Raw genomic sequence first — 55,243 nt, forward strand, 5'->3', positions numbered from 1 at the left:
GTCCTTGATCGGCAACGCCGAATACGCGCGCGCCTGGTCGATTGCCTTGTTGAGCCCCGCCTTGGCAAAGTCGAGCGCGGTGTTCAGATCGTCGGACGACATGCCGGGCACCGGCGATTGCTGGGCGGTTGCGACGCCGCTGAAGGCGCCGGCGCCCATCGCCAGGCCGAACATCACTGCAGTTGCAAAACGACGCATGGATCCGTCTCCTGAAAATGGTCAGCGCAAGTCGGTTAGTCCGCCGCGTCGCTGTCAGGTTCGGTGGGCTTGAGCACAAACGCGGTCGGCTCGACGCGCTGCGGGAGTTCGTCCGACAGCGCACGGGCGGCCTCCGCAAAGCACTGCACCAAGCTATCGGCCAACGACGACGGCGCATGATGCTCGGCACGCATGGCGCGCACATCGAATGTCTGCGCCGGCTCCAGCGCGAACAGCGCGATGCGCTCCATGCTGCCGGTGGCAGCCGTGAACTGATCAAGCATCGTCACGCCGAGCGATTCCTCCACCAGCGAACGCGCCAGCGAATACGTCTGCACTTCCAGCGTCGACTGCGGCGCCAGCCCGCCGCGCGCCAGCGTCTGCCCAACCAGCGAGCCGAGTGAAATCTGGTCTTCCAATCCGATGAAGGGCTTTTCGGCAACGAGCTTGTGCAGCGCGCGGCCGTCGGTCTTGCCGCCCACCCAGGCGCGCGGCGCGGCCAAGAGAATGCGGCCCTGCGCGACCGGCGTGGTGCTGATAGCCGGATGCACGGGCGGCGCAAAGGCGAAGCCGACGTCGATATCCTGCGAGAGCAACCCCTGCACGATCTCGGCCGTGTGATGCGTGAACACGCGCACCAGCGTATCGGGATGGCGCTGCGAGAAACGCCGCACGGCCGGTGCGAGGATGCTCGGGGCCAGGCTGGGCGTTGCCGCCACGCGCAAGCGCCCGGCGCCCTTGTGGCGCAGATTGGCCGACACGCGCCGCACGCGCTCGACCTCCTGGTACAGCCGCTCGACTTCGCTGAACAGCTCGAACGCCTCGGCGGTGGGCTGCAGGCGGCCCTTGGTGCGGTCGAACAGGCGGAAGCCGAGTTGCAGTTCGGTGTGCTGCAGCACACGCGTCACCACGGGCTGCGACACGTTCAGCATGCGCGCTGCCTCGCTGACCGTCCCGACCAGCATCACGGCGCGGAAGACTTCAATCTGGCGCAGACGCATGGCCGCCGGTCCTCACAATCCGAATAGGGAAGCGCCGATTGTGACATCCGGCGCCGGTCTTCGGCTAGGCGGCGGCCGGTGTGGCGGAAGCGCCCTCTGCTTCCAGCGCATCCAGAAACACGCGCACCTTGCGCGGCACCAGCTTGCGAGCCGGCATCAGCGCGTAGACGCGCAGCGCGGTCAGTTCGAAGTCGGGCAGCACGCGTATGAGCCGGCCGGCAGCGACTTCCGTATCGCCCACGGAGCGCGCCATGCGTGCCACGCCCAGGCCACGCACGGCGGCGCGGGCGCGCATTTCGGCGTTCAGCGTCTGCAGGCGCGGCTGGATCGGGACTTCGATCGGCTCGGCCGTGGGCTCGCCGACGGGGCGGAAGGCCCAACTCGCGTCGTCGGGGCCCGAAAGGCAGGGCCAGCCGGCGAGGTCTGCTGGCGTCTTGAGCGGGGGGCGTTCCGCCAGCAAGGTCGGCGACGCATACAGACCGCGCGGGATCAGCACCACGCGGCGCGCCACGAGCGATGAATCCGGCAGCATCTGATCGACCATCACGAAGACGATGTCGTAGCCGCTGGCGAGCAGGTCGGGCTGCTCCCACGAGATGTGCACCTGGATCTGGAGATGCGGATATTTCTCAAGCGTGCGGCACACCGGTTCGGTCAGGTGCTGTGCACCGACTTCGTACGGCGCGGCGATGCGCAACGTGCCGGCCACGGTCTCGCTGGCTGCGGTCGTGTCTGCATGCACTGCGCGCAGGCGCTCGAACAGGGGCGCGATGTCGTCGTAGAACTGCGAGCCCGCTTCGGTCAGACGCAACTGGCGCGTGGTGCGCGTCATGAGCCGCACGCCGAGTGCAGCTTCCAGCCGTGATACGGCGGCGCTGGCGGTCGATTTGGGAATGCCCAGCGCCTCGGCGGCGGCGGTGAAGCTGCCGGCTTCCACCACGCGGCAGAAGGTTTCCCAGTCGTTCCACTCCATTGTTCGCATGACTGGACAGTGTTCCTAGAGTTGGCCGTTTATCCGGCTGGCGGGCAAGTTTATGCTCGGGCACATGTCGCTGCAAATCCTCAAACCCGCGTCGCTGCGGGCGTTTCCACACTTTTCTTCGGCGCGGGTCCACGCTTTTGGGCTGGCGCTGGGTCTCTCCACAGGCCTCGATTTCGTCTCGTCGCAGATGTTCGCCGTGGCGGGCCAGCACATCCAGGGCGGTGTGCATGCGAGCCCCGAGGCGTATCTGTACGCCGTGACAGCGTATGCCGTGGCGGCGGTGGTCGCCAACCTCGCCATTGGCCGCATTGCGGCGCACGTGGGCTACCGGATGTATTCGCTGGTGGGCATCGTGCTGTTCGCCATCGGCTGCCTGGTGTGTGCGCAATCCAACAATATCGGCGAACTCGTCATCGGGCGGACCATCCAGGGCCTGGGCGCGGGCGGGCTGTTCTCGGCGTCGCGGATCCTGGTGCAGCTCACAACGGAGCCCGACGAGCGCATTCCGCCGATGCTGATGTTCAGCGTCGGCCTATTCGGACTGACCACCATTGCGCCGTGGATCTGCGCCGAGGTGCTGGAGTACAGCGAATGGCGCGTGATTTTCTGGATCGAACTGGCGCTGGCCGGCGTCGCGTGGGTGGCGATGTTCTTCCTGCCGCCGGAACGTCATCAGCCGCGCACACGCGCCGCGCGCCGCCCCGATGAAGCGCCGCCCGAAGAGAGTCAGTGGGACTGGGTTGGCGTGGGCGCCATGGCCATCGGCGCGCTGTCGTTCCTGATGGGCCTGTCGGAGCTGCGCTACAGCCGGCTGACGGCCTCGCCCGTGATTCCGCTGTTGCTACTGGGCGGTACGGCGTCGCTGCTGCTTGCCATCCACCGCCTGCGCACGCACCCCGACCCTTGGCTCGATCTCTCCCGCCTGAACGGCCGCCGCTATCTGTGGGGCATCGGCTTTTACGGCGTCTATTACCTGATGAGCGGTTACTGGTCGTACCTGTTTCCGGCGGTGTCGCAAGGCGGCCTGGGTTTTACGTTCCGCACGACCACGCTGTTCCTGATGATCAGCGGGGCAATGTCGACGGTGGTGGCCGTCGTCATGACGATTTGGTTGCCGTTCTTCTTCCGCAAGCGCCGCTTCATCGCCATGGGCTTCGCCGTATATGCGGCAGCAGCGCTGCTGCTGGCGACGAGCCTGATGCCGGGCGCGCCGGACTATGCGTTCTTCCCCGTGTCGATGCTGGAAGGCATCACGCCGGGCGCGGTCATGATCCAGGTGGCGATGATGACCTACCTCGATCTGGACCGGGAAGATTTTGCGCACGGCTACCAGATGAAGAACATCGCGCGCCAGTTTGCGACCGCGGTGGGCACGGGGCTGGCGGCCGTGTCGCTGCAGACCCAGCAGGCGGAATCGCGCTCGCTGATCGTGGCGCATGTCACGCGGTTCACAGCAGACCTGCAGGCCGCCAGCCCGCTCACGCCGGAACGGCTGGCGAGCCTGTCTGCTGAAATTGATCGCCAGGCAACGCTGCTGGCCGGCACGCAGCTCTTCAGCTGGTTTGCGGTGGCATGCGGCGTGTTTGCCGTCTTGGTAGTGGTGCAGCGGTCGTTGCGTTAAACGTGCGCACTACGACTTCTGCACCGCGTATTTCCCGGGTCCCACCGCAGCCAACAGAAACAGCCCGCCCATGATGCTCAGGTTCTTGAAGAACTGGATCTTGTTGGCGGCCTCCATGGCGCCTTGCATATCCCAGTAGGAATGGGCAATGAACGATGTGCCGAGCACGAACAGCGCCATCAGAATGGCCAGCGGCCGCGTCCACAGCCCGATGAGCAAGGCGATACCGACGCCAAACTCCATGACGACGGCAACCGCGGCGGCCACCATCGGCATGGGCGCGCCCGTGCTGGCCATGTAGCCCACTGTGCCGTGGAAGCCTGTCAGCTTGCCCCATCCGGACATCACGAACAGCACCATCATCAGAATGCGGGCGAGCAGGATCAACTCGTCGCGCCAGCGTTGAATGATTGCGTCCATCGCGGCCTCCGGAGCCTGTCTGGGTGCATCCAGTCTAGGCGCTGGAATTGCCAAGTGTGGTTTCGAGCGCATCGAGTACCGCTTGAATCACACCGTGCCGCACGTGCTCCTTCCGCTCGATCATCCCGACAGCGCGCACGGGCGTGTGCGGCGGCATGGGCAGCACCCGCAGGGCGGGATCGCTCTCCCAGCTTGCGCGGCGCAGGCGCGGCACCAGCGTCACCCCCACCTGCTGGCGCACCAGCTCGACAATCGCCTCGATTGAATTGACTTCGATGAACTCGTTGACCGCCATGTGCGTCTTGCGCAGGGCCCGGTCGATGAGCGCGCCCGTGCGCACCGCGCGGTCGAAGCGCAGGAACGGATGGGTGCGCAGCACTTCTTCGGCGCGGCCGCGCGTGTGGCGGCCCGCCACCACCACCAGCGGCTCGGTATAGAGCGGGTGCCACGCGAGGTTGGCGGGCAGGCGCTCCAGGTGCTCAACCACCAGCGCACCATCCAGCTCGCCCGCTTCCACCTGCTCCGCCAGCTCGCCCGATTTGCCGGTGATGAGCTTGACGTCCAGCCCCTTGTGCACCTGTTTGAGCCCCGCCACCGCATGGGCCAACGACCCCATCACCGACACCACCGCGCCGATCGCCACCGCGCCAGACAGTTCCGTCTGCGGTTCGTCGCCGATGCGCATGGCGTCGTACAGGCTCAGCAGGTGCTCGGCTTGCGGCAACAGCGCCCGGCCGTGCGCATTCAGCGTGACGGTGCGGCCGGACCGGTCGAACAGGTCACGGCGCAGTTCGTTTTCCAGCGCGCGCATCTGCAGGCTCACCGCGGCCTGCGTCAGCGCCACGCGCTCCGCGGCGGCGGCAAACGAGCCATGACGGGCCACGGCGACAAAGGTGCGGAGAAAGCGGACGGTACTCACGGCAAGGCGCAGCGGACTCTCAAGTTTTTCTTAAGCAATATCCAATGAATTTTAACTTTATTAAATCCAGCGCACCGCAAATAATCGTTCGTCAACCCTTCCCGCTGATCACCGCTTGAACCCCATGTCCCACCGCTTCGACTGGCAGAACCCCTATCCGACCGTGCGCATTCCGCTGTTTGCGCGCAACGTTGTGTCCACGTCGCACCCGCTGGCCGCGCAGGCCGGGCTGCGCATGCTGCTCGCGGGAGGCAGCGCCGTGGATGCGGCCATCGCCGCGGCGGCCATGCTCACCGTGGTCGAGCCCGTCTCGTGCGGCCTCGGCAGCGATGCATTCGCAATCCTCTGGGACGGCAAGGAACTGCACGGCCTGAACGCCTCCGGCACCGCGCCGCAGGCCTGGAACCTCGATTACTTCCGCAAGAAATACGGCGAAGACGCCAACGGCAACCCCAAGCGCCCCACGCGCGGCTGGGACGCGGTAACCGTGCCCGGCGCCATCTCCGCATGGGCTGCGTTGCACGAGCGCTTCGGCAAGCTGCCGTTTGCCGACGTGCTGGAACCCGCCGCCGAGATTGCCGAGCGCGGCCACACCATCGCGCCCATCGTCGCGCACAAATGGGCGGCGGCCATTCCCGAGCTGCACAACCAGCCCGGCTACGCCCAGGCCTTCATGCCGCACGGCCGCGCGCCGGAAGTTGGCGAGAAGTTCAAGCTGCCCGACGCAGCCGCCACGCTGCGCCGCCTCGGCCAGACCAACGGCCGCGATTTCTACGAAGGCGAACTCGCTGAACGCATCGCCGCCTATTCGCGCGAATGCGGCGGCGGCATGACCGCACAAGACCTGCGCGACTATCGCCCCGAATGGGTCAAGCCGATCACCAAGCGCTACCGGGGCTACGACCTGCACGAGATTCCGCCGAACGGCCAGGGCATTGCCGCGCTCATCGCACTGGGCATTCTCGATCGCTTCGATCTTGGCGGCCTGCCGGTCGACTCCGCCGATTCGCAGCATCTGCAGATTGAAGCGATGAAGCTGGCGTTTGCCGATCTCTACAAATACGTGGCGGACCCGCGCTCGATGGAAGTCACGCCAGAGCAGATGCTCGACGACGCGTACCTCGATGCACGCGCCAAGCTCATCGACATGGGCCGCGCGCAGATGCCGACCTTCGGCATGCCGCGCGCCGGCGGCACGGTGTACCTGACGGCGGCGGACGAGAACGGCATGATGGTCTCGTTTATCCAGTCCAACTACATGGGCTTCGGTTCGGGCGTGGTGGTGCCCGGCACCGGCATCAGCCTGCAGAACCGCGGCTTCGGTTTTTCGATGGACGCGCTTTCAGCCAACGTGGTGGAAGGCGGCAAGCGACCATTCCACACCATCATTCCGGCGTTCCTGACCAAGGACGGCCAGCCGCAGATGAGCTTCGGCGTGATGGGCGGCGACATGCAGCCGCAAGGCCACCTGCAGACGCTCGTGCGCATGCTCGATTACAAGCAGCAGCCGCAGGCCGCGTGCGACGCGCCGCGCTGGAAGGTCAACCGCGATTTCACGCTGGACGTGGAAGGCACGATGAACGCCAAGACCGTCGCTGCACTGGAAGCACGCGGCCACAAGCTCGAATCGGTGGCCGATCCGTACATGGATTTCGGCTCCGGCCAGTTCATCTGGCGCCTGTCGGACGACGCCGACCACGGCTACGTGGCCGCCAGCGACAGCCGCCGCGACGGCCACGCGGTGGGCTTTTAAGAAAGCTCCGCCGCACCAGCGCGCTGACCCGTCGGACCGGGCGGGCAACGCGCTGCAGTTCCCATAAAAACGATCCCGGCCGGCACCAAAGGAACCCTCATCATGACCGCCCCCTCTGCGGCAGGCACTGCTGCGCCTCGGCCCGCAACAACGAGTGCAGCGCACGCACGCCGCATCGTCATTTCGTCGTCGATCGGCAATGCGCTGGAGTGGTACGACTTTCTCGTCTACGGCTTCTTCGCGTCGGTCATCGGCAAGCTGTTCTTTCCGGCCGATGACGAATGGGTGTCGCTGCTGTTTGCGGTGGGCAGCTTTGGCGTGTCGTTCATCACGCGGCCGGTCGGCGCGATCGTGCTGGGCATGTATGCCGACAGAAAGGGGCGCAAGGCGGCACTCACGTTGTCGATCCTGCTGATGATCGTCGGCACGCTGGCGATTGCCGTGATGCCGAGCTATCAGCAGATCGGTATCGTCGCGCCCATCACGATCCTGCTCGCACGTTTAGTGCAGGGTTTTGCGGTGGGCGGTGAATTCGGCAGCGCGACGGCCTTCATGGTCGAGCACAGCACGCGTGGGCGCGGCTACTACGCCAGCTGGCAATTTGCCAGCCAGGGCATTGCCACCATTCTGGCGGCCGGGCTGGGGGCGCTGCTCACCGCGTCGCTCACGCCGGCCGATCTGGAAGGCTGGGGCTGGCGGTTGCCGTTCATCTTCGGCTTGCTGGTCGGCCCGGTGGGTTTCTACATCCGCCGACATCTGGATGAGACGCCCGAGTTCGTCGCCGAGCAGAAGAAGACGACCATCGATCCGCAAGCGTCGTTCAAAGCGCAGTGGACGAACCTGCTGCTGGCGGTGGGCGTGGTAGCGCAGTCCACCGTGTCGGTGTACGTGCTCCAGCTCTACATGCCGACGTATGCCGTCAAGCAACTGCATCTGCCGGCCGCACAGTCGTTCGCGGTGGTCGTACTCAATGGCGGGCTGCAGTTTCTGCTCTCGCCGGTGATGGGCGCGCTGTCGGATCGCATTGGCCGCATCCGCATCATGCTCACCACGTCGGTGCTGATGATCCTGCTGATCTACCCGATGTTTGCGCTGTTGCGCGCGTATCCGACCATCGGTGCGCTGCTGGCGCTGCAAGCCGTGTCGGGGATCTTCAAGGCCGCGTATTCGGGCCCGATGCCGGCGCTGATGTCGGAGATCTTCCCCACGCGCGTGCGCTCGACCGGCCTGTCGCTCGGCTACAGCCTCGGCGTCACGCTGTTTGGCGGGTTCGCGCCGTTCATCGTCACATGGCTCATTCACACGACGGGGGATACGCTGGCACCGAGCTACTACGTGCTGACGGCCGCCGCGGTGAGCGGGATCTCGCTGACGATCATCGCGCTGCGTCGTCGCAGGCAACCGCACGCTGCCTGAGCGTCACGCCGCCTTATGCTGCGTCGCTCCTTTTTCCTGGGGAGCCGATCAGGCGCCTTTGTACCAAGCCGCATTGAACGGCGCGCTATGGCGCATGTACCGCGTGCCGCGATGATGGCGACGGGTATTGGCAGGCGCCGGCGCATCGTTGTCTTCGATCGTCTCGCGTTCGGCTACGGTGCGGGCGCGGGGCTGCTGCACTTGCGAGTAGACGCGTTGCTCCATCCGGTCACGCGCTGCCGCAACCCGGTCGGGCGATGCAGGCTGCGACGAAGCGTCCGCGGGCGCAGGTGCAGCGGTCGGCGCCGGCGTGGCCGCATTGGCTGGGCCCGCTGCCATGGCAACGCTCATCGCATCGCCGGCCTGCGCGGCCGTCGGCGTGTGGCCGGCGAGGCTCTTCACCCAGGGCGCGTGGTACATCCCAACGTAGATCGCCCCGGTCACGGCAATCAACGCGGCAGCAACACTGCTGAACGCGCCGCCTATCACGGCACCCGACACGCGTGCCCACCACGGCTTGCGCTCTGCAGGCGCCTGCTCCACGTCCGACACCTCGGGCGGATCAACGTGGGTAGCAGCCAAATGCGACGGCTCCGTGGCGGCGGGTGGTTGAGCAGTGATCGAAGCGGGCAAGCGCATGGTGAGAACTCGAAATCATGGAGCGGCAGCGTCATCTTCTGCCGATCGTTATTCGGTAACCGCCGCATGTCACCTGTGTGACAGCCGGACGGAGGATGAGCAGCCTTGGTTAGCAAGTTTCCTGCCGGACTTGGTGCGGTGCCGCAAATCGCCGCCAGCCCTTGCCAACGCTGGCGCCGGCGCTGCATGCAGACGATTCGGCAGCGCGGCGGCATGCCCGAACGTATGTACAGCAGGTAGACTTTGCAAAGTTTACCGGGTGTGACGCCCGGCCCCACCCTGCCCTACTGCCTCACAGGCCCCTCAAGGAGAACATCGTGCGTTGGGATGACATGCGCGAAAGCAACAACGTGGAGGATGAACGCGCGTCCTCGGGCGGCGGCTTCGGTGGTGGCGGCATGCGGCTCGGCATCGGCGGCATCGCGATCGTGGCCGTGGTGGGCTTGCTGATGGGCAAGAACCCGCTGGAGATCCTCAGCATGGTGATGCAGGTGTCGCAGAATGCGCCGACGCAATCCGCGCAGCACAGCCCCGCCCGGCCCACCGGGGAGACCGACAACGACCGCAGCAAGCAATTGGTTTCGCACGTGCTCGGCGACACCGAAGACACGTGGACGCAACTGTTCAAGCAAGCCGGCCGCGCGTATCAGCCGCCCAAGCTCGTGCTGTTCCGCCAGGGCATCCGCTCAGGTTGCGGCGATGCCACCTCGGCCGTCGGCCCGTTCTATTGCCCCGCTGATACGAAGGTCTATCTCGACCTCGGCTTCTTCGACGAACTGCGCCGCAAGTTTGGCGCGCCCGGCGACTTTGCCGCCGCGTACGTCGTCGCGCACGAGGTGGGCCACCATGTGCAGAACCTGCTGGGCGTGTCGGAAAAGGTCAGCCGCGCGCAGGCCGGTAAATCGCAGGCCGGGGCGAATGCGCTGTCGGTCAAGCTGGAGCTGCAGGCCGATTGCCTGGCCGGCGTGTGGGGCCACTATGCGCAGCAACGCGGCCTGCTGGAGCGCGGCGACCTGGAACAGGCGCTCACCGCCGCACACGCCATCGGCGACGACACCTTGCAGCGCAACGCCGGCCGCAGCGTCACGCCCGATGCCTTCACGCACGGCACGTCGGAGCAGCGCATGCACTGGTTCCGCCAGGGCTTCGACGGCGGCGACCTTCGCCAGTGCGACACCTTCCGCGCCGGGGCCGACGCCTGATCACCCCGTCAGCGCCCACCCGCGCAATCCAGCAGCGCCCCCGTCACGTACGACGCCGCATCGGAGAGCAGCCAGACGATGGTCTCAGCCACTTCCCGCGGCGTGCCGGGGCGGCCGATGGGCGTGGCGCTGCCCAGGCGCTGAGCGCGGTCGGGATGGCCGCCTGAGGCGTGGATATCGGTCTCTATCAAGCCGGGGCGCACGGCATTGACGCGCACGCCATCGCGCCCGAGTTCACGGGCCAATCCCAGCGTCATCGTATCGACGGCACCCTTGGAGGCAGCGTAGTCGACATATTCGTGCGGCGACCCCAGCCGCGACGCCGCCGACGACACGTTCACCACTGAGCCGCCCACGCCGCCGCGCGACGTCGACAGGCGCCGCGCCGCCTCGCGCGCCACCAGAAAGGCTCCCAGCACATTGGTCTCGAACATCGTGCGCAGCCGGTGCGTGGTCATGTCGGCCACGTCCTCTGCCTCAGCCACGATGCCGGCGTTGTTGACGACGCCGTGCAGCGCGCCAAAGCGTCCGGCCGCAGCTTCGAACAGGGCAATCACATCTTCGTCGCTCGACACATCGCCCTGCACCGCCAGCGCGTGGCCGCCGGCCTGTTCGATGAGGCCGACCGTCTCTTCCGCCGCCTGCCGGTTGCCGCGATATTGCAGCGCGACAGACCACCCGCGTTGCGCACACAGCACCGCCGTGGCGCGACCGATCCCGCGGCTCCCGCCGGTGATGACGATGGTCTTGGACATGCCGGTCTCCCGATGTGTTGTTGTGTTCGCAATTGTGCCGAGATGCCGCGTTTTTGGCATCGAGGGATGTGTCCGAATCCGGCGAATCTGCACGACCCGACAGGGCTAGACTAGCTGCCAGCTTCCCCGATCACCACCATGCATCTCGACCACAACGCCTGCTACCACGCCGTGCAATCGCGCGACCGTCGTTTCGACGGCTGGTTCTTCGTCGGTGTGACATCCACCGGCGTATATTGCCGCCCCGTTTGCGCGGTCCGCACGCCGCTGGAAAAGAACTGCCGCTTCTTCAACACGGCCGCCGCCGCCGAACGCGCAGGCTTTCGGCCGTGCCTGCGCTGCCGGCCGGAACTGGCACCGGGCCACAGCCTGGCGGAGATGTCGTCCAACCTTGCACGCGCCGCCGCGCGCATGATCGACGAGGGCTTTCTGCAAGAGCACGACCTTGCCGCGCTGGCCGCAGCCGTGGGCGTGACCGACCGTCACTTGCGCCGCATCTTCCGCGCGGAGTTCGACGTCTCGCCCATCGAGTACGCGCAAACGCAGCGTCTGCTGCTCGCCAAGCAGTTGCTGACCGATACCGCCATGCCCGTCGGCGATGTGGCCTTTGCGGCCGGCTTCGGGAGCGTGCGCCGGCTGAACAGCGGCTTTACCGAACATTACGGCTTTGCGCCCACACGTCTGCGCTCGCGCACGACGGCGCCGCGCACCGAAGACGGGCCTACGCTCATGCTCGGCTACCGCCCGCCGTTTGCGTGGCAGGCGTTGCTCGAATTTCTGCGCGCCCGTGCCGTGGACGGCGTCGAAGTGGTCGACGCCGACAGCTACGCACGCACGATCACCGTCGACTACGGCGGCGTGCGACACACCGGCTGGCTGCATGCGCGCAATGTGCCGCAACGCCACGCCGTTGCGCTCACGCTGTCGCCCAGCCTGCTGCACGCCATGCCGCCCGTGCTGGCACGCGCGCGACGGCTGTTCGATCTCGACTGCCGGCCGGATCTGGTCGATGCGCACCTCGGCACGCTTGCTGCCGAGACGCCCGGCCTACGCGTGCCGGGCGCCGTCGACGGCTTTGAAATTGCGGTGCGCGCCATCGCCGGGCAGGTCATTTCGCTCGCGCAGGCGCGGCGCATTCTCGGGCGCATGACTGCCGTGTATGGCGTGCCGTTGCAACAACCGCGCGAGGGGCTATCGACGGCATTCCCGAGCGCCGCTGCACTAGCAAACGTCGATGCGCAGGCGCTGTCGGCGCAGACAGGTCTGCAGGCCAGCCGCGCTGCCGCCGTCGTCGAACTGGCCCGCGCCATCGATAGCGGCAGCCTGCGGCTCGAACCGCTGGTGCCGCTCGCGCCCACGCTGGCCGCGTTGCAGGCGCTGCCCGGCATCGGCGAATGGACAGCGCAATACGTCGCCATGCGCGCCTTGGGCTGGCCGAATGCATTTCCGCTGGGCGACTACGTCTTGCGCAAACGCCTTGCAGACAGCAGCGGCAGGCTGCCCACGCGCCGCGCCATGGTCGAGCGCGCCGAACCCTGGGCGCCGTGGCGCGCATACGCCGCCATGCACCTCTGGCACCGCGAGGAAGCGTTCACCCAATCTGCGTCGCATTGATTGACGCGTCGACCGCCATGTACCGCCACACCTTTGCCTGCCCCCTCGGCGATCTGCTGCTGACCGCCACCGACACACACCTGACCGGCGCGTTCTTTCCCGGGCAGAAGACGATTCCCGTGAATGCCGCGCGCATGGCGGCGGGTGCAGACGTCGCGGTCATCCGTGAGGCGCAGGCGCAGTTCACCGCCTACTTTGCCGGCAAGCTGCACGACTTCGATCTGCCGATGGCGCCCGAAGGTACGCCGTTTCAGCAGGACGTCTGGCGCCTGCTGTGCGACATCGCATTCGGCAGTCGCACCACCTACGGCCAGATCACGGCCCGCCTCGGGCTCACGCGCGAACATGCGCGGGCGGTGGGCACCGCCGTGGGCCGCAACCCGATTTCGATTGCCATCCCGTGTCACCGCGTGGTGGGCGCCGACGGTGCGCTCACAGGCTATGCCGGTGGGTTGCCACGCAAGGCCGCGCTGCTGCGGATCGAAGGACACCCCGCGCAGGTTGGCGAACGCCTGCCCATGCCCGGCGACGATCGCCAAGGCTTGCTGGCGCTGGTGTCTGCATAAAAACAAAATCGCGCGGACAATGCGCGCACGCCACCCCACAACGATAACGAGACCCCCTTCATGCGCCGCTCCGATGTGTTCGAACTCCTCACCCTCGCTGCCCTATGGGGCGGCTCCTTCCTGTTCATGCGCGTGGCCGCACCGCCCTTCGGGCCCGTTGCGCTCATCGCGCTGCGCGTGGCGATTGCGTCGTGCTTCCTTGTCCCGACGCTTGCTTTGCGCGGTGGCATGGGGGCGCTGCGCACGCACTGGCCGCATCTGCTGGCCGTGGGCGTGCTGAATTCGGCCATCCCGTTCTGCCTGTTCGCCTATGCCGAACTCACGCTCACGGCGGGCTTTACCTCGGTGCTCAATGCGGCGGCGCCGTTGTTTGCGGCCATCGTCGCGTTCACGTGGCTGGGCGAGCGGATGTCGTCGCTGCGCGTGCTGGGATTGGCGATCGGCTTCATCGGCGTGATCGTGCTGGTGGGTGGGTCGTCTGTCATCGATGCAAAGCAAGGCGGCGTGGCTGTGGCCGCGGCGCTGTCGGCTACCGTGCTGTACGGCGTGGCCAGCAGCTACACCAAGCGCTTCCTGACCGGCGTGCCGCCGCTGGCCGTGGCGACCGGCAGCCAATTGGCCGCCACGATCGTGCTCGCCCCGCTGGCTTACTGGCTGTGGCCCGGGCAGACGCCCACCGGCAGCGTGTGGCTGCACGTCATCGCACTGGGTATCGCCTGCACGGGCGTCGCCTACATCCTGTTCTTCCGACTGGTCGCGCATGTGGGGCCGACACGCGCCGTGTCGGTCACCTTCCTGATCCCGGTGTTCGGCGTGCTGTGGGGCATCCTGTTCCTGGGCGAGCAATTGACGCTGAACATGGTGATCGGCTGCGCCGTGATCCTGCTCGGGACGTCGCTGTCGACAGGCGTATTCGCGCCAGGTAAAAAAGCCGATGCAAATGCGACCCCAGCCGCAAGCGAAAAAGATTCGCTTTTGCGTTCCGGCCGCTGAATGGCCGAGTGAGCGCCCCGGCGGTTCGGGGCGCCGTGACTTGCGCAAAATCCACTTGAAGCCGATGCTTAAAACCGCAGTTGAATTCTCCAGCAATGCGGCGATGTCATCGCTGCCCCCATATTGCGACGGCGTTAAATCCGGAATTTGTAATGAATGCCATGTCGTCGCGGTCCTCGTGCAATTTATTCAACGGCGCTGGCATTGGCTCCGCAGCTCGATTTAAAAAATCTTCAAAACTGAAGTAGACGCCTGAAACATCGCCTCGCGCGCACTCGATCTTAACGATCCGATAATCCGATTTGAGAAAATTGCATCATCGATTCCGGATATCTACGCGCGTTGCACAGATTTTCTTTGTTATGCTCGCCCTCGGTCGATGAGGGGCGTGCAAGGGAACGGCATATTTGCTGAATAGCAGCCGAATTCCCAATTGCCGGCGGGTTCTCCGCTGCACAGCCGACTAAGCACGCTCCATCAAATACGTTGGATACGCGCATGCTGGACGTCTACCTGAATAAGCATCTGATCGGTCAGCTATCGTGCGGCCGCAGCGGTTGGGCGTTCGAATACGATTCCCGCTGGCAGACTTCGTCGCAGGGCTTTGATCTGAGCCCGCACCTGCCACGTACCGCCGGCAATATCGCCGATACGGCAAAAGCCCAGCCGGTGCGCCACTTCTTTGAATACCTGCTGCCCGAACCGGCACGCAACACCCCCAAGGCTGCTGCCGCCGCGCTCGAGCATCTCGCGCAAGCCGCGCCGCATCTGGACGGCCCGCTGACGCTGGTGCCGAGCGGGCTCAAGCCCTGCAGCGGCCGCGCCGACGGGCTGTCCGAACGGGATCTCGTGCTGCAGTTCCAGCAAACGGTCGGGCGGCCGCCCCGCAGCACGCCGCTGCGGGTGGCGGAACCGCGCGCACGCTACGGTACCGATGGTGCGGCGGCGTCCGAAGAAATCAGCCTGCCCTTCCTGGCTTCGAATGGCTTGCCCGTGTCGATGTGGCTTGGGCGATTTTCCGCGCCGGCCAATGCCGCGCAATCGAGCCATTTCGTCCGGCTGGATCTGGGTGAAGGCGCGCAACTTCCTTACGCCACCATCAATCACTGCTGGGCCACGCTGCTGGGCCGCAGCATCGGTCTGGACACGCCGTTCATCGGGCTGCGCCAATTTCCGGAAACTGCCGCCGTGGTGCAGCGTCTCGATCGCACGCTACGCTGCAAGAGCGACGACACCGCGCTGGTGCAGGCGCGCTATGTCGTCTCGGCGGTGCAATTGCTGGGGCTCTCGCCCAAGCACCGGTTCCTGCCGATCACCGTCGAGCAGCTCGCAGAATGCGCAAGTCTGTGCGCAGACCCGGCTTCCGCCACGGCCGCGCTGTTCCGCTGGATGGTGTTCTGCCTGCTGATCGGCGGGCGCAACGCCTCGGCCGGCACGCTGCATTTCCACATCGGTGCGGACGGCATCCGCCTCGCGGCGCACGATCACCTGTTCTGCGCAGCGGTCTACGCCAACGAATGGAATGCCGATGAACTGTCGCCGGATGCACAAGCCCGCTATGACGCCATCGACCAAGACGCGCTGCTGTCCCTGGCTGATCACCTCGGCTACGACGCCAGCCAGGCGCGCCGCGAGTTGCTGCGGCTGATCAGCATGCTCGCGCCGCAGTCGTCGTTCGTGGCGACGCATCTCTCGCAAGCGCTCGGGCATTCGCCGACACGCGCTGCGGAGATCGATTTTCTCGCGCGCATCCATCGCCATGTGTCGGAGACGGCACGGCGGCTGGGCGGCAAGACAGCGGAAGTCTGAAACAGAAACGCGCGGCCACCGCAGGCGCTTAGAGCGCCGCCAGGCTGACCGAGCCGTAGCGGGCGTAGCCGTGCGCGGCCAATGTGTCCATGGCCTCCGCTTCCGCCCGGGCGAACGTCAGCGCAAGCGTGTCGGGGCTCCCCGCCCCGCTCGCGAAGGCCTGGTAGGCCGCAAACGCCTCGCGCGGGGGCACGCCACTTCGTTCGAGCACCCGCTGCGCGGCTTCCAGCGCCGCACGAATCGCCGTCTCACCGGGCGGGGCATCGCGAAACGCTAGCTGTAGACAGGACGTCGTCGGGTTCATCCGCGTTTCGATCTTCGATTCACTGGAACAGCACACCTGACCCAGTCTAGGAAAGCGCCTACCGGGTGCCAAGCCTGGCGCTCGCCCCCGAGGCGCGTTCTCGCCAACATTGCAATGTCCGACTTGGGGATGCCCCCGGGTGCACATGCCATGAATCACGTTGCATAATCGATTCGATTGACGAAGCAACGACTTTGTTGGCACCACCACAACGACAGGAGACCCCATGATCACGCCCCCCATCCGGTTGAAACGTACTGCGCTCGCCTGGCTGCTGGCCGGTGCAGCCTTGCCGGCATTCGCACAGATTCCGTTCAGCTCCGGTGGAGCGTCTTCCACGCCTGCACAAGCTGCGTCAGCCGCCCCCGGGGGAATCGACGTGGCGCAGATCAAGCCGGCGGTGGACGCGGCGGTCAATGCGGAATACGGCCAGCTCGACCTGCTCTACAAAGACATCCATGCGCATCCCGAGTTGGCGTTCCAGGAAACCCGCACGGCGGCCAAGCTGGCCGAGCAGATGCGCAAGATCGGCTTTGACGTGACGGAGCATGTCGGCAAGACCGGCGTGGTGGCGGTCTATCGCAATGGGGCGGGCCCGACGATCCTGGTGCGTACGGAACTCGACGCCCTGCCGATGGAAGAGAAAACCGGCCTGCCCTACGCAAGCCACGTCCACACGAAATGGCGCGGCGAGGACGTCGGCGTGGCGCATAGCTGCGGGCACGACGTGCACATGGCGTCGTGGGTCGGCACGGCCAAGACGCTGATGTCGCTCAAGGATCGCTGGCACGGGACGCTGGTGTTCGTGGCACAGCCTGCCGAAGAAACCGTATCGGGCGCGCAAAGCATGATCGACGACGGCTTCTTCAAGCGCTTCCCCAAGCCCGACTACGCGTTTGCGCTGCACACCGGCCCGGGGCCGTACGGCTCCATCGTCTTCAACAGCGGCCCGATCACCTCCAACTCCGACGGGCTGGAAATCACGTTCAAGGGCCGCGGCGGCCATGGCTCTGCGCCTGACAAGACCATCGACCCCGTGATGATGGCGGCGCGCTTCGTGGTCGACCTGCAAAGCGTGATCAGCCGCGAGAAAGATCCGCAAGAATTCGGCGTGGTGAGCATCGGCGCCATCCAGGGCGGCAGCGCCGAGAACATCATTCCCGACAGCGTGCTGCTGCGCGGCACGATCCGCTCGTACAAGCCGGCGGTGCGTCAGAAGATGCTCGACGGTATCCGCCGCACGGCCAAGGCCGTCACCGAAATGTCGGGCGCGCCGGACGCCGACATCAAGATCACCGAGGGCGGCAAGGCGGTCAACAACGACCCCACGGTCGTTGCGCGCACCGAGGCGATGTTCAAGACCGCCTTCGGCAACGACCGCGTCGTGCGCGTGCCGCCCATCACGGCCAGCGAAGATTTCTCGGCGTTTGTTGACGCGGGCATCCCGTCGATGTTCTTCTTCATCGGCGTGAATGATCCGCAGACGTTCTTCGCCTCGCTCAAGCCTGGCGCCAAGCCGCTGCCGACCAATCATTCGCCGCTGTTCGCGCCCGTGCCGGAGCCGTCCATCAAGACGGGCGTGACCGCGATGTCGCTGGCGGTGCTCAACGCGCTGCAATGGAACAAGGCGTCGGGCCAGTAAGCCGGCGTTGATGTGGGCGCGGAGCCCGATGACCGGGCGGCCGCGCCTTTTTGATTTTTTCAGGAGGGGATTCCATGTTGAACCGTTTCATCCGCACCAGCGCCCTGCTGCTGTGCGCCTGCGCCGCGGCACCCGCGCTGGCGCAAACCGCGTCGGCCAACCCGGCCACCAACCGTCTCGACGAAATCATCGCGCGCGGCACACTGCGCGTCGGCACCACCGGCGACTACAAGCCCTTTACCTACAAGGACCCCGCCGATGGCCGCTTCATCGGCCTGGACGTCGAGATGGGCGAACGCCTGGCGAAAGCACTCGGCGTGAAGCTGGAAATCGTGCCGACCACGTGGTCGACGCTGATGCAGGACTTTGCGGCCGACCGCTACGACATCGCAATGAGCGGGGTGTCGGTCACGCTGGAGCGGCAGAAGAAAGCGTTCTATTCGATCCCGTATCAGCGCGATGGCAAGACGCCGATCACGCGTTGCGAGAACCAGTCGAAATATCAGACGCTGGCACAAATCGACCAGCCGAATGTGCGTGCCGTGGTCAACCCGGGCGGCACCAACGAAAAATTCGCGCGCGAGCACCTGAAGCAGGCGCAGATTCGCGTGTATCCGGACAACGTGACGATCTTCAACGAGATCGTCGCCGGCCGCGCAGACCTCATGATGACCGACGCGGTGGAAACGAAACTGCAGCAGAAGCTGCACCCGGAACTGTGCGCCGTGCATCCGGAAGCGCCGTTCGATTTCTCCGAAAAGGCCTACCTGCTGCCGCGCGACGTGGTGTTCAAGAACTTCGTCGACCAGTGGCTGCGGCAGACCGCAGAGAGCGGCGAGTTCGCCAAGCGCTTCGATGCGTGGCTGGCGTATCCGTGGAATGCTGCGGCCAAGTAAACGGCGCTATGTCCGGGCGGCGCGCCTGGCTACGCCGCCCATCAGCAACATGAGGCATACGCCGTTCAGCAGCGCGCCCATCAGCCAGACCGCGCCGGACCAGACCGGCGCTGTCAACGCATAAAACGCTGTGGCCGCCAGCGGCCCGATCATGGCGGCCACGCTGGCGAGGCTGGCCAGCGCGCCCTGCAATTCGCCCTGCTCATGCTCGCCCACCTGGCGCGAGAGCATCGCCTGCAGCGCAGGCATGCCGATCTCGGCCATGCACAGCAGCACCATGGTCGGATAGACCATCCAGCCGGCGCTGATCCACGCCATCGCCGCAAAGCCGGCTACATCCAGCATCACACTCGCCGCGACGGCGCGGCGCTCACCCAGCGCACGGGCAATCGGCCCGGTCAGGAATGCCTGCGCCAGCGCATGCATCAGCCCGTAAGCCGCCAGTGACAGGCCGGCGGCGCGCGTGTCCCAACCGAAGTGCGCTTCGCCGTGAATGACCCACAGCGTTTGCGGAATCTGCCCAACGATCTCGATGATGGCCAGCACAGCCAGCAACGGCAACAGCGTCGGCACACGCGCCACGCGACGCAGCGATTGCACCGGCAGCAGCGCACGCCAGGCAAACGGCGCACGTTCAGCGCGGCGCGACTCCGGCAACGCGAAGCACGCAACCAGGAAGTTGACGCCGTTGAGCGCCGCCGCCAGCAGGAACGGCGCACGCAGCCACCAGTCGCCCAGCAGCCCGCCCAAGGCCGGTCCGGCGATGAACCCGAGGCCGAAGCACGCGTTCATCAGCCCGTAACGGCGCGCGCGATCGGCCGGCGCAGTGATGTCGGCGATGTACGCCGTCGCCACCGCATAGTTGGCACCGGTGATGCCTGCCACCACGCGGCCGACGTACAGCACCCACGCATGCGGCGACAGTGCCATGACGAGGTAATCGACCGCCGCGCCCGCCAGCGACACCAGCAGCACCGGCCGGCGCCCGTAACGGTCCGCCAGCGCACCAAGGATCGGCGCAAAGACAAACTGCATCGCCGCGTACGCCGCGATGAGCAGGCCGAATTCGAATGCGATGTCGCCCGTGTGATCCAGCTCGCGCAGCAGGCTCGGCAGGATGGGCAGGATCAGCCCGACGCCCATGGCATCGAGCGTCAGCGTGAAGAGGATGACGGCAAAGGCAGGCATGCGAATGCGCCGCGCGCCCGTCGGGGCGGCAGCGCTTCGAAAACAGAAAGCCGAGATGATGCCTTGGAAGTGCGCGCCGTGCAGCGACTTGTAGCGTCGTGCAACGCTCCAGCGAAAGCCGCCGGCAAGCTTAGTGGAGGCTGCTCCGATCGCCGTGTTGCAGAGCGAGCGCGTCGCGCAGCAATGCATCGGTCATGTCGCGGCCTAGGAGCGCCGGGTCGAAGCGCGCGGAAAAACGCGTCGAGCACGACTCCACTTGCAGCACCACCTGGCCCGGCGGCAGCAGTTCGATGTCGACGTGGATGACCTCATCGTCTTCGGTAAAGGAATGCAGCAGCGTGAGCGCGCGGTAGCCATCGGCGCGCTCCACGGCGGCTTCCGTCCAGGACGGCGCCAGCAGCGCGCAACTGACCAGCGTTTCGGGCTCGTCGGGGCGATACAGGTGCAGCCCCATCATCGTCGAGGCGGCATCGGCCACGCTTGACCACTCGGCCGCCGGAATCAGGTCGCCCAGCAGGCGGATGTCGTCGACGGCGGCGTCGGTCTGCACAAAGGCGGCGCCCAGGAAGAACGCGGTCTCGTCGCGGAAACCACCCGCCACGGTGTTACGCCACAGGCGATGGCTGCTCTTGCTGCCAAGCGCCACTTGCGACAGCACCTTGGCCGCGCGCGCGCCGTCGGCGCCCGACCACTGCTCCACCGCACCGTGCGAGAACAGGCGATCGGCCATCACCAGGCCCACGCCTTCGGGCAACACGCGCTCTTTCAGCCATCCGGCGAGCACGTGCACACCGCTGAACGGCATGTCCGGACGCCCGATCGCATGTGCGCGCACGCGGCCGTTTTCAGGCACGTGGAACGGCATGGCAAACAGCCTCGCCTGATAAGCGACGCCGTCAATCTCAAAACGGGCGATGGAAGCGGTGGTGATGGACATGGTGATCTTCCTGCTGCAAGGGGCGGAAAACGCCGCCCGTACCTGCATCAACGACCATCCACGCCGAATGTTTAGCCGCCACATGGGGGGTTGGGGGAGGGGGATTCCCGGTGTCTGTAATGCGACGCAACAATCCCGGCGCGTCAAGGCAGGAATTTTTTGCCGCGCCAGCCGTCACACCTTCGCATTAAGGGTTATCCCGCATCTCACATTTTCATTTCAATTCAATGACTTATGTGCAGATTGCGGTGCTTGAGGGGTCACAATTGTTCTTGTTTTTTGAACAAAGAGTTTAATAGAACTGCTTTTTTACCCTCTGAGCAACGACTAAGCTTATGCCATCGCGTTACCGCACCGCAGCGAAGCTGCCCTGCGGCAATGCTCACCCCCCTGTTGTGGAGTCCATCATGAAGATCAAGAACCTGATTCTCGCCTCGTTGATCGCTGTTGCCGCTGTTCCCGCCTTCGCTGCCGGCGTGCAAAGCCAAGACCCGTACACCAACGGCCAAGCCGTGACCAAGGCTGATCCCTATACCGACGGCGCCCGCAAGGCTGACGTCTACACCGACGGCGCCGTGCGCAAGGCCGACCCGTATACCGATGGCGCGCTGCGCAAGGCTGATCCGTACACCGACGGCGCCCTGGTCGGCAAGGCTGACCCGTTCAGCGACGGCCAATAAGTCGTCGACCTGCTGTCAGCATCACCCGTATCACTCTCCCTCCCCGATGCCGGGGCCCTCGTTGGCACCGGTACCGGCTTACTGAAGCGGCCTTTGTGGCCGCTTTTTTTTCGCCTACACCCGCAGAGTTCGCATGGCGAGCCCGGACTTTTCCCCCCTCAAGGCCGGGGCCGCACGTCCGATAGAAGAGAATGCATTCGTTGGCGGGTAGCTTCCCCTGGACCCGTTGCACCATAACGTGCCCCGCCACGGCCGATCTCTGAACATCAACATGCGCAAGCGCATCGCTATCGAACACCTGCGGGTGGGCATGTACCTCGACGAATTTGTCGGCTCGTGGCTGGACCATCCGTTCTGGCGCGCCCGCTTTCGCGTGGAGGATGCCGCCCAGCTGCAGCGCCTGCGCGCCAGCGGCGTGCGAGAAGTGTGGATCGACACCACGCGCGGCACCGACGTGGCCGCCGCCAATGCGGCACCTCCGGCCCCGGAAGTTCCCTCGCCGCCCGCATGCGCAACCGACGCCGGCATCGCGCCCCGCCCCATCACGCATGCGGAAGAGATGCGCCATGCCGCCCGCCTCATCTGCAAAGCCGAGGTGGCCGTGCAGGCCATGTTTGCCGATGCGCGCATGGGCCGCACGATCGAAGCGCGCGACGCACTGCCGCTGGTGGAAGCCATTTCAGGCTCGGTCGACCGGCACCCCAGCGCGCTGACCAGCCTCGTGCGACTGAAAGCGAAAGACCGCTATACGTTCCTGCATTCCGTGGCCGTGTGCGCGCTCATGGTGGCGCTGGGCCGACAGCTGGGGCTGTCCGATGACGAAGTGCGCGACGCCGGTCTGGCCGGGCTGCTGCATGACATCGGCAAGATCGCGATTCCGCCCGAAGTGTTGAACAAGCCCGGGGCGCTGACCGACGCTGAATTCCGCCACGTGATCGTCCACCCACAGGCAGGGCACGACATCCTGGCCGGCGACAGCAGCATGCGCGACATCGCCCTCGACGTCTGCCTGCACCACCACGAGCGCATGGACGGCACCGGCTATCCGCACAAGCTTGCCGGCGAAGGCATCTCGCTGTTTGCGCGCATGGGCGCCATCTGCGACGTGTACGACGCCGTCACGTCCGACCGTCCATACAAAAAAGCGTGGGAAGCCGCCTACGCGGTGCAGCGCATGGTCGAATGGCGCGGCAACCATTTCGACCCGATGGTGTTCAACGCCTTCGTCAAAAGCGTGGGCATCTATCCGGTGGGCTCGCTGGTGCGGCTGCGCTCGGGCCGGCTGGCGGTGGTCATGCAGCATGCGCCGGGCGCATTGCTCACGCCCACGGTCAAGGTATTCTTCTCGATATCGTCGGGCACGCGGATTGCGCCCGAACTCATCGACCTGGCGCACACCGGCGACCAGATCGTCTCGCGAGAAGAACCCCGCGACTGGGGCCTGACCGACCTCAACGAACTTTGGATACACGGCGACTGATCCGTAGCCCTTTTCTGTGGCGCTGGCTGGCATGGCTTGCGCTGGGCTGGCTGGCGTGCAGCACTTCGGCCCTCGCCGATTCCCCTCTTCGGATCGGCTCCAAACGCTTCACCGAGTCCTACGTGCTGGGCGAAATCCTCACGCAGACGGCAAGCCCGCGCGGCCCCGCCGAGCACGTGCCGGGCCTGGGCAACACCGCCATCGTCTTCGCCGCACTCAAGAACGGCAGCATCGACGTCTACCCGGATTACCTCGGCACCATCGCCGCTGAGATCCTGCACTTGCCCGCCGACCAGGCAGCCAATCCCGATCAAGCCGCGCTGCTGGCCGACGTCAACCGCGGCCTCGCGCCGATGGGCCTGGCGGCCGGCGTGCCGCTCGGCTTTGAAGACACCTACGCGCTGGCCATGCGCGACGCCGATGCCGAGCGCGAACACATCCGCACGCTGGCCGACCTTGCCACGCATCCGACGCTGCGGCTTGGCCTGTCGCACGAATTTCTCGGTCGCGCCGATGGTTGGCCAGCGATTGCTCGGCAATACAAATTGCCGCAGCACCCGACAGGCCTCGACCACGGCGTTGCCTACGATGCGCTGCGCGCCAATCAGGTCGACGTGATCGACATCTACTCCACTGACGCGAAGATCCGCCGCGAACATCTGCGTGTGCTCGACGACCCGGCGCACGTCTTCCCGCGCTACGACGCCGTGCTGCTGTACCGCGCCGACGTTGCGCAGCGGCATCCGGCGCAATGGCAGGCGATCAACACACTCGCCGGACGCATCCAGCGCGACGACATGGTGGCGATGAATGCGGCGGTCGAACTCGAAGGCCAGTCGTTCTCGCAAGCAGCGCGGCAATTTCTCGCGGGGCATGGCGATGTGCCGGCTGCCACCCCGGCGCGTGCGTTCTTCGCTCGGCTGACGGACGGCTTGGGACGGCTCACGCAGCGGCATCTCATGCTGGTCGGTATTTCCACCGGCGTTGCCGTGCTGCTCGGCGTGCCGCTGGGCCTGATGGCCGCGCGTCGCCGGATCAAGCAGCCGATTCTTGCGGTGGTGGGCGTGCTGCAGACGATTCCGTCGCTGGCGCTGCTGGCGATGCTCATCCCCATTGTCGGGTCGATTGGCGTGGTGCCGGCGCTGATTGCGCTGGCGGTCTATGCGCTGCTGCCGATCGTGCGCAACACGATCGTCGGATTGGAGCAGGTGCCCGACGGCCTGCGCGATGCGGCGTTAGCGCTGGGCTTCACGCCGTCGCAACGCACGCGCGTGGTCGATCTGCCGCTGGCGCTGCCGGTCATCCTGGCCGGCGTCAAAACCGCGGCGGTCATCAGCGTGGGCACGGCGACCATCGCCGCGTTCATCGGCGCCGGCGGCTATGGCGAGCGCATCGCCACGGGGCTCGCGCTCAACGACAGCGCAACGCTGCTTGCAGGCGCCATCCCCGCAGCGGTGCTGGCGCTGCTGGTACAGGCCGCGTTCGAGGTGGCCGAATGGTGGCTGCGCCGACACGGCAGCAGCAACGCACAGCACTAGCGAGCACGCGCGCGGGCGTTCCAGTTCCATTAACATCGCGGTCATTCCAGCCGCGCAGCACGCCTCGCCTATGACCACGCTCCCGTTTTCCACCGCCCTGCTCGTCGCGGCGGCCGGCGTTTATGCCGGCGCCCAGAATGCCCTCGCGGGCGGCGGATCGTTCATCACGTTTCCGGCCTTGCTGCTGGCGGGGCTCAACCCGCTAGGGGCCAACATAACCTCGACGATCGCGCTGTTCCCCAGCCAGATCACCTCGTCGATTGCCGGGCGCAAACTGGCCGGCGGCGTCGATGCCGGCGAGCGCCACCTCTCGCTCAAGCAACTCATCGTCATCAGTCTGGTGGGCGGTGTGCTCGGCGCGCTGTTGCTGCTGGCGACACCGCCGTCGTTCTTCGCCAAGCTGGTGCCGTATCTCGTGCTGTTTGCGACGAGCGTGTTTGCGTGGGGCAGCTTCCGCCGCAAACCGCTGCATGCGGCATCGGGCATGTCGACCGCCACGCTGGCGACCATCCAATTTGCGATTGCGATTTACGGCGGCTACTTCGGTGGCGGCATCGGCTTCCTGATGCTCGCCGCGCTGACGGTGGCCGGCCAGCAGGTGCGCATGGCGGGCGCGACCAAGAACGTGCTCGCCATGACGATGAATGCATCGGCCGTGGCAGTGTTTGCGTTCTCGCCGCAGGTGAACTGGGCGGCCGTGGTGGCGTTGGGCATTGGCGGCATCGCAGGCGGATTTGCCGGCGCATGGCTGCTGCACCGGCTGCCGGAAAAAGTGCTGCGCGGCTTCGTCGTCATCGTCGGGATCATCCTGACGGTGTGGCTGTTCATGCGCGCCTGAATGCGGCATCCAAGGGCGGCTTGACAGCGTTTGTCCGACAGGCGGTTCAGTCTGCGCCTACTGTCTGCCGGGTTGACCCTTTCCTATTGTGACGTTCGGGATGCACCTCGTGGCACGCGGCATGCGTGCCATGAAGTCGACCCTGTTTCACAACAAGGAGAACGAGCATGCAAGCACGCAAGATGTCGAGTCTGGCCGCAGCGATCGCCGTGGCCGCCTGTGCGTGGATCGGCGCGGCGCCCGCGCAGGCCCAGCAGAAGGATCACAGCGCAGTGACGGGCGTCGACAGCCCCATGGAGGGCCCGCGCACCCAGGTTCAGCGCAACGCCGACGCCGCTGCCAACCCCGGCTATCACAACAACGCCACCGGTGCGCAACCAGAAGCCACGCCCGGCACGCTCAAGCAGAAAGTCCACCGCGCGCATGTGAAGACCGACAAGTGGGTCGACAAGCACGTCACGCACCGCCACGGCAAGGGGAAAGGCACGGCGACGGCGGAGTCGTCGTCAGACCGCGCCTTCTGGTCGCGCCGCGCGAACCAGTGCGATTCGCTGGTGGGTGAAGCCCAGCGCGTCTGCCGCGAGCGCCGCTCCGACGCGGCGGGCAGCATGCAATAACCGTATCCGCCCATGAAAAAAGCCGACGTTTGCGCGTCGGCTTTTTCATTGCGGCAGCGTCTGCGTCAAACGATGCCGGTGGCGTAGAACACGGCAATCACGAAGAACACCGCCAGCGTCTTGATGATCGTCACGCAGAACACATCGCGATACGCCTCGCGGTGCGTGAGGCCCGTCACGGCCAGCAGCGTGATCACGGCGCCGTTGTGCGGCAGCGTGTCCATGCCGCCCGAGGCCATCGCCGCTACGCGGTGCAGCACCTCCATCGGAATGCCCGTCGCCTGCGCGGCCTGCACGAACTGATCGGCCATTGCCGCCAGCGCAATGCTCATGCCGCCCGAGGCGGAACCGGTGATGCCTGCCAGCGTGCTGACCGTCACGGCTTCATTGACGAGCGGATTCGGAATCGCACGCAGGCCATCGGCCAGCACCAGGAAGCCCGGCAGCGCGGCAATCACGCCACCGAAACCGTATTCCGACGCGGTGTTCATCGCGCCCAGCAGCGCGCCAGACACCGCCGCCTTGCTGCCTTCGGCAAAACGGTCCTTCACAGCGCGGAAGCCAAACACAAGCACCACGATGATGCCGATCAACAGCGCGGCCTCCACGGCCCAGATCGCGGTCAGCTTGTCGGCTTCAACGGTGAGCGGCTTGGGCAGGCCCGGCAACGCAACGGTCACGACCTTGCCGTACCACGTCGGAATCCAGCGCGTGAACAGCAGGTTCATCACGCCCACGAGCACCAGGGGCGACAGCGCGACGAGCGGATGCGCCAGCGCACCGGTCTCGGCCGTCTCGGGCTCGTTCACTAGCTTGGTGAGGCCGTGGTCATAACCGTGGCCATTGCGCAGCGCGACGCGGCGGCGCCATTCCAGGTACGCCATGCCCACCACGATGATGAACAGCGCGCCGATGGTACCCAGCCACGGCGCCGCCCACGACGTGGTGTGGAAGAACGTGGTCGGGATGATGTTCTGGATCTGCGGCGTGCCCGGCAGCGAATCCATCGTGAACGAAAACGCGCCCAGCGCGATGGTGCCCGGGATGAGGCGCTTCGGGATATTGCCCTGGCGGAACATCTCCGCCGCAAACGGGTACACCGCAAACACCACCACGAAGAGCGACACGCCGCCGTACGTCAGCAGCGCGCACACCAGCACGATGGAAAGCATCGCCCGCTTGGCTCCCACCACGCGGATGACCGACGCGACGATGGAGCGCGAAAAGCCCGACAGCTCGATCACCTTGCCGAACACGGCACCGAGCAGGAACACCGGGAAATACAGTTTGACGAAGCCGACCATCTTCTCCATGAAGATGCCGGAGAACACCGGCGCCACGGCCGATGGATCGGTCAGCAGCACCGCGCCGAGGGCGGCCAGTGGTGCAAACAGGATGACGCTGTAGCCGCGATACGCGGCGAACATCAGAAATGCCAGCGCAGCCAGCACGATGATGACGGACATCGACAATCTCCTCGCATGCTTTTCTTTTAAGAGCGAAGGATTGTATGTCGCGATGCAACAGATTCCGTTACGCAATCACGCGTATTGAACTGCCGGCGGAACTGGCGTTCATCGGCGCCGGATGGGCGTCTTCGTCACGTCGACGATGACGATTCAATGACGGTGCCCCCAGCCTCCGCCATGTCCCCAGCCGCGCCCGCCCCACCCCCGGCCACCCCAGCCGCGATGGCAGCCCCAGCACCCGCCGCCGCCGATCCACACGCTGCCGAACACGGGCGCCGGGTAAACCGGTGCTGGGTAATAGGCCGGCCCATAGTAGTAATAGGGATCGTATGGATACGACGGATACGTTGCCACTGGCGCAGCCGCCACGGCTGTCGGGGCGATGGGGTTGCCGTAGGCGTCGTAATACGGTGCGACCACGCAGCCGCCCAGCAAGAAGAGCGCAGTCGCGGCGAGCGCGCCCGGCAGGATGGCGGCACGGCGGCCAGGTTGCGATGCGCGGCCCATGATGTGCTCCGTTGGATGCATTGCATATGCGTTCGAATATGCCTTCGACCGTGTTTGGCTGACTCAATTCCAAGGACTTCGTATACCGCGCCGCAGCAAATCCTTGCCGGATCACTTACCATGACCGCTTCGCCGCCCGCGCTGGGGAGAGATCGAGGCAGGCGATGCCCACAAAACACTGGAGGACACATCCATGCAAGCCACGGCAGCGCCCACCCACGGCGATCGGGCACCGGCACCGGCCATCTCTGCGGCCACCCGACGCAAGGCCATCATCGCCGCCACCATCGGCAACGGCCTCGAATGGTTCGACTTCACGGTCTACAGCTTTTTCGCCGTCATCATCGCCAAGCTGTTCTTCCCCACCGGCAATGACTTCACCTCGTTCATGCTGACGGTCGCCACGTTTGGCGTGGGGTTCTTCATGCGGCCGGTCGGTGCCGTCGTGCTCGGCATCTACGCCGACCGCGTGGGCCGCAAGGCTGCGCTCACGCTCACCATCATGCTGATGGCGATCGGCACGGCCATCATCGGCCTCGCGCCGACGTACGCGCAAATCGGTATCGGCGCGCCCATTCTCATCGTGATCGCACGACTCATCCAGGGCTTCTCGGCCGGCGGTGAAGTCGGGGGCGCCACGGCGTTCCTGATCGAGTATTCACCAGACGAAAGGCGCGGCTATTTTGCGAGCTGGCAGCAGGCGAGCCAGGGCATCTCGTTCATCCTGGGTGCCGCCATGGGCGCGATCGTCACGAATGGCCTGTCGCCCGAGCAGATCGATGCATGGGGCTGGCGCATTCCGTTCCTGTTCGGCCTGTTGATCGGGCCGGTCGGCATGTACATCCGCTCGCATCTGCACGAGCCGCCCGCGTTCGAAGCGCAGAAGGAAAAGGCCGCGAAGGAGTCGCGCCTGGCACCGCTGTCGCAAGTGCTGCGCGATCATCCGCGCGAAGTGCTCGGCGGCCTGGGCGTGACGATTCTCTGGACGGTCTGCACCTACACGCTGGTGTTCTACATGCCGACGTATGCGAAGCAACAGCTCGGCCTGCCGCTGGGCGCGACGTTCCAGTCGACGGCGCTGTGCGGCGCGATCATCTTCGTGCTGTGCCCGCTCATGGGCACGCTATCCGATCGCATCGGCCGCAAACGCATGCTCGGCACGGTGGCGCTCGTCATCGCAGCGGCGGCGTATCCGCTCTTCCACTGGCTCAACGTCCACCCGACGGTGCAGACGCTGCTGCAGGTGCAGGTGATCCTGGGTGTGTTGCTGGCGGCGTTCACGGGCCCGGCCCCCGCCGTGCTTGCCGAGCAGTTCCCGACGGCGGTGCGCTCCACCGGCCTGTCGATCTCGTACAACCTGGCGGTCACGATCTTCGGCGGCTTTGCCCCGCTGATCGTGACGTGGTTGATTGCGAGTTCCGGCAGCAAGCTGGCACCGTCGTACTACGTGATGGCCGCTGCCATCATCAGCGTGTTTGCGCTGTCGCTGATGCACGACCGCACGGGCAAGCCGATCGAAAAGTAATTGCGTGAAATAGACGCAGACGACACGGCCGGTGGACTACCCCACCGGCCGTTCGTCTTCTGCTGCCAGCAACGCAGCGTTTTCCAAAACCCGAACACCCGGCGCATCCAACCGCGCTGCCGTGACGAGTGCAGCCGCCACCGATTCCGCCGACACCGGCCGCCACGTCCTGGGCACCATCCATCCGATTGCGCGCGACAGGCCTTGCGCAACGCGTTCACCGGGCCGGAATTCTGCGCGCGTGCCGAGCAGCAGCGAAGGCCGCACCACCGTCACCGACGGAAAGCCGATCGACAGGATTTCTGCCTCCACCTCGCCCTTGCAGCGGTTGTAGAAGACGCGCGAGCGCGCATCGGCGCCCAACGCGCTCACCAGCAGAAAATGATGCGCGCCAGCGGCAAACGCGCGCCGCGCCAATTCCACCGGATACTCGACATCAACGCGCCGGAATGCCGCCTGGGAACCGGCCTGCCGTATGGTCGTGCCGAGCGCGCAGATGACGATATCGACGGCAAACGCCGACTGCGTTTCCGGCGCATCGAGGCGATCGAAATCCACCACGCATTCGCGCAATCGACCGGGCATCGCCTGCCCTGCTGTCAAGGCCCCGCGCCGACGCACAAGGGCCGTCACGCTGCGAGCCCAAGGCTGCGCGACGAGCCGACGCACCACCGCACGGCCCACCAGCCCGTTGGCGCCGGCCACCAGAACGGACGGCCCGCGCGGTTGCTCCGGCGCTTCGCCGTGGGCCGCGAAGCCTTGTCTGACAGGCATTTGCGAACTCGACATGATGTTCTCCATGAAGTTTTCACGGGCTCGGAAGCACAGTGTACGGCGTCCGCCGAGCCGGCTTTCTGCAGTGCTGGCTGCGCGCTTTCGGTGCGTTTCCGGAGCGGGCAACGCTGGCGGAAATGCAAACAAACCCCGTCGATATCAGGTGTTTCCCGGATAGCCGCCCGCAAACCCAGGCGGGGCAAGTGTCGGCTGCAAGCAACGGCCCGCAAACCCTTGCAGTTAGGGGATGTGCAACCCTTCGCAACGGTGATATAAAACGGGTCGCAGTACAACGCTGTCCAACAAACCTGAAGTGGGGAACTGACATGACGACCAAATCCGAACTCGTAGCCGCCATTGCGAAAGACGCTGAACTGAGCAACGCCGCCGCCGAGCGCGCGCTGAACTCCGCGCTGGAAAACATCAAGAAGACCGTCGCCAAGGGCGGCACCATCACGCTGGTTGGCTTCGGTTCGTTCTCGTCGGGCAAGCGTGCTGCACGCACCGGCCGCAACCCGCGCACGGGCGAAGCCATCAAGATCCCGGCAACCAAGACCGTGAAGTTCACGGCTGGCAAGGGCTTCAAGGACGCCGTGAACAAGAAGAAGTAAGAGTCTTCTGCCGAGCCTGGCATGCGTGCCTGGCCGGGAGACTTGCAAGGGACCCTACGGGGTCCCTTTTCTTTTGACGCGTTTGATGTGGCGCAAGGTCAGGCGACCGGCCACAAGCCCACGAGGTAACCGACCGAACCGACACGCGCGACAAGCGTATCCGCATCGCCCTCTGCATCGAGCCATGCCGCGGCGCCCTGCGGGATATCGTCAACGCCGATCGACAATACGCCGTGCACGCAATACACCAGCCACTGCATGCCCTGATGCAGGCGCGGCAATGAACGACGCTCGCCGGCCGCCAGAGCGATGGCCTCGGCGTGATGCGCCCAGGCGTCGCGCCGCGTCATCACGTTGAAATCCGACAGCGGCGCATCCAGCGTGGCATGCACCTCGGCCTCACCGGGAAAGCGCGCAGGCGCTTCGCCGGGCGCGAGCGTCACGGCTTCGGCGTCGGCGCGATGCATCGTCAGCCGGCCGCCCGCAATCACCGCCAATGAGCGGTCAATACCGGCAAAGCGCGAGAACGGCCCAGCCGCATCCACCTGCGCGGTGCTGACGCGCCAGTCGAAATTGTCGAGCGTGGCGCCCGCCGGCGCGATGGCGATTTCGGTCGTGACACCGCCACCGTTCTTCCACGGCATGCGGCGCATTGCATCTGCAGGAATCAGTTTCATGAACGGCGCAACAGGTGATACGCCAGACGTGCCGCCACGCGCACGGTGCGGCGGTCCTGGTCGTATTCGGGGTTGGTTTCGGCGATGTCCGCCACGCGCACCTTGCCCGTTGAGCAGACACGCTGCACCAGCGCTTCGAGCACCGGCAGCGTGATGCCGTAGGCCGCAGGCGCGGACACGCCAGGCGCCACGGCGGCGGCCAGCACATCCATGTCGATGGTCAGGTAGACATGATCGGCATCAGCCAGCCATGCATCGAGATCGGCCATGCGCGCATCGAGGTGCCGCTCCTGCACGTCGGTGTCTTCAACGTAGTGCGCGTGCAGTGCGTCGGCGCGGTCGAACAGCGCGGGTGTGTTCGACAGGCGGCTGACACCGAGGCAGCAATACGTCAGGTCGATACCGTGCGCGGCGCAGTCTTCGGCGATCTGGTCGAACGGCGTGCCGGAGTTGCCGGGGCGGCTCGTGCGCAGGTCGAAATGCGCATCGAAATTGACGACCGCAAGACGCCCGCGCCAGCCTTGCTTCTGCCAATGCTGACGCAGGCCCTGGTACGTGCCGAAAGCAACCTCGTGGCCGCCGCCGAGCACGACCGGCCGCGCACCGGCATCCAGCAGCACGCACACGCTATTGCCAAGCGCAGCTTGCGCGCGTTCCAGATCGCCATCGTCACACGTGACATCGCCCGCGTCGGCAAGCACCGACAGGCCGTGCGCGGGCACGTTGGCCAACGCACGGCGGATTTCGCGCGGCCCCTGCGCCGCACCGGCACGGCCGTGATTGCGCACCACGCCCGCATCGCACGCAAAACCCAGCAGCGCAGGCGCGCCGGACAATGTCGTCGCATCAGCCGATTGCACGACCTGGAACAGGCGTGTCACGTCACCGCGTTCGCCGGTGTCGTCACGCCCCTGCCAGATGGATGCATCGAACGTTGCAGCTTCAGTCATCGTCATGCGCGTGTCAGCACGGCTTGCAGGAACGAACGCGTGCGCGCTTCCTTGGGCTCGCCAAAGATGACCGACGGCGGCCCGGCTTCGACGATGCCGCCGCCGTCCATCACCACCACCACGTCGGCCACTTCGCGCGCGAAACCCATCTCGTGCGTGACGACCAGCATCGTCATGCCTTCCTTGGCGAGCAGCTTCATCACTTGCAGCACTTCGCCGACGAGTTCCGGATCAAGCGCGGAGGTCGGCTCGTCGAACAGCATCACCTTGGGCCGCATCGCCAGCGCGCGCGCAATCGCCACGCGCTGCTTCTGTCCGCCCGAGAGGCTTGCTGGCATCGCGTCGGCCTTGTGCGCCAGGCCCACTTTCTGCAGCAGCTCGCGCGCTTCTGTTTCCGCTTCGTGCTTCGACTTGCCACTCAGCATGCGCGGGCCGACCGTGACGTTGTGCAGTACCGAAAGATGCGGAAACAGGTTGAACGACTGGAACACCATGCCGACCTGTTGCCGCAGCTGATTCAACTCGCCGTCGGGCAGCAGCTTGCCGTTGTCGATCAGGCGCTTGCCGCAGATGTCGATGGTGCCGCCTTCGGCGGTTTCGAGCCCGTTGCAGCAGCGCAGGAACGTGCTCTTGCCCGACCCGCTGGGGCCGATGACGACCACCACCTGCGAGGCGTCGACATCAAAGTCGATGCCCTTGAGCACGGTGTGGTCGCCATACGATTTGGTGAGCCCGCGAATCTGGATCATGGGCACATCCAGCGCGGACTTGAGTGTTTGCAGGTTCGCATTCGTCATGTTCATTGCACCATGCCTCCCGCACGGATGTTGCGTTCAAGGCGGTGCAGCAGATAGCTGGCGGCACTGGTCAGCACCAGGTACACCAGCGCAATCGCCAGATACACCTCCAGCGAGCGATACGACACGCTGATGATCTTCTGCCCTTCGTGCATCAGGTCGTGAATCGTCAGCAGCGACACCAGCGCCGAGTTCTTGATCAGCGCGATGAACTCGTTGCCCAGCGGCGGAATCATCCGCACCACAGCCTGCGGCAGGATGATCGCGCGCATCGACTGCGCCGACGACATGCCGATCGAGCGTGCCGCCTCCATCTGCCCGCGATCCACCGACTGGATCGCGCCGCGCACGATTTCCGACACATACGCGCCCGAATACACACCGAGCCCCAGCACGCCGCACACAAACGCCGGCAGCAGGATGTCGAACTGCGGCAGCCCGAAGAACAGCAGAAAAAGCTGCACCAGCAGCGGCGTGCCACGGATGAACGTTACGTACACCGTGCAGATGCCGTAGATGAATCGGCGGCGCGGGTTCAACCGCCCGATGCCGATCAGCAAGCCGAGCACGCAGCCGAGCACCAGCGCGGCGGCCGTCACCTCAACCGTGACGAGCGCACCGCGCAGGATGTCCGTCCAACCGGCCCAGACAGGAGAGAAATCCAGTTCCATCAGTGTGTCCGTCGGTCGTTACTTGGCAGCGGCGCCAAACCACTTCTTGACGATCTGGTCGTACGTGCCGTCGGCCTTGATCTTCTCCAGCGCGGCGTTCAGCGCCTTGGTCAATTCAGGCTGATCGCGGCGCACGGCGATGCCGTATTCCTCTGTGGTCAGCGCGGGCTCGACCAGGCGCAGGCCCGGACGCGCCTTCACGTAGTACGCGGCAGCGGGGCGGCCCGTGACGGCGGCATCGGCGCGGCCGATCTCGACGAGGTTGAACATCTGCTCGTTCTTTTCGACTTCCACGCGCTCGACCTTCGGATAGTTTTCCTTCAGGTAGTTGACCGACTTGGTACCGACCTGCACGCTGACCTTCTTGCCGTTCAGATCCGCCGGCGTCTTGATGGCCGTGTTGCCTTGCTTGACCATCGCGACCAAGCCGCCGTGGTAGTACGGCACGGTGAAGTCGACCACCTTCTTGCGCTCTTCCGTAATGTAGATGCCCGAGATGGCCACGTCGAAGCGGCGCGAGATCAGGCCCGGCACGAGGCCCTTGAAATCGATGTCCGTCCATTCGACCGGACGGCCCATGGTGCGGGCCAGCGCTTCGATCAGGTCCACATCAAAGCCGGTGCGCTTGCCGTTTTCGACAAACTCCATCGGCGCGAAGGTGGCGTCGATAGCAACGCGCAGCGGCTCCCCAGCAGCGTGCGCGGCGGTTGCGAAAGACGCCGCAGCGGAAAACGCCACGGCACAAGCCAGCATCGAATGCATGAAACGACGACGATTCCCCATGAGTGGTCTCCTTGTGTGATGCATGTGGGGTGAGAAAAAAAGAATCGGAAAAATCGAAAATTCAGAGATCCTGCAGCCGCGCAGAAATGGAGGCAGCCGCTGCAACAGTCATGTCGATCAAGCGCTGCTCCTTGCCCCGCACGCGCGTTGCAGGCGCCATCAACGTGATGGAGCCGAGCGCGTGGCCGGGCAGCCGGAACACCGGCACGCTCACGCCCCAGACGCCGGGGTCGACCTCGCCTTCGGACAGCGCATAGCCCGCGGCGCGAATGTCGGAGAGTTCAGCTTGCAGTTGCGCCTGGGTGTCGGCATCGATGGCCAGCAGATCGGCGAGGATGGCGCGCGCCGCAGCGGGCGGCATGAAGGCGAGCAACGACTTGGCGGAGGCGCCGGCCAGCAGCGGCACGCCGCGCCCTTTCTCGAACGAGCAGCGCAGCGACTGCTGGCTCTCGACCATCTCCAGGCAGACGGCCTGGTCCTTCACGGCCACGACCAGCCCCACCGATTCGCCCGACTCCGCCACCAGCTTGGCCATGCCGATGCGCGCTTCCTGCACGAGATGCGAGGCGTGGTCGAAACCGAGTGCGAGCTGCAGGCTGATCGGCCCCGGGGCATAGGTGCCGGCCGATTCCAGCACAAAGCCCCAGCGCTTGAGCATCGCCACCTGGCGGTACAGCGTGCTCTGCGGCAGGCCGGTCAGTTCGACCAGCTCACGCGCCGCGACCGGGCGACCGTGGCGCGCGATGGTGGCGAGCACCATCAGCACGCGGTCCGATCCGCTCGTGGCGGCAGCGGATTGTGCTGGCGAAGGGGCCACCCCCGGCTCGGTCATCGCGAAACTCCGTCAAGTGATGTTGCAACGGAGAATGCGACGATTTTCTCAATTTATCAACGCAACATTCCCATTGAACGGGAAACCATCGCGAATTCGGTATTTACACCTAGGACGCATCGGTCACATTTCCGGCGCCTTCGTCCAGTCGCGCTTCCAGAAACGCGACGACGGCGTGGGCGGATGCCTCGCTGCGGCAGGTCGTCAGCGCGGCGTACAGCGGTGCGGCCAGGCCATTGAGAAAGTCGATGGGCGCTTCCGGACCTTCGGCGAGATAGCGCTGCAACGCGGAGAAGGCGCCGGCCTGGCTCAGGCGCCAGTCGGCAATCGAGGCCTGCCGCACGTGGCGCGGCGCAAACGGCGCAGCCTGCACCGGCTTGGGCGGCTTGGGCGCGGTCTTGATGGGCGCGCGGCTTGCGACATGGCCGTCGGCAATCAGGCGCGCGAGGTCTTCGGCGCGGTCTTCGATATCGGGGCCGGCGCTGCTCAACTGCGCCAGGATGTCCGCCGCGCAGCGCTCGCCATTGACCAGCAGCAGGATCGCCCGCTGCCGATGCGTGACGTGCCCGCTGCGCGTCTGCAGCTCCTGCGTGCCGCGCTCCGTGCGCGACAGGATATGGCTCAGATCCACCGTCCCCTCCCTTGTTTTTATGTGTCTGTTCGATGAGAGGCCAGTCTAGAAAAACCTGGCGCGGCGCGGACCATTTGAACGCAGCTGGGCGCGCGATACCGACTATCACGTGCGCCGGATTGCGTTCGCGCGGACGACCGGCGTGGCGATCGATCATCAAATCCGGATTGAAACCAGATCGACTCACAGGCCCTTTATCGTCTGCGATTGGAAATCTACAGTGCAGCGCATTGCCACCCCAACGGAGTTTCACCATGTTCATCCGCCCCGCCCTGCTTGCCGCCGCCGCGCTCACCCTGCCGATGGCGCTCGCCATCGCCCCGGCTGCAGCTGCGCCAACGTCCGATGCAGACCTCATCCGCCCAGACCACGTCGCCGCAGCGGACACGCCGCAGGCCGCAGCCGCCGTGCTCGCTGCGCGCCGCTACGCCACCTTCTGGCATACCGGCGATGCCCGCTATGCCACGGAAGCGCTGTCGCCCGCGTTTGTCGACCGCACACTGCCCGCCGGACGCGTGCAGGGCACGCAAGGCCCGCTCGATGCGTCCAAGGCGTTTCACACGGCCGTGCCTGACATGCGCGTGGAGATCGAAGACATGGTCGTCGCCGGCGACCGCGTCTCGGTTCACCTGCGCTTTCGCGGACACTTCACTGGCGAATTCGGCCGCACGCACGGGCAGAACCAGCCGATCGACTTCCAGGCCTTCGACCTGTACCGCATCGCCGACGGCAAGATCGCCGAAAACTGGCACCTGGAAGACAACCAGACATTGCTGCGGCAGATGGGCCTTCAACCGTAATCCTCACGGCTTCATTAACGCCCATTAACAGCCCTGCTGCCCGCTCCCGCTATGCTTCGGCCCAGCTTGCAGACCGCTGATGCGGCTGCCCAAGCGTCAGAAAAATCGAGCCAATCAACACACAAGAACATCTTCGGGAGAAGCAATGGGAAAGGGGTTTCAGGGCGCGTTGCGCGCCTGCGCGGGCACACTCGCCTGCGCAGCAGTGCTGGGCGCAACGAGCTTGACGGGCGCTACGGCAGCCCACGCGCAACAGGCCAGCGATCCGCAACAGGAAATGAAGCAGGCCTGGGCCGCTGCCAAGGCCGCTGCGAAGGTCGGCCCCACGTCGATCGAATTACGAGACCAGGCCACGCTCAAGATCGGCAAGGACGAGGTCTTTATTCCACAGCCGGCCGCGGGGCAGCTCATGCACGCCATGGGCAACAGCAACAACCCCGACATGCTCGGCCTGGTCATGCCCACCAGCGACGACGACGAATGGATGGTCGTCGCCAAGTACGAGGCCTCGGGCTACATCAAGGACGACGACGCCCGCGACTGGAACGTCGACGATCTATACAAATCGCTCAAGGAAGGCACCGCTGCTGCCAACGAAGAGCGCGAGAAGCGCGGCATCCCCGCACTGGAAATCCAGGGCTGGGTCGAGCGTCCGCATTACGACGCCGCCACGCACCGCCTGATCTGGTCGATGGCTGCACGCTCCAAGGGCCAGCCGGCAGATGACCCCGGCGCGGTCAACTACAACACCTACGCCCTGGGCCGCGACGGCTACATCAGCCTGAACCTGATCACCGGCCGCAACCGCGTCGACGCCGACAAACCCGCCGTGCAAAAGCTGCTCGCCGATCTCGATTTCAAAGACGGCAAGCGCTACACCGATTTCAACGCCAAGACCGACAAGGTCGCCGAGTACGGCCTGGCCGCGCTGGTCGGTGGCATCGCCGCCAAGAAGCTGGGCCTGTTTGCGGTGATCGCCGCGTTCCTGGCGAAGTTCGCCAAGGTGGCGATCCTGGCGGTGGCAGGCTTTGGCGCGGCCCTCGCCAAGTTCTTCAAGCGCAAGCCGAGCGCATAAGTCGTGGCCAAGCTGCTGATCCTGCTGTTTTCAGGGCTGAAGTTCGGCAAGCTGTTGACCACCGGCGGCACGATGCTGCTGTCGGTGGCCGCCTATGCCTTCGTGTTCGGCTGGCGCTATGCGGTGGGTTTCGTAGTGCTGCTGTTCATCCACGAGATGGGCCATTTCATGGCGGCACGCCAACGCGGGTTGGCGGTGGGCGCGCCGACCTTCATCCCGTTCGTGGGCGCGTGGATCGACCTGAAAGAGCAGCCGATGGATGTGGAAACCGAGGCCCATATCGGCCTGGCCGGCCCCGTCGCCGGCACGGTCGGCGCGATGCTCTGCTACGGGCTCGCGCGCTACACCGACAGCCAGTTGCTGCTGGCGCTGGCCTACGCCGGCTGCTTCCTCAACCTGTTCAACCTGATCCCGCTGTCACCGTTTGACGGCGGACGGATTACGGCGGTGCTGTCGCCGCGCATCTGGTTTCTTGGCGTGCCGGTGCTGGTGGCGCTGTTCGTCTGGCGGCCGAGCCCGATCCTGATTCTGATTGCGGTGCTGGCCGTGCCGCAGTTGATGAAGGCGTGGCGCTACGACCCGGATGCGCCGGAAAACCGTGCGTACTACAGCATCTCGAACGAATCTCGCCTGACCTACACCGTCTACTACATCGGCCTGGTGGTCTTTCTGGCGATGATGAGCCACGAGCTGCACGACATGCTGGGCAGCGTGCGCGCATAAAAAAACCTCCGCTGGTGCGGAGGTTTTTTCTGAATCGCCGGAGCGAGTCGCCTTAGGCGAAGTTCTTGGCAACGAAGTCCCAGTTGACCAGGTTCCAGAACGCCTCGACGTACTTCGGACGGGCGTTGCGGTAGTCGATGTAGTAAGCGTGTTCCCATACATCGCAGGTCAGCAGCGGCTTGGCGTCGGTCGTCAGCGGCGTGGCGGCGTTGGAGGTCGACACCAGATCCAGCGAGCCGTCGGCCTTCTTCACCAGCCAGGCCCAGCCCGAACCGAACGTGCCGATGGCCGTCTTGGTGAACTCTTCCTTGAACTTGTCGAAGCTGCCCCACTTGGCGTTGATGGCGTCAGCCAGCGCGCCGGTCGGAGCGCCGCCGCCTTGCGGCTTCAGGCCGTTCCAGTAGAACGTGTGGTTCCAGACCTGTGCGGCGTTGTTGAACACACCGCCCGAGGACTTCTTGACGATGTCTTCAAGGCTCAGGTTCTCGAACTCCGTGCCCTTGATCAGGTTGTTCAGGTTCGTGACGTAGGTCTGGTGGTGCTTGCCGTAGTGGAACTCCAGCGTTTCCTTGGAGATGTGCGGCGCCAGAGCGTCTTGGGCGTACGGCAGCGGGGGGAGCGTGTGTTCCATTGTTCTTGCCTTCTGTGGGTTGTACAGGTTGGGAGCGACGATTGTAGGAGACTTGCAAAACCGGCGCAAACCGCAGGCTAAATAGTCGGAATACCCGCTAAACGCGTGCGGAATCGCGATCATTGCCGCGATCAGGTCATGCGCTGGTCACAGTTCGAGCTTCGGTTGCACGCGGGCGATTTCGATGTCGGCCGTGCCTTGCGCCAGCCGCGCCTCGATGCGCGCCCGGGCATGCAATGCGTTCGGATCGCGGATGGCGTGGCCCTTGGCATCGAGCAACACCGCATAGCCGCGCTCCAGCGTGCGCTGCGGCGCCAGCAGTTCCAGACCGGCGTGCTGACGCGCCAGGCGTTCCTGGGCGCGAGACAGCGTGTCTCGCATGACGCGTGCCAGCGTCGCTTCGGCTTGCTGGAGGCGCGTGCGCTCTCGCGTGGCGTCGGGGCGCGCCGCGGACAGGCGCATCGTCAGCAGACGCTGGAGATGTTCCGCACGCTGCATGCGGCCGGTCAGGGCAAAGCGCAGGCGGCCCTCCAGATGGGCGAGTTGCGTGCGGCGTTCGCGCATCTGCGCCTGCGGGCTGCGCAGGCGGCGCGCGAGCCAATCGACGGTCTGCGCGCGGCGATCGAGCTGCCGGCGGAACTGGGCAGACAGCGCATCCCAGTCACGCCCCACATCGCGCAGCATGCGCGCACGGTCCGGGCTGACCAGTTCGGCCGCTGCGGTGGGCGTGGGCGCGCGCACGTCGGCCACAAAGTCGACGATCGTCACATCCGTCTCGTGACCGACACCGGCCACGATGGGAATTTCCGATGCGGCCACCGCGCGCGCCACCGGCTCTTCGTTGAAGGCCCAGAGGTCTTCAATGCTGCCGCCGCCCCGGCACAGGATGACCACGTCGACCTCTGCCCGGGCATTGACCCGTTCCAGCATGGCGGCGATGCGCTCCGACGCCCCGGCACCCTGCACCGGCACGGGATACACCACCACCGGCACATGCGGCGCACGCCGGCGCAGCGTGGTCAGCACGTCGCGCAAGGCCGCCGCCTGCAGCGACGTCACCACGCCAATCGCGCGCGGATGCCGTGGCAGCGGCCGCTTGCGGTCGGCATCGAACAGCCCTTGCGCTTCCAGCGCGGCCTTCAGCCGCAGGAAGGCCTCGTACAGATTGCCCAGACCGGCGCGGCGGATGGCTTCGACGCTCAATTGCAGCTCGCCGCGCGCTTCGTACAGCGTGACCAGCGCGCGCACCTCGACGGCCTCGCCTTCGCGCGGGGTGAAATCGGCGTACTGGTTGCGACCCTTGAACATCACGCAGCGAATCTGCGCGCCTGTGTCCTTGAGCGAAAAATACCAATGGCCGCTCGCTGCGCGCGTGAAGTTGGAAATCTCGCCGCGCACCCAGCCCAGCGGAAAGTTGCGTTCGAGCAGCCCCGCAATGCGGCGATTGACGTCGCTGACGGTGAGCACTTCCTGTCCGCCACGGGTCGGTGCAGACGCGGCAGCAGGTGCGGCCGGCATCTCCGAGGAGGGGGCGGGCGTGGGTGCGGAGGCATCCATCCAGAACGGGCGGCGGGAAGACGGCGGCGGGGTCATAAGTGGTGCGAGCAGCGCAAAACAATGAGGCTTCGGGTCGACTTCTACCTTGAATAGGGGAGACAACGCATGGCAAGTGGGCTACCTGTCCACAGCATAACGTGCTTGTCAAGCTTGACAGAGGTCAGGTGACGCGCTCTCTGCATTTTGGCGCAACTCCTTGATTCTTATGAAAAATCGGCCCATGTCAAAATTTCAGCAGCGCAAGTAATTTCGTTCTGCGTCAAGCATTTAGCGCGAGCGCCCCAAGGATGTTCACAAAGTTATCCACAGCATCGCTGGAAAACCGTGGTGTGACGCCTGGGCAGTGGATAAATCGGCCGTCGATTCTCACACGTCCGAGATGCGCGTCCACAGTTTTTCGCGGGAAACTTCACTGCTCAATTTTTAAGCGCAACACCGAACACCGTTTTGAATCAGTCACTTAAGGTGCTTGTCCGGGCAATGTCCACAACCCGTCCACAAGACTGTCCCGTGTCGGTGTGGATTTCCTCACGGTTTTTCGAGGCGCACCCTCGTTTTCCACCAGATCGAGGCCAGAACCCTCGGTTGCTTCATTTTTAAGCAGGCCGTCAGACTTCCTTTCAGATCAAGCACTTAGTGTGCTTGTTGAGGCAATGTCCACAACCCGTCCACAAGACTGTCCCGCAGCGGTGTGGATTACCCGCCGTTTTGCCGGGCCAGCGCGCGCTTTTTCATGGATGGCCCGCGAAAACGCCGGTTGCATATTTTTTAAGCAAGACCCCGAACACCCTTTCGCATCAAGCACTTAGTTTGCTTGTTCGGGCAATGTCCACAACCCATCCACAAGACTGTCCCGCGTGGCTGTGGATTGCGCGGCCAGTCTCTTTCGTGACAGCGCGTTGACCGTCGCCCGCGCATGTCGCGATGCTGCGCCATCGTGTTGCCGAGGCAGGTCCGACGCGCTAGAGTGCTGCCTGTTTTTGCCGCAACGGACAGCGTTCGGGGACGCGGACGGCACGAGCACACCATCAGAATCACACTCCTTCCACAACGACAAAACGGGTTGTCCAGTGTTTTCCATCATTCAAGCCGCCGGCTGGCCGATCTGGCCGCTGTTGATCGCCTCGGTGCTCGCACTCGCGCTCATCATCGAACGCTTCGTCGCCCTGCAACGCAAGAAGATCATTCCGCCCAAGGTCTATGACGAGGCGCTGGCCGTCGCGCATCAGCGCCGCGCCACACCGGAAGTGGTGAACACGCTGGAACAGGGCTCGCCGCTGGGCCGCCTGCTGGCTGCCGCGCTGCGCCACGTGGTGCTGCATCCGAACACCACGCGCGATGCCGCCAAGGAAGTGGTGGAAGAAGCCGGCCAGAACGTTGCCCACCGCCTGGAGCGCTACCTGAACGCGCTTGGCACGATTGCCTCGGTGGCGCCGCTGATGGGCCTGTTCGGCACGGTCGTCGGCATGATCGAGATCTTCGGCAGCCAGACCGCCGCGGGCACGAACCCGCAGGCGCTGGCGCACGGCATCTCGGTCGCGCTGTACAACACGGCGCTGGGCCTCGTGGTGGCCATCCCGACGCTGATCTTCTGGCGCTACTTCCGTGGCGTGGTGGATAACTACGTGGTCGAGCTGGAGCATCTGTCCACCACGTACCTCGACGCGATCCTGCCGCCGCGGCGCGGCTGATCCGGGCCACGCCTTACTGGAAACAGCCATGCGCTTCCGCCCGCGCCGTGCCCGCGAAGAGCCGGAGATCAACCTGATCCCGCTGATCGACGTGCTGCTCGTGATCCTCATCTTCCTGATGATCACGACCACGTATTCCCGCTACACCGAACTGAAGGTCAACCTGCCCACCGCCGAGGCTGAGAAAGCCACCGAGCGTCCGGGCCAAATCGTCGTGTCCGTCACCGCCAACGGCGTCTACTCTGTCGACAAGCAGGTGCTCGACACGCGCGATGTCACCAGCCTGGCCGATGCGCTCCGCAATGCCGCAGGCAAGGCCGGCGGCCCCGAGCCCATCGTCATCGTCAACGCCGATGCGCAAGCCGCGCACCAGGCAGTGGTCAATGTCATGGAAGCCGCGCGAGTGGCCGGTCTTTCGCACCTGACCTTCGCCACGCAAACCGGCAACGCCCGCTAAGAGATCGCTTCTCAACCACCATCACGCATGCCCGTCGCCCAGCACCGTCTCGCCAGCTTCGTCACCCGCCAATGGCAGCAACGCGGCTGGTTTGCGTGGGTGATGTGGCCGCTGTCGTGGCTGTTTGGTGGGATCAGCGCGCTGCGCCGGCTGCTGTTCCGCCTTGGCGTGCTGCGCTCGGTGCGGCTGCCGATGCCGGTGGTGGTGATCGGCAATGTCACCGTAGGCGGCGCCGGCAAGACGCCCGCCGTGATTGCGCTGGCCTCGGCGCTGGCTGAAGCCGGCCTGCGCCCGGGCATCGTCTCGCGCGGCTACGGTGCGCAACTGAAGCATCCTCGCCCTGTGCGAGAACACTCTCGCGCAGAAGACGTGGGCGATGAACCGCTGCTGATCGCCCGCGCCACCGACCTGCCGGTGTGGGTCTTCCCCGACCGCGTGCTGTGCGCGCAGACGCTGCTGGCCTCGCACCCGGGCTGCAACGTGATCGTCTGCGACGACGGCCTGCAGCACTACCGCCTGCGCCGCGATATCGAAATCATCGTGTTCGACACGCGCATGGGCGGCAACGGCTTCCTGCTGCCCGCCGGCCCGCTGCGCGAACCGATGACGCGCCGCCGAGACGCCACGCTCATCAACGATCCGAACTACCGCGCCACACCGGACCGCCCGGACGTGTTCGGCATGCACCTCGAGCTGCAGGACGCCTACAACCTGGCCGACCCCGCGCTGCGCCGCCCGCTGGCCCAGTTCGCCCGCATTGAAGGCGCACAATTGCTGGCCGCGGCCGGCATCGGCAACCCCGAGCGCTTCTTCGCTTCGCTGCGCGCCGCCGGCCTCAAGCCGAGCACCCTGCCGCTGCCCGATCACTACGATTTCGCTGACAACCCGTTCACCGACAGCCACGCCGAGGTCATCCTGATCACCGAAAAGGATGCCGTAAAATGCGGCCATCTCGACGACCCGCGCATCTGGGTGGTGCCGACCACACCGGTGGTCGACGCGGCGCTGGTCGAACAGGTCTGCCAGCGCGTGCGCGCCCTGGCCGATCGCGCAACGCTCAAGGCAAGCGCACAATAACGCCACCCTTCCGCTGTACCGGCGCGCCGCCCTCCGCCTTGAGCGCGGCCGCCACGGAGCCTCTACCGCCATGGACAATCGCCTGCTGGAAATCCTCGTCTGCCCGTTGTGCAAGGGCACGCTGCAACACGACCGCGCCAACAACGAACTGATCTGCCACGTCGACAAGCTGGCCTACCCGATCCGCGACGGCATCCCCGTCATGCTGGCTGACGAAGCGCGCCAGACCGTGGAAGGCACGCCGGTCGATCCGGCCTGATACGAAGGTCGCCGTCATGTCGCACGCGCCATTCATCGCTGTCATTCCCGCGCGGCTGGCGTCCACGCGGCTGCCCAACAAACCGCTGGCCGACATCGACGGCAAGCCGATGGTGGTGCGCGTGGCTGAACGCGCGCATCAGTCATCCGCCGCGCGCGTGGTGGTCGCCACCGATGCAGCGTCCGTCGCCGATGCCTGCATGCAGCATCACGTGGAAGCCGTGCTGACGCGCGCCGACCACGCCTCGGGCACCGACCGCCTGGCCGAAGTGGCCACCGTGCTGGGCCTGCCCGATGACGCCATTGTCGTCAACGTGCAAGGCGACGAGCCGCTGATCGCACCGACGCTGATCGACAACGTGGCCGCGCACCTGCGCGACCATCCCGACTGCGCCATCGCCACCGCTGCCCACCCGATCCACGACCCGGCCGACGTGTTCAACCCGAACGTCGTCAAGGTCGTGCTCGACGCCGCCGAACGGGCACTGTTGTTCTCGCGCGCGCCGCTGCCCTGGGCGCGCGACACCTGGACGCCCGCCGTCATGGCGCGCTCCGTTGTGGAGCGCCCGTTGCCGGCCATGCCCGTGCTGCGCCATATCGGCATCTACGCGTACCGCGCCGGATTCCTGCGCCGCTTCCCGCAATTGGCCGCCGCCCCCATCGAGCAGACGGAGCAGTTGGAGCAACTGCGCGCCATGTGGCACGGTGAACGCATTGCCGTGCTGACCACCGATGACGCCCCCGCCGCCGGTGTCGACACCCCCGAAGACCTCGCACGGGTGCGCGCCGCCTGGGCTGAACTTCTGGCCCAGGATGGCCCCTGAGCCCGCGATTTCTCTGAACTTTGCGTGCGAGGCTGCCAAAACCCCGTCCTCGCCATGGCATAATCGCGAGGACGACAAGCCGCATGACGGCGCCCACGCAGGCGCCACAGCGGCGACAGGGAGACAAATCGAGCCATGGGTGCCGCCGTCCGGCGGACGCCTGATTCCCCAGAGTCCGGTAAGGCTGGCGTCAACTTCGCCCGCTAGGCTGCCTGTTCGCGTCGATTGCGTCGCCATGGCTTGATCACCAGGCGTATTGGGAATCCGCCCTCTTGGACCGATTCCCAACGCGCTTCACACAGCTTGACAGCGCGACAGGATTCGAAAACTTGAGGAACTCGTCACCATGCGGTTGATTCTGTTGGGCGCGCCCGGCGCCGGCAAAGGTACGCAAGCCAAATTCATCTGCGAAAAGTTCGGCATTCCGCAGATCTCCACCGGCGACATGCTGCGCGCGGCCGTCAAGGCCGGCACTCCGCTGGGTATCGAGGCAAAGAAGGTCATGGATGCCGGCGGCCTGGTGTCGGATGACATCATCATCGGCCTCGTGAAAGACCGCCTGCAACAACCCGACTGCAAGAACGGCTACCTGTTCGACGGTTTCCCGCGCACCATTCCGCAAGCGGAAGCCATGAAAGACGCCGCTGTGGCGATCGACTACGTGCTGGAAATCGACGTGCCATTCGACGCCATCATCGAGCGCATGAGCGGCCGCCGCGTGCACGTGGCGTCGGGCCGCACGTACCACGTCAAGTACAACCCGCCCAAGACCGAAGGCGTGGACGACGAAACCGGCGAACCGCTGATCCAGCGCGACGACGACAAGGAAGAGACCGTGCGCAAGCGCCTGGACGTGTATGAGAACCAGACGCGTCCGCTGGTGGACTACTACTCGCAGTGGGCCGCCAACGGCAACGGCGCCGCCAAGGTGGCGCCGCCGAAGTACCGCAAGATCAGCGGCGTGGGCAACGTCGATGAAATCACGACCCGCGTGTTCGGCGCGCTGCAGGACTGAGCGCACCACGCAATACCCGCGACGAAAAAAGGCGCCTCGATCATGAGGCGCCTTTTTTTTTGCCCGATCGCCGACCGCTTCGCGCTACCATACGACGCTGAACTTGACGCGAACGTAAACGTCAAGTAACTCGCAAACCACACACAAGGAGACACGGCATGGAGATTCGCGATCAGGTATTCATCGTCACCGGCGGCGCGTCGGGACTGGGCGCAGGCACGGCACGGACGTTGGCCGAAGCTGGCGGCAAGGTGGTGATTGCAGACCTGAACGAGGCCGCCGGCACCGCGCTGGCGCAGGAACTGGGCGGCCGCTTCGTGCGCTGCGACGTCACGTCGGAAGCCGACGGCCAGGCGGTGGTGGACGCCGCCACGTCGCTGGGCACGCTGCGCGGGCTGGTGAACTGCGCGGGCATCGCGACAGCGTCGCGCACGGTCGGCAAGACGGGGCCGCACCCGCTGGATCAATTTGCACGCGTGATCAACATCAACCTGATCGGCACGTTCAACATGATCCGCCTGGCCGCGACGGCCATGGCGGGCAACACACCCAATGCCGGCGGCGAGCGTGGCGTGATCATCAACACGGCATCGGTGGCCGCCTTTGACGGGCAGATTGGCCAAGCGGCTTACGCGGCATCCAAGGGCGGCGTGGTGGCGATGACGCTGGCGATTGCGCGAGACCTGTCGCGCGACGGCATCCGCGTGATGACGATTGCACCGGGCATTTTCGAGACGCCGATGCTGCTTGGCATGCCGGCGGAAGTGCAGGACGCGCTGGGCAAGATGGTGCCGTTTCCCCCGCGCCTCGGTAAGCCGGCGGAATATGCGCAGCTCGCGCGCGCGATCGTCGAGAACCCGATGCTCAATGGCGAGACCATCCGCCTGGATGGCGCCATCCGCATGCAGCCGAAATAAGCGCGGCAGTCAGGCCATCAGGCGGCCGGCAGCGCCATCCGGCGGATCATCTGCCACGCGGCCTCGGCCGCCGGCGAAAGCGACCTGTCATGCCGCCGCGCCAGCACGATGGCGCGCGTCTCCTTGGGCGACAGCGGCACCGCCACCAATGGCGACGAAGACGGCAGCGGCAACGACAGCGACGGCACCACGCCCGCGCCGATGCCCGCTTCCACCATCCCGAAGACCGCGCTGCTATGGCCCATCTCCTGCGTGACGTCAGGGTGAACGCCGTGGCGCAGGAAGATGCGGTCGATCAGCGGTCGACTGCCCGAGGCGTGATCGAGCAGGACGACCGCTGTGCGATGCAGATCTTTCCACCGTACGCTGCTGCGCTGCGCGAACGGGTGATCCTTGCGGCAGACCAGGCAGAACGGATCGATCAGCAACGGCTCGGTCCGCAGGCCTTCGGTATCGAGCGGCTCCACCACCACACCGAAATCGGCGCCGCCCGTGCGGATCAACTGCAGCGTGTCGACCTGCACGGAGTCACGCACAATCATGCGGATGTCCGGATAGCGCACCGCGCACTCGGCCACATACACCGGCATCAGCCGTGTCGACACGGTCGGGCTGGACGCCACCACCACGCGTCCGCGCCGCTGCTCGCCGACCTGGCGCGCCTGTTGCAACGTGTCGTCCAGATCGGCCACGAGGCGGTCCAGCGCCGTCGCCAGCGAGCGCCCCACTTCCGTCAGCACGACTTCACGGGTGGTGCGATCGAGCAACTTCAGGCCCAGTTCGCCTTCCAGCTCCGAGATCGAACGGCTCACGGCCGGCTGCGTCAGGCCGATGGTGTCGCCCGCCCGGCTGAAGCTGTGCGCGCGTGCCACCGCGAGAAAGACGCGCAACTGGCGCAAGGTCACATTCATGCTGACGACGTATGAATCGATTCGATCAATGCATTTGTATTCTAGATAGGGATGTTGTGCAATAGCGGCTATCCCGCCATCCAACCCGCGCCGTTACGTAATGGTGACCGCGCACGCACATGAAGATCCCGCTGTTATCTCCGCTGTTGTCCCAGATTGATGGGTTCATTCGCGCCATGCTGGTGATGGTCGCACTGGCCCTCTTCTTCCCGGCGCTTGGCGCGAGCGACGGCCCGCTGCGCCTCGACATCGTCACCATCGTCGGCGTGTCACTGGTGTTCTTCCTGCACGGCGCGGCGCTCTCGCGCGAGAAGATCGTCGAAGGCGCGCGCAATTGGCGTCTGCATCTGTTCGTGCAGAGCTGCACCTTCATCCTGTTTCCGCTGATCGGCGCGGTCATTCTGTTTGTCTGCAAGCCGTTCATTCCGGCGGAGCTGCTGCTGGGCGTGTTCTATCTGTGCGCGCTGCCGTCCACGGTGTCGTCGTCGGTGGCGATGACGGCCATGGCCAAGGGCAACGTGCCGGCCGCCATCTTCAACGCGACCATCTCAGGGCTGATCGGCATGATCGCCACGCCGCTGCTGATGAGCTTCGTGATCCAGGCGTCGGGCGCGGACCTCTCGGTCGGCAAGGCGCTGCTGGGCGTGGCCGAGCAACTGCTGCTGCCCTTCGTGCTGGGGCAGTTGCTGCGCCCGGTCATCGGCGGGTTCATCAACAAGCACAAGGCGATCATCAACAAGGTCGACCGCGCGGTGATCCTGCTGATCGTGTTCAACTCGTTTGCAGACTCGACGCACGCGGGTGTGTGGTCGAAGTATCCGTGGGAGACCATCGTGGCCGTGGCCGTGATGAGCGGCGCGCTGCTGTTCGTCGTGCTCGGTGCGACGACATGGCTCTCGCGGCGCGCCGGTTTCAGCCTGGCCGACGAAATCACTGCTGTGTTCTGCGGCTCGAAGAAGAGCCTGGCGAACGGCGTGCCGATGGCGAAGATCCTGTTTGCCGGCAACCCCGCGCTGGGCCTGATCGTGCTGCCGCTGATGATCTATCACCAGTTGCAGCTCATCGTGTGCTCGGCGCTGGCGCGCAGGTATGCGGATCGGGTTGCCCACGCAGAGGCCAGCGCAGGCGCCCCGGCAAGCCGCGCGGCCTGATCAAGGCAAGCGCGTCAGACCCGCGAATTCCGCTTCCGGCCAGTGGTAGGTGCACACCCAAGCGTGGCCGCCATCAGCCGTCTCCAGCCAGTCCCGGCTGACCGGCACACCGCCCAGGGCTTCGTAGAAGCCGATCGCGGCGGTGTTCGCCTCGTACACCAGCAGATGCAACTGCGTGATGCCCTGAGCGGCGGCCCAGCGCGCCGCTTCGCCCATCAGACGCTTCCCGACACCATGGCCACGTGAGGCCGGCAGCAGATGCAGGTTGTCGACGAACGCACCCCAGGGCGTGCCGTTTTCACGCAGGGCGCACAGAAAACCGATGGTCTGGCCGTCCAGATCGGCGCACCACACCTGCTGTCCGGCCACGGGTGCGGCCATGCGCTCACGCCATTTCGCCTGGATGTCGGTCGCTGCGCGGCCATCGAGATACGCGTCGGACAAAACGCCCAGCCCGCGATACGCGCTTTGCCAGCTGCGGGTATGAATGTCGGCGATGGTGCCGGCGTCGGACGCACCGCCTTCGCGCAATACGAGCGTCGTCATGCCTCAGACGCCCGGGTTGCGCGACAGCGGCGGGTTCTTGGCGAAGTACGCCCGAATGCCGCGCAAGATGGCGTCGGCAAGCTGGTTTTGGTGACCCAGGTCATTGAGCTTGGCTTCTTCCTCGGGGTTGGAGATGAAGGCCGTCTCGACCAGGATCGACGGAATGTCCGGCGCCTTGAGCACCGCAAAGCCCGCCTGCTCGACCTGCCCCTTGTGCAGCCGGTTGATGCCGCCAATCTGGTCCAGCACCGCCTTGCCGACCTTCATGCTGTCGGTGATCTGCGCGGTGGTCGACAGATCGAGCAGCACGCGCGTGACCTGCGCGTCTTTCGAACCGAGATTGGCCCCGCCGATCATGTCGGCCGCGTTTTCCTTGTTGGCGAGCCACTTGGCCTGCGCGCTCGACGCGCCGCGATCGGACAGCACGAACACCGATGCCCCGCGCGCCTCCGGCGAGAGGAACGCATCGGCATGGATGGAGACGAACAGATCCGCCTGCACGCGGCGCGCCTTCTGCACGCGCACGCCCAGCGGGACGAAATAGTCGGAATCGCGCGTCATCATGGCCCGCATGTTGGGCTGAGCGTCGATCTTGGCCTTGAGCATGCGGGCGATCGACAGCACCACGTCTTTCTCGTGCGTGCCTGCGCCGCCCGTGGCGCCTGGGTCTTCGCCGCCATGGCCGGGGTCGATGGCGACGGTAAGCAGGCGGCGCATGCGCGGGCCGTTTGAGGGCGTGCGCGGCACAGGCTGCTCGGGAACGATCTCCAGCGGCGGCGTGTTCGGCGCGTTGGCGAGCGTGGACGGAGGATTCGCAGCGGCGGCAGGCGGCGTCTTGCGAGGCGGCGTGCGGCCGGCAAGCGCCGGGTGTTGCGGCTCTTCGATCGGCGGTTTGGTCGGGCTGCCGCTGCTGCCGCGCCGCGCCAGCGCGGCAATCGGGTCATCGTCATCCGACGGGTCCAGCATCGGCGTGCCGCCGGATGCGGCAAAACGCTCCTGCTTGCCTTCGGTGGCCTGCACGAGCTGCATCAGCGGGTCGGGCGGGTTGGTCGGGTACAGGTCAAACACGAGCCGGTTGCGATAGCCGGCAATCGGCAGCAGCGTGAACACCTGCGGGTTGACGCTTTCCTTCAGGTCGAACACCAGGCGCACGACGCTCGGCCGGTTCTGGCCCACGCGCACCTGGCGGATGTACGGATCGTTCGGCGCAATCTTGGCCACCAGCTCGCGCAACGTCGGGTTCAGGTCGAGCCCGTCGATGTCGACCATCAGGCGATCCGGATCCTTGATGAGCTGATGCGTGGCCTTGAGCGCGACGTCGGATTCGATCGTCACGCGCGTGTAGTCCTCGGCGGGCCACACGCGCACGGCGACGATGTTGGCGCCGCGTGCGATCTGCGGGCCCACCAGGCTCAGGATGACCGTGCCTGCGCCGGCCTTCGCCATGCGCGTGAGCCATTGGCGGCGGGCCTGGCTCGGCAGGTTGGGATCATCCGGTCGGTCGGTCGGCAGATGCTTGATCAGCATGGGAACAGGTGTTGCAACGACTGTAGAAGTTGAAGGCCGGTCTGCGTGCCTGCGCTCAGACGTGCTGCGCGCGGTGCATGCTCAACGCCGTCATCGTAGGTTTCGTGCACAACGTCGACCGATAAAGCGATGTGCAGGTCGGGCGTGCCCAGCAGCGCCTGCGCCTTCTCGGGCCATTCGACCAGGCACAGCGCAGGTTCGGCAAAGCAATCGCGGAACCCGGCGTCGGTCCACTCCTCGGGATCGGCAAAGCGGTACAGGTCAAAGTGATAGACCTTTTGCGTGCCAGTGGTTCCGGCAACGTCGTACGGCTCGACCAGCGTATAGGTGGGGCTGCGCACGCGCCCGGTATGCCCCAGGCCGCGCAGGATGGCGCGCGACAGCGTCGTCTTGCCCGCGCCCAGATCGCCGGAAAGCTGCACCTGCACGGGCCGCGGGCCCAATGCCAGCACGGCCTGCGCGAGTGCCGCGCCAAAGGCCGACGTGGCCGCTTCATCGGTGAGCGAAAGCGTGCGCTCGGCGAGCGGCGGGGTCAGACCAGAAGGCGCGTCAGCAGGGAGCACGGTGGGCATTGCGTACAATTTGGGCATGTCCGCCACCCCCACGTCATCACCCGAAACGAACCTGGATGCACGCCTGCCAGCCGATGCAGCCGGCATGCAAGCGCTTGTCGCGCAGATTCGCTCCTGGGGTGCCGAACTCGGTTTCGACGCGGTCCGCATCGCCGATGTCGACCTGTCGCATGCTGAAGAAGGGCTCCAGACATGGCTTGCGCAGGGGTTTCACGGTGACATGGATTATATGGCGAACCATGGCATGCTCCGCGCACGCCCGGCCGAACTTGTTGCCGGAACGGTACGCGCCATCGTCGCGCGGATGCCGTATCTGCCACATCTGGCCGATCCGCAAACACCCGGCAGCGACTGGCGCGCCATCGAGTGGGACCGCCTGCGCCGCCCCGAAGACGCCACCATCTCGCTCTACGCGCGCGGCCGCGACTATCACAAGGTACTGCGCCAGCGCCTGCAGAAGCTGGCAGAAAAGATTGCCGGTGCCGTCGGGCCGTACGGTTTCCGCGTATTCACGGATTCGGCGCCGGTCCTGGAAGTCGCGCTGGCCACCAACGGCGGCCTCGGCTGGCGCGGCAAACACACGCTGCTGCTCGACCGCGATGCGGGCTCGATGTTCTTCCTCGGAGAGATCCTCGTCGACCTGCCCTTTCCCGTCGACCCACCCGTGGAGCCCCATTGCGGCAACTGCACGCGCTGCATCGACGTGTGCCCCACGCAGGCCATCGTCGCGCCATACACAGTGGACGCACGCCGATGCATCTCGTACCTGACCATCGAGCACAAGGGCAGCATCCCGGTCGAACTGCGCCCGGCGATGGGCAACCGCGTCTACGGCTGCGACGACTGCCAGCTCATCTGCCCATGGAACAAGTTTGCGGTGCCGGCCAACCTGCCCGACTTCGACGTGCGCAACGGATTGGACGCGGCCACGTTGGCTGAGCTGTTCCACTGGACCGACGCCGAATTCAACCAACGGCTGGAAGGCAGCCCGATCCGCCGCATCGGGCACGAGCGTTGGCTGCGCAACATTGCCGTGGCGATCGGCAACGCACTGCGCGCGCCGCCGCCCGATAGCGCGCGCGCGCAATTGACTGCCGCCCTGCACGCACGCGCTGATGATCCTTCAGAACTCGTGCGTGAACACGTGGCCTGGGCGCTGACACAGTCGACGTAAGCGCTCGCTCGTGTTGGGCATGCGAATGCAGCAGGACTGTGATGTGGTTTTAATCTGGAATTCCAAGTTGCCGCACCGATCGGTTTAAAACCGGACAATGCGCGCCTGGTACAAAGCCACGAATACCTGCTTAACGCTCATGCCGGCAGGGCCTTATACCGCCTAGTACGCAAACGCTTGCGCATCAGGGCAGACACCGATTGTTTGCAAATAAATTATCGGGAAAATGGCGGCTTAATCTCAAACCGCCCATTTCGATGTTTTCCGCTCTTGTTGATCTCCGTCGCGCATTGCAGGTTGCTGCGCGTGCCCGCTCATCGTGGACGGCACGCGCGTGGCGCGACGGCGTCGTGGCCACGGTGCTCTGTGCCGCGTGCATGGTTCCGGCATGGGCAACGGTGAACGTCGAAGGCGTGCCGTTCGACGATGCCGCACGCGTGGGCGGCCGCGAACTGCTGCTCAACGGCACAGGCCTGCGCTCAGTGTTTGTCATCAAGGGCTACGTGGCAGGCCTGTACCTGCCTGAGCGCGCGAAGAACGCAGCGGTCATCCTCGGCATGAAAGGGCCGAAGCGGCTGCAAATCCATCCGCTGCGCGATGTGGGCGCCGACACGTTCATCCACGCACTGAACGACGGCATCCATCGCAACCAGACCGAAATTCAAGTACAGAGGCTGGCCGACCGGCTGACGCAGTTGGAAGACGCGATGCGCCAGATCGGCTCCACCAAGCGCGGCGACACCATCAACTTCGACTACGCTCCCGACGCCGGCACCACCATCAGCATCAACGGCGTGGCACGCACGAAGGCCATCCCCGGTGAAGACTTCTACCAGGCCGTGCTCAGCATCTTCATCGGCAACAGCCCGGTCGACCGTGACCTGAAAAGCGGGCTGCTGGGAACCTGACAATCTGACGATTGGCTTTTCAGGGTTTCCCCGGTTGCCGTGTGGCGGGCGTTTGCCGTTGTGCTATTCAGCAGTTTCCCCACAAGAACGCACACCACGCTAGGAGGAGACCATGACCAAGGGACGACTGATTGCCAGCCTGATCGGCGCCGCAGGAATGGCGTTGTGCGGGCCGGCGGTGGCCGACAACTACCCCACGAAGCCGCTCAAGCTGATCATTCCGTTTCCGCCAGGCGGCACGACAGACATCGTGGGGCGCGGCGTAGCCGACCAGCTTTCCAAGGTGCTGGGCCAGGCCGTGGTGGTGGAAAACAAGGGCGGCGGCGGCGGTTCGATCGGCGCAGACGCCATCGCCAAGGCGGCGCCGGACGGCTACACGATCGGCATCGCCACCGTCTCCACGCATGCCGTTAACCCGGCGTGCAACCCGAAGCTTTCGTACGACCCGCTCAAGGATTTCAAGCCGATCACCAACCTGGCCACGGTGGCCAACGTGATTGCGGTCAACCCGACCTTTCCAGCCAAGAATTACAAGGAATTTGTCGCGGTGCTGACGGCCAATCCGGGCAAATATTCGTTTGCGACATCGGGCACCTGCGGCATCGGCCACATGCTCGGCGAAGAGTTCAAGGTGCTGACCAAAACGCAGATGGTTCATGTGCCGTATCGCGGCGCGGGGCCTGCGCTGAACGACGTGCTGGCCAACCAGGTGCCGATCATGGTCGACAACCTGCCGTCGTCCATTCAGTTCATCAAGGGCGGCAAGCTGCGGCCGATCGTGGTGGCGTGGAACAAGCGCATCGATAGCCTGCCCGATGTGCCCACCTTTGCCGAAGTCGGGCTGAAGGATGCGAATGACCCGGCGTGGTATGGCCTGGTCGCGCCGGCGGGCACGTCCGACGACATCATCCGCAAGCTCAACGAAGCCGCCGTGAAGGCGCTGAAAGACCCCGGCCTGGTGGACCGGTTCCGCGGTGCCGGCGCTGAGCCTGTGGGCAATACGCCGCAGCAATACGCGGCCGAGATCAAACGCGAATTCGACAAGATGCGCACCCTGGTCAAGCAGCAGAACATCAAGCTGGATCAGTAACCCTGCCTCGCCTGGGGCCTGTGCTAGATTCGCAGGATTGTTTTCCAGCGCCGGCCCCTGTCATGCCATCCCCTTTCGACGCCGTTCTCGAAGCGCCCTTCGGC

59 protein-coding genes (2 of these 59 only partly in view) are annotated in these 55,243 nt (G+C 65.5%); 33 read left to right on the forward strand and 26 right to left on the reverse strand.

Features of this window, described 5'->3' with window-relative positions; all coding sequences use genetic code 11:
- The 3 genes from R2669_RS09150 to R2669_RS09160 form a co-directional block, all read right to left on the reverse strand.
- Positions 1-198, reverse strand: the 5' portion of a protein-coding gene (locus tag R2669_RS09150) for an MliC family protein (RefSeq protein ID WP_316889884.1). The gene continues 270 nt to the left of window position 1, outside the view; 198 of the gene's 468 nt are visible here — the first part of the coding sequence; its start codon is at positions 196-198; its stop codon lies off the left edge, out of view.
- A 35-nt stretch (positions 199-233) separates the two neighbouring features.
- Positions 234-1,199 carry a LysR family transcriptional regulator gene (locus R2669_RS09155; protein WP_012762713.1) on the reverse strand — a complete coding sequence of 322 codons (966 nt, stop codon included), beginning with the start codon at positions 1,197-1,199 and terminating at the stop codon, positions 234-236.
- 64 nt (positions 1,200-1,263) lie between these two features.
- Positions 1,264-2,172 carry a LysR family transcriptional regulator gene (locus tag R2669_RS09160; protein WP_316899979.1) on the reverse strand — a complete coding sequence of 303 codons (909 nt, stop codon included), beginning with the start codon at positions 2,170-2,172 and terminating at the stop codon, positions 1,264-1,266.
- Between the two features lie 73 nt (positions 2,173-2,245).
- Between R2669_RS09160 and R2669_RS09165 the strand changes: the two genes are divergently transcribed.
- Positions 2,246-3,802 carry an MFS transporter gene (locus R2669_RS09165; RefSeq protein WP_316889886.1) on the forward strand — a complete coding sequence of 519 codons (1,557 nt, stop codon included), beginning with the start codon at positions 2,246-2,248 and terminating at the stop codon, positions 3,800-3,802.
- A 9-nt stretch (positions 3,803-3,811) separates the two neighbouring features.
- Here R2669_RS09165 and R2669_RS09170 read toward each other — a convergent pair whose 3' ends face one another.
- Entirely contained in the window at positions 3,812-4,222 is a 411-nt protein-coding gene (locus tag R2669_RS09170; RefSeq protein ID WP_316889887.1) for a DoxX family protein, read from the reverse strand.
- A gap of 34 nt (positions 4,223-4,256) precedes the next feature.
- Positions 4,257-5,141: a LysR family transcriptional regulator gene (locus R2669_RS09175; protein WP_316899747.1), complete on the reverse strand. Its 885-nt coding sequence runs from the start codon at positions 5,139-5,141 to the stop codon at positions 4,257-4,259.
- Positions 5,142-5,265: 124 nt separating this feature from the next.
- Between R2669_RS09175 and R2669_RS09180 the strand changes: the two genes are divergently transcribed.
- Both R2669_RS09180 and R2669_RS09185 read left to right on the forward strand, forming a co-directional pair.
- Positions 5,266-6,894 (forward strand): gamma-glutamyltransferase family protein, encoded by a 1,629-nt coding sequence (locus R2669_RS09180; RefSeq protein ID WP_316899981.1) that lies wholly within the window; start codon positions 5,266-5,268, stop codon positions 6,892-6,894.
- Positions 6,895-6,996: 102 nt separating this feature from the next.
- Positions 6,997-8,310: an MFS transporter gene (locus tag R2669_RS09185; protein WP_316889890.1), complete on the forward strand. Its 1,314-nt coding sequence runs from the start codon at positions 6,997-6,999 to the stop codon at positions 8,308-8,310.
- Positions 8,311-8,358: 48 nt separating this feature from the next.
- Here R2669_RS09185 and R2669_RS09190 read toward each other — a convergent pair whose 3' ends face one another.
- Complete coding sequence (locus R2669_RS09190; RefSeq protein ID WP_316899749.1) at positions 8,359-8,949, reverse strand: hypothetical protein; 591 nt, start codon at positions 8,947-8,949, stop codon at positions 8,359-8,361.
- A gap of 317 nt (positions 8,950-9,266) precedes the next feature.
- On the opposite strand from R2669_RS09190, the gene ypfJ reads away from it, so the two are divergent.
- Positions 9,267-10,151 (forward strand): KPN_02809 family neutral zinc metallopeptidase, encoded by an 885-nt coding sequence (ypfJ, locus tag R2669_RS09195; protein WP_147213353.1) that lies wholly within the window; start codon positions 9,267-9,269, stop codon positions 10,149-10,151.
- 8 nt (positions 10,152-10,159) lie between these two features.
- Here ypfJ and R2669_RS09200 read toward each other — a convergent pair whose 3' ends face one another.
- Entirely contained in the window at positions 10,160-10,906 is a 747-nt protein-coding gene (locus R2669_RS09200) for an SDR family oxidoreductase (RefSeq protein WP_316899752.1), read from the reverse strand.
- Positions 10,907-11,044: 138 nt separating this feature from the next.
- Between R2669_RS09200 and R2669_RS09205 the strand changes: the two genes are divergently transcribed.
- The 4 genes from R2669_RS09205 to R2669_RS09220 all read left to right on the forward strand — a co-directional run bounded on the left by R2669_RS09205 (position 11,045) and on the right by R2669_RS09220 (position 15,888).
- Complete coding sequence (locus tag R2669_RS09205) at positions 11,045-12,520, forward strand: AlkA N-terminal domain-containing protein (RefSeq protein WP_316899754.1); 1,476 nt, start codon at positions 11,045-11,047, stop codon at positions 12,518-12,520.
- A gap of 17 nt (positions 12,521-12,537) precedes the next feature.
- Entirely contained in the window at positions 12,538-13,086 is a 549-nt protein-coding gene (locus R2669_RS09210; RefSeq protein ID WP_147213356.1) for a methylated-DNA--[protein]-cysteine S-methyltransferase, read from the forward strand.
- Between the two features lie 60 nt (positions 13,087-13,146).
- Positions 13,147-14,079, forward strand: coding sequence for a DMT family transporter (locus R2669_RS09215; RefSeq protein WP_147213357.1), 933 nt, complete (start codon positions 13,147-13,149; stop codon positions 14,077-14,079).
- A 498-nt stretch (positions 14,080-14,577) separates the two neighbouring features.
- Complete coding sequence (locus R2669_RS09220) at positions 14,578-15,888, forward strand: HipA N-terminal domain-containing protein (RefSeq protein WP_147213358.1); 1,311 nt, start codon at positions 14,578-14,580, stop codon at positions 15,886-15,888.
- 28 nt (positions 15,889-15,916) lie between these two features.
- On the opposite strand, the gene R2669_RS09225 is transcribed toward R2669_RS09220, so the two are convergent.
- Positions 15,917-16,192, reverse strand: a complete 276-nt coding sequence (locus R2669_RS09225; RefSeq protein ID WP_012762729.1) for a hypothetical protein — start codon at positions 16,190-16,192, stop codon at positions 15,917-15,919.
- 226 nt (positions 16,193-16,418) lie between these two features.
- On the opposite strand from R2669_RS09225, the gene R2669_RS09230 reads away from it, so the two are divergent.
- Together R2669_RS09230 and R2669_RS09235 are read left to right on the forward strand one after the other, a co-directional pair.
- Positions 16,419-17,834, forward strand: a complete 1,416-nt coding sequence (locus R2669_RS09230) for a M20 family metallopeptidase (RefSeq protein WP_147213359.1) — start codon at positions 16,419-16,421, stop codon at positions 17,832-17,834.
- A 74-nt stretch (positions 17,835-17,908) separates the two neighbouring features.
- A complete protein-coding gene (locus R2669_RS09235; protein ID WP_316899757.1) occupies positions 17,909-18,730 on the forward strand; it encodes a transporter substrate-binding domain-containing protein in 822 nt (273 codons plus the stop codon).
- A gap of 6 nt (positions 18,731-18,736) precedes the next feature.
- Here R2669_RS09235 and tet read toward each other — a convergent pair whose 3' ends face one another.
- Positions 18,737-19,918: a Tet(A)/Tet(B)/Tet(C) family tetracycline efflux MFS transporter gene (gene tet, locus R2669_RS09240; protein ID WP_316899759.1), complete on the reverse strand. Its 1,182-nt coding sequence runs from the start codon at positions 19,916-19,918 to the stop codon at positions 18,737-18,739.
- 130 nt (positions 19,919-20,048) lie between these two features.
- The gene (locus R2669_RS09245) at positions 20,049-20,855 is read right to left on the reverse strand and encodes a hypothetical protein (RefSeq protein WP_147213362.1); all 807 of its coding nucleotides are present in this window, start codon (positions 20,853-20,855) and stop codon (positions 20,049-20,051) included.
- Here R2669_RS09245 and R2669_RS09250 point away from each other — a divergent pair.
- From R2669_RS09250 to R2669_RS09275, 6 genes are all read left to right on the forward strand, one after another.
- Positions 20,854-21,111, forward strand: coding sequence for a hypothetical protein (locus R2669_RS09250; RefSeq protein ID WP_316899761.1), 258 nt, complete (start codon positions 20,854-20,856; stop codon positions 21,109-21,111). The two genes, R2669_RS09245 and R2669_RS09250, sit on opposite strands and share 2 nt — an antisense overlap.
- A 151-nt stretch (positions 21,112-21,262) precedes the next feature.
- Positions 21,263-21,535 (forward strand): hypothetical protein, encoded by a 273-nt coding sequence (locus R2669_RS09255; protein WP_316899763.1) that lies wholly within the window; start codon positions 21,263-21,265, stop codon positions 21,533-21,535.
- 271 nt (positions 21,536-21,806) lie between these two features.
- Positions 21,807-23,015, forward strand: coding sequence for a cyclic di-GMP phosphodiesterase (locus R2669_RS09260; protein ID WP_316889903.1), 1,209 nt, complete (start codon positions 21,807-21,809; stop codon positions 23,013-23,015).
- Positions 22,997-24,553, forward strand: a complete 1,557-nt coding sequence (locus tag R2669_RS09265; protein ID WP_316899765.1) for an ABC transporter permease/substrate-binding protein — start codon at positions 22,997-22,999, stop codon at positions 24,551-24,553. The genes R2669_RS09260 and R2669_RS09265 overlap by 19 nt, the downstream gene beginning before the upstream one ends.
- Before the next feature lie 70 nt (positions 24,554-24,623).
- A complete protein-coding gene (locus R2669_RS09270) occupies positions 24,624-25,391 on the forward strand; it encodes a sulfite exporter TauE/SafE family protein (protein WP_316899766.1) in 768 nt (255 codons plus the stop codon).
- 167 nt (positions 25,392-25,558) lie between these two features.
- Positions 25,559-26,008 (forward strand): hypothetical protein, encoded by a 450-nt coding sequence (locus tag R2669_RS09275; RefSeq protein ID WP_147213366.1) that lies wholly within the window; start codon positions 25,559-25,561, stop codon positions 26,006-26,008.
- 65 nt (positions 26,009-26,073) lie between these two features.
- Here the strand turns inward: R2669_RS09275 and R2669_RS09280 are convergent, their stop codons facing one another.
- Both R2669_RS09280 and R2669_RS09285 read right to left on the reverse strand, forming a co-directional pair.
- Complete coding sequence (locus tag R2669_RS09280) at positions 26,074-27,474, reverse strand: GntP family permease (RefSeq protein WP_316899768.1); 1,401 nt, start codon at positions 27,472-27,474, stop codon at positions 26,074-26,076.
- Positions 27,475-27,627: 153 nt separating this feature from the next.
- On the reverse strand, positions 27,628-27,984 hold the full coding sequence (locus tag R2669_RS09285) for a hypothetical protein (protein ID WP_316889907.1): 357 nt from the start codon (positions 27,982-27,984) through the stop codon (positions 27,628-27,630).
- Between the two features lie 193 nt (positions 27,985-28,177).
- On the opposite strand from R2669_RS09285, the gene R2669_RS09290 reads away from it, so the two are divergent.
- The gene (locus tag R2669_RS09290; RefSeq protein ID WP_316889908.1) at positions 28,178-29,509 is read left to right on the forward strand and encodes an MFS transporter; all 1,332 of its coding nucleotides are present in this window, start codon (positions 28,178-28,180) and stop codon (positions 29,507-29,509) included.
- A gap of 36 nt (positions 29,510-29,545) precedes the next feature.
- Here the strand turns inward: R2669_RS09290 and R2669_RS09295 are convergent, their stop codons facing one another.
- The gene (locus R2669_RS09295) at positions 29,546-30,298 is read right to left on the reverse strand and encodes an oxidoreductase (protein ID WP_316899770.1); all 753 of its coding nucleotides are present in this window, start codon (positions 30,296-30,298) and stop codon (positions 29,546-29,548) included.
- A gap of 311 nt (positions 30,299-30,609) precedes the next feature.
- On the opposite strand from R2669_RS09295, the gene R2669_RS09300 reads away from it, so the two are divergent.
- Entirely contained in the window at positions 30,610-30,894 is a 285-nt protein-coding gene (locus R2669_RS09300; protein WP_003272088.1) for an HU family DNA-binding protein, read from the forward strand.
- A gap of 98 nt (positions 30,895-30,992) precedes the next feature.
- Here the strand turns inward: R2669_RS09300 and R2669_RS09305 are convergent, their stop codons facing one another.
- The 7 genes from R2669_RS09305 to R2669_RS09335 form a co-directional block, all read right to left on the reverse strand.
- On the reverse strand, positions 30,993-31,571 hold the full coding sequence (locus tag R2669_RS09305) for a HutD/Ves family protein (RefSeq protein ID WP_316889911.1): 579 nt from the start codon (positions 31,569-31,571) through the stop codon (positions 30,993-30,995).
- Entirely contained in the window at positions 31,568-32,527 is a 960-nt protein-coding gene (gene hutG / locus R2669_RS09310; RefSeq protein WP_316889912.1) for a formimidoylglutamase, read from the reverse strand. The genes R2669_RS09305 and hutG overlap by 4 nt, the downstream gene beginning before the upstream one ends.
- Complete coding sequence (locus R2669_RS09315) at positions 32,524-33,324, reverse strand: amino acid ABC transporter ATP-binding protein (RefSeq protein WP_102066690.1); 801 nt, start codon at positions 33,322-33,324, stop codon at positions 32,524-32,526. Before R2669_RS09315 ends, hutG begins: the two co-directional genes overlap by 4 nt.
- The gene (locus R2669_RS09320) at positions 33,321-33,989 is read right to left on the reverse strand and encodes an amino acid ABC transporter permease (RefSeq protein ID WP_147213372.1); all 669 of its coding nucleotides are present in this window, start codon (positions 33,987-33,989) and stop codon (positions 33,321-33,323) included. Before R2669_RS09320 ends, R2669_RS09315 begins: the two co-directional genes overlap by 4 nt.
- Positions 33,990-34,007: 18 nt before the next feature.
- Positions 34,008-34,772 (reverse strand): glutamine ABC transporter substrate-binding protein, encoded by a 765-nt coding sequence (locus R2669_RS09325; RefSeq protein ID WP_316899772.1) that lies wholly within the window; start codon positions 34,770-34,772, stop codon positions 34,008-34,010.
- Positions 34,773-34,833: 61 nt separating this feature from the next.
- Complete coding sequence (locus R2669_RS09330) at positions 34,834-35,604, reverse strand: IclR family transcriptional regulator (protein WP_316889914.1); 771 nt, start codon at positions 35,602-35,604, stop codon at positions 34,834-34,836.
- Positions 35,605-35,713: 109 nt separating this feature from the next.
- The gene (locus tag R2669_RS09335) at positions 35,714-36,235 is read right to left on the reverse strand and encodes a hypothetical protein (protein WP_316884307.1); all 522 of its coding nucleotides are present in this window, start codon (positions 36,233-36,235) and stop codon (positions 35,714-35,716) included.
- A 254-nt stretch (positions 36,236-36,489) separates the two neighbouring features.
- Between R2669_RS09335 and R2669_RS09340 the strand changes: the two genes are divergently transcribed.
- From R2669_RS09340 to R2669_RS09350, 3 genes are all read left to right on the forward strand, one after another.
- Positions 36,490-37,035 carry an ester cyclase gene (locus tag R2669_RS09340; RefSeq protein ID WP_316899774.1) on the forward strand — a complete coding sequence of 182 codons (546 nt, stop codon included), beginning with the start codon at positions 36,490-36,492 and terminating at the stop codon, positions 37,033-37,035.
- A gap of 145 nt (positions 37,036-37,180) precedes the next feature.
- Positions 37,181-38,110, forward strand: coding sequence for a DUF2167 domain-containing protein (locus tag R2669_RS09345; RefSeq protein ID WP_316899776.1), 930 nt, complete (start codon positions 37,181-37,183; stop codon positions 38,108-38,110).
- A 3-nt stretch (positions 38,111-38,113) separates the two neighbouring features.
- Positions 38,114-38,833 carry a site-2 protease family protein gene (locus tag R2669_RS09350; protein WP_147213376.1) on the forward strand — a complete coding sequence of 240 codons (720 nt, stop codon included), beginning with the start codon at positions 38,114-38,116 and terminating at the stop codon, positions 38,831-38,833.
- 52 nt (positions 38,834-38,885) lie between these two features.
- Here the strand turns inward: R2669_RS09350 and sodB are convergent, their stop codons facing one another.
- Together sodB and xseA are read right to left on the reverse strand one after the other, a co-directional pair.
- A complete protein-coding gene (gene sodB, locus R2669_RS09355) occupies positions 38,886-39,464 on the reverse strand; it encodes a superoxide dismutase [Fe] (RefSeq protein WP_009241368.1) in 579 nt (192 codons plus the stop codon).
- Between the two features lie 147 nt (positions 39,465-39,611).
- Complete coding sequence (gene xseA, locus R2669_RS09360; protein ID WP_316899983.1) at positions 39,612-41,021, reverse strand: exodeoxyribonuclease VII large subunit; 1,410 nt, start codon at positions 41,019-41,021, stop codon at positions 39,612-39,614.
- A 1,070-nt stretch (positions 41,022-42,091) separates the two neighbouring features.
- On the opposite strand from xseA, the gene R2669_RS09365 reads away from it, so the two are divergent.
- From R2669_RS09365 to R2669_RS09395, 7 genes are all read left to right on the forward strand, one after another.
- Positions 42,092-42,712, forward strand: a complete 621-nt coding sequence (locus R2669_RS09365) for a MotA/TolQ/ExbB proton channel family protein (protein ID WP_045202714.1) — start codon at positions 42,092-42,094, stop codon at positions 42,710-42,712.
- 28 nt (positions 42,713-42,740) lie between these two features.
- A complete protein-coding gene (locus R2669_RS09370; RefSeq protein ID WP_004631807.1) occupies positions 42,741-43,169 on the forward strand; it encodes an ExbD/TolR family protein in 429 nt (142 codons plus the stop codon).
- 27 nt (positions 43,170-43,196) lie between these two features.
- Positions 43,197-44,246 carry a tetraacyldisaccharide 4'-kinase gene (gene lpxK / locus R2669_RS09375; RefSeq protein WP_147213377.1) on the forward strand — a complete coding sequence of 350 codons (1,050 nt, stop codon included), beginning with the start codon at positions 43,197-43,199 and terminating at the stop codon, positions 44,244-44,246.
- Positions 44,247-44,316: 70 nt separating this feature from the next.
- The gene (locus R2669_RS09380; RefSeq protein WP_004631803.1) at positions 44,317-44,505 is read left to right on the forward strand and encodes a Trm112 family protein; all 189 of its coding nucleotides are present in this window, start codon (positions 44,317-44,319) and stop codon (positions 44,503-44,505) included.
- A 16-nt stretch (positions 44,506-44,521) separates the two neighbouring features.
- Positions 44,522-45,328 (forward strand): 3-deoxy-manno-octulosonate cytidylyltransferase, encoded by an 807-nt coding sequence (gene kdsB / locus R2669_RS09385; protein ID WP_316889916.1) that lies wholly within the window; start codon positions 44,522-44,524, stop codon positions 45,326-45,328.
- 346 nt (positions 45,329-45,674) lie between these two features.
- The gene (gene adk / locus R2669_RS09390; RefSeq protein WP_316899778.1) at positions 45,675-46,343 is read left to right on the forward strand and encodes an adenylate kinase; all 669 of its coding nucleotides are present in this window, start codon (positions 45,675-45,677) and stop codon (positions 46,341-46,343) included.
- Positions 46,344-46,501: 158 nt separating this feature from the next.
- Positions 46,502-47,260: a 3-hydroxyacyl-CoA dehydrogenase gene (locus R2669_RS09395; RefSeq protein ID WP_147213380.1), complete on the forward strand. Its 759-nt coding sequence runs from the start codon at positions 46,502-46,504 to the stop codon at positions 47,258-47,260.
- 17 nt (positions 47,261-47,277) lie between these two features.
- Here the strand turns inward: R2669_RS09395 and R2669_RS09400 are convergent, their stop codons facing one another.
- Positions 47,278-48,171, reverse strand: a complete 894-nt coding sequence (locus R2669_RS09400) for a LysR family transcriptional regulator (protein WP_316889917.1) — start codon at positions 48,169-48,171, stop codon at positions 47,278-47,280.
- Positions 48,172-48,290: 119 nt separating this feature from the next.
- On the opposite strand from R2669_RS09400, the gene R2669_RS09405 reads away from it, so the two are divergent.
- Positions 48,291-49,322, forward strand: coding sequence for a bile acid:sodium symporter family protein (locus tag R2669_RS09405; RefSeq protein WP_316889918.1), 1,032 nt, complete (start codon positions 48,291-48,293; stop codon positions 49,320-49,322).
- Here R2669_RS09405 and R2669_RS09410 read toward each other — a convergent pair whose 3' ends face one another.
- Genes R2669_RS09410 through tsaE form a run of 3 tightly spaced genes read right to left on the reverse strand, consistent with a single transcriptional unit; the run spans position 49,323 to position 51,967 of the window.
- Complete coding sequence (locus R2669_RS09410; RefSeq protein ID WP_316872914.1) at positions 49,323-49,868, reverse strand: GNAT family N-acetyltransferase; 546 nt, start codon at positions 49,866-49,868, stop codon at positions 49,323-49,325. It abuts the gene before it with no gap.
- 3 nt (positions 49,869-49,871) lie between these two features.
- A complete protein-coding gene (locus R2669_RS09415) occupies positions 49,872-51,395 on the reverse strand; it encodes an N-acetylmuramoyl-L-alanine amidase (RefSeq protein ID WP_316899780.1) in 1,524 nt (507 codons plus the stop codon).
- The gene (gene tsaE / locus R2669_RS09420; RefSeq protein WP_316899985.1) at positions 51,389-51,967 is read right to left on the reverse strand and encodes a tRNA (adenosine(37)-N6)-threonylcarbamoyltransferase complex ATPase subunit type 1 TsaE; all 579 of its coding nucleotides are present in this window, start codon (positions 51,965-51,967) and stop codon (positions 51,389-51,391) included. Before tsaE ends, R2669_RS09415 begins: the two co-directional genes overlap by 7 nt.
- Positions 51,968-51,983: 16 nt before the next feature.
- On the opposite strand from tsaE, the gene queG reads away from it, so the two are divergent.
- The 4 genes from queG to R2669_RS09440 all read left to right on the forward strand — a co-directional run.
- Entirely contained in the window at positions 51,984-53,141 is a 1,158-nt protein-coding gene (queG, locus tag R2669_RS09425) for a tRNA epoxyqueuosine(34) reductase QueG (RefSeq protein ID WP_316899782.1), read from the forward strand.
- 257 nt (positions 53,142-53,398) lie between these two features.
- Complete coding sequence (locus R2669_RS09430; protein ID WP_316899784.1) at positions 53,399-54,049, forward strand: chalcone isomerase family protein; 651 nt, start codon at positions 53,399-53,401, stop codon at positions 54,047-54,049.
- Between the two features lie 112 nt (positions 54,050-54,161).
- Positions 54,162-55,139 carry a tripartite tricarboxylate transporter substrate binding protein BugE gene (locus R2669_RS09435; protein WP_316899786.1) on the forward strand — a complete coding sequence of 326 codons (978 nt, stop codon included), beginning with the start codon at positions 54,162-54,164 and terminating at the stop codon, positions 55,137-55,139.
- A gap of 62 nt (positions 55,140-55,201) precedes the next feature.
- Positions 55,202-55,243: the beginning of a methylated-DNA--[protein]-cysteine S-methyltransferase gene (locus R2669_RS09440; protein ID WP_316899788.1), read on the forward strand. The gene runs 435 nt beyond the window's last position; the window shows 42 of its 477 coding nt (coding positions 1-42); its start codon is at positions 55,202-55,204; its stop codon lies off the right edge, out of view.

This window comes from Ralstonia edaphi (genome assembly GCF_958350185.1).
Taxonomy (GTDB): domain Bacteria; phylum Pseudomonadota; class Gammaproteobacteria; order Burkholderiales; family Burkholderiaceae; genus Ralstonia; species Ralstonia edaphi.

Coding starts and splice junctions, on each gene's coding strand:
- tsaE (WP_316899985.1), bottom strand. CDS start 51,967: ATGCCCACCGTGCTCCCTGCTGACGCGCCTTCTGGTCTGACCCCGCCG.
- R2669_RS09330 (WP_316889914.1), bottom strand. CDS start 35,604: ATGACCGAGCCGGGGGTGGCCCCTTCGCCAGCACAATCCGCTGCCGCC.
- R2669_RS09320 (WP_147213372.1), bottom strand. CDS start 33,989: ATGGAACTGGATTTCTCTCCTGTCTGGGCCGGTTGGACGGACATCCTG.
- R2669_RS09275 (WP_147213366.1), top strand. CDS start 25,559: ATGCAAGCACGCAAGATGTCGAGTCTGGCCGCAGCGATCGCCGTGGCC.
- xseA (WP_316899983.1), bottom strand. CDS start 41,021: ATGGATGCCTCCGCACCCACGCCCGCCCCCTCCTCGGAGATGCCGGCC.
- R2669_RS09210 (WP_147213356.1), top strand. CDS start 12,538: ATGTACCGCCACACCTTTGCCTGCCCCCTCGGCGATCTGCTGCTGACC.
- R2669_RS09220 (WP_147213358.1), top strand. CDS start 14,578: ATGCTGGACGTCTACCTGAATAAGCATCTGATCGGTCAGCTATCGTGC.
- R2669_RS09155 (WP_012762713.1), bottom strand. CDS start 1,199: ATGCGTCTGCGCCAGATTGAAGTCTTCCGCGCCGTGATGCTGGTCGGG.
- R2669_RS09255 (WP_316899763.1), top strand. CDS start 21,263: ATGAAGATCAAGAACCTGATTCTCGCCTCGTTGATCGCTGTTGCCGCT.
- R2669_RS09280 (WP_316899768.1), bottom strand. CDS start 27,474: ATGTCCGTCATCATCGTGCTGGCTGCGCTGGCATTTCTGATGTTCGCC.
- R2669_RS09305 (WP_316889911.1), bottom strand. CDS start 31,571: ATGAAACTGATTCCTGCAGATGCAATGCGCCGCATGCCGTGGAAGAAC.
- R2669_RS09285 (WP_316889907.1), bottom strand. CDS start 27,984: ATGGGCCGCGCATCGCAACCTGGCCGCCGTGCCGCCATCCTGCCGGGC.
- R2669_RS09235 (WP_316899757.1), top strand. CDS start 17,909: ATGTTGAACCGTTTCATCCGCACCAGCGCCCTGCTGCTGTGCGCCTGC.
- R2669_RS09370 (WP_004631807.1), top strand. CDS start 42,741: ATGCGCTTCCGCCCGCGCCGTGCCCGCGAAGAGCCGGAGATCAACCTG.
- R2669_RS09400 (WP_316889917.1), bottom strand. CDS start 48,171: ATGAATGTGACCTTGCGCCAGTTGCGCGTCTTTCTCGCGGTGGCACGC.
- R2669_RS09300 (WP_003272088.1), top strand. CDS start 30,610: ATGACGACCAAATCCGAACTCGTAGCCGCCATTGCGAAAGACGCTGAA.
- R2669_RS09415 (WP_316899780.1), bottom strand. CDS start 51,395: ATGCTGATCAAGCATCTGCCGACCGACCGACCGGATGATCCCAACCTG.
- R2669_RS09290 (WP_316889908.1), top strand. CDS start 28,178: ATGCAAGCCACGGCAGCGCCCACCCACGGCGATCGGGCACCGGCACCG.
- lpxK (WP_147213377.1), top strand. CDS start 43,197: ATGCCCGTCGCCCAGCACCGTCTCGCCAGCTTCGTCACCCGCCAATGG.
- kdsB (WP_316889916.1), top strand. CDS start 44,522: ATGTCGCACGCGCCATTCATCGCTGTCATTCCCGCGCGGCTGGCGTCC.
- R2669_RS09245 (WP_147213362.1), bottom strand. CDS start 20,855: ATGTCCATCACCACCGCTTCCATCGCCCGTTTTGAGATTGACGGCGTC.
- R2669_RS09260 (WP_316889903.1), top strand. CDS start 21,807: ATGCGCAAGCGCATCGCTATCGAACACCTGCGGGTGGGCATGTACCTC.
- R2669_RS09215 (WP_147213357.1), top strand. CDS start 13,147: ATGCGCCGCTCCGATGTGTTCGAACTCCTCACCCTCGCTGCCCTATGG.
- adk (WP_316899778.1), top strand. CDS start 45,675: ATGCGGTTGATTCTGTTGGGCGCGCCCGGCGCCGGCAAAGGTACGCAA.
- tet (WP_316899759.1), bottom strand. CDS start 19,918: ATGCCTGCCTTTGCCGTCATCCTCTTCACGCTGACGCTCGATGCCATG.
- R2669_RS09190 (WP_316899749.1), bottom strand. CDS start 8,949: ATGCGCTTGCCCGCTTCGATCACTGCTCAACCACCCGCCGCCACGGAG.
- R2669_RS09170 (WP_316889887.1), bottom strand. CDS start 4,222: ATGGACGCAATCATTCAACGCTGGCGCGACGAGTTGATCCTGCTCGCC.
- R2669_RS09325 (WP_316899772.1), bottom strand. CDS start 34,772: ATGGGGAATCGTCGTCGTTTCATGCATTCGATGCTGGCTTGTGCCGTG.
- R2669_RS09165 (WP_316889886.1), top strand. CDS start 2,246: ATGTCGCTGCAAATCCTCAAACCCGCGTCGCTGCGGGCGTTTCCACAC.
- R2669_RS09405 (WP_316889918.1), top strand. CDS start 48,291: ATGAAGATCCCGCTGTTATCTCCGCTGTTGTCCCAGATTGATGGGTTC.
- R2669_RS09410 (WP_316872914.1), bottom strand. CDS start 49,868: ATGACGACGCTCGTATTGCGCGAAGGCGGTGCGTCCGACGCCGGCACC.
- R2669_RS09315 (WP_102066690.1), bottom strand. CDS start 33,324: ATGAACATGACGAATGCGAACCTGCAAACACTCAAGTCCGCGCTGGAT.
- hutG (WP_316889912.1), bottom strand. CDS start 32,527: ATGACGATGACTGAAGCTGCAACGTTCGATGCATCCATCTGGCAGGGG.
- R2669_RS09200 (WP_316899752.1), bottom strand. CDS start 10,906: ATGTCCAAGACCATCGTCATCACCGGCGGGAGCCGCGGGATCGGTCGC.
- R2669_RS09295 (WP_316899770.1), bottom strand. CDS start 30,298: ATGTCGAGTTCGCAAATGCCTGTCAGACAAGGCTTCGCGGCCCACGGC.
- R2669_RS09160 (WP_316899979.1), bottom strand. CDS start 2,172: ATGGAGTGGAACGACTGGGAAACCTTCTGCCGCGTGGTGGAAGCCGGC.
- R2669_RS09380 (WP_004631803.1), top strand. CDS start 44,317: ATGGACAATCGCCTGCTGGAAATCCTCGTCTGCCCGTTGTGCAAGGGC.
- R2669_RS09180 (WP_316899981.1), top strand. CDS start 5,266: ATGTCCCACCGCTTCGACTGGCAGAACCCCTATCCGACCGTGCGCATT.
- R2669_RS09340 (WP_316899774.1), top strand. CDS start 36,490: ATGTTCATCCGCCCCGCCCTGCTTGCCGCCGCCGCGCTCACCCTGCCG.
- R2669_RS09205 (WP_316899754.1), top strand. CDS start 11,045: ATGCATCTCGACCACAACGCCTGCTACCACGCCGTGCAATCGCGCGAC.
- R2669_RS09430 (WP_316899784.1), top strand. CDS start 53,399: ATGTTTTCCGCTCTTGTTGATCTCCGTCGCGCATTGCAGGTTGCTGCG.
- R2669_RS09345 (WP_316899776.1), top strand. CDS start 37,181: ATGGGAAAGGGGTTTCAGGGCGCGTTGCGCGCCTGCGCGGGCACACTC.
- R2669_RS09185 (WP_316889890.1), top strand. CDS start 6,997: ATGACCGCCCCCTCTGCGGCAGGCACTGCTGCGCCTCGGCCCGCAACA.
- queG (WP_316899782.1), top strand. CDS start 51,984: ATGTCCGCCACCCCCACGTCATCACCCGAAACGAACCTGGATGCACGC.
- R2669_RS09230 (WP_147213359.1), top strand. CDS start 16,419: ATGATCACGCCCCCCATCCGGTTGAAACGTACTGCGCTCGCCTGGCTG.
- R2669_RS09435 (WP_316899786.1), top strand. CDS start 54,162: ATGACCAAGGGACGACTGATTGCCAGCCTGATCGGCGCCGCAGGAATG.
- R2669_RS09270 (WP_316899766.1), top strand. CDS start 24,624: ATGACCACGCTCCCGTTTTCCACCGCCCTGCTCGTCGCGGCGGCCGGC.
- R2669_RS09225 (WP_012762729.1), bottom strand. CDS start 16,192: ATGAACCCGACGACGTCCTGTCTACAGCTAGCGTTTCGCGATGCCCCG.
- sodB (WP_009241368.1), bottom strand. CDS start 39,464: ATGGAACACACGCTCCCCCCGCTGCCGTACGCCCAAGACGCTCTGGCG.
- R2669_RS09395 (WP_147213380.1), top strand. CDS start 46,502: ATGGAGATTCGCGATCAGGTATTCATCGTCACCGGCGGCGCGTCGGGA.
- R2669_RS09250 (WP_316899761.1), top strand. CDS start 20,854: ATGGTGATCTTCCTGCTGCAAGGGGCGGAAAACGCCGCCCGTACCTGC.